Consider the following 48,571-nt stretch of genomic DNA (forward strand, 5'->3'; position numbering starts at 1 on the left):
TCGGCCATGCAGCGTTCGACAAAGCTGAGGTGATCCTCGACGGCCTGGCGAGCGGCCTTTGGGTCCCGATCCTGAAGCGCGGCGTTGATGGCGCGGTGCTGATCAAGAATGGCATCGCGGGTCGTGCGTTGCTGAAACATCATCTGGCGGTTGTAAAATACGCCCTGGCGCAGCAAATCGAACATGGATCGCATCATGTGCAGCATCACCACGTTATGGCTGGCCTCGATGATCGCCATATGGAACTGAGCGTCCAGATGCGCCTCTTCTTCGGCCGCGTTGTGGGCGTGCGCGGCTTCCATCTTGTCCAGGATTGCCTGAACCACTTTCAGGTCACTGTCCGACCCCAACCGGGCCGCGCGCTCGGCCGCCAGCCCCTCCATGTCGCGACGGAACGACAGATAGTCGAACACCGCCTCATCATGGCTGCCGAACAGGCGGATCAGGGCCGGGGAAAAGGCCGATCCCAGGACCTCGGCGACGAAAATCCCGGACCCTGCGCGCGCTGTCAGCAAACCCTGTTCCTGAAGCTCCGAGATCGCATCCCGCAGGGATGGGCGTGAAACGCCCATGCGTTCGGCCAGGTCGCGTTCGGGCGGCAGCCGTTCGCCGGGCCGAAGAATGCCGCGCAGGATCAGCAATTCGATCTGCCGGACAACGGCCAGAGACAGCTTTTCGGTCTGGACTTTCTGAAAGGGCATGGCGGCGTTGTCTTGAATTGGTCAAATCATATGACCACGTATCCCGCGCGGGTTCAAGATTGCCACTTCACAATGCCTGAAACATTAGGTCAGGATTATTGACTTTAATACCTGAGCGCATAGCGTGCCGCTCCGGTTGGAGGAGGCCGGAGAAATGGACAAATTGTTTGCGACGCGGGCGTCCCGGATGAAGGCATCCGAAATCCGTGAATTGCTGAAATTGCTCGACCAGCCCGACATCATTTCCTTTGGCGGCGGTATCCCCGACCCGGCACTGTTCCCGGCCGAGGCTTTTGCACAGGCCTTTCAGGTGGCACTTGGCCCAGAGCAGCAGGCGCAAGCGCTGCAATATTCCGCCAGCGAAGGCCATGGCCCGCTGCGCGCATGGATCGTGGACCGCATGCGGCAGATCGGCGTGGATTGCGAAATTGACAATGTGCTGATCACCTCGGGGTCGCAGCAGGCGCTGGATTACCTCGGCAAACTTTTCCTGTCGCCGGGGGATACCGCATTGGTGGGCTGGCCCACCTATTTGGGCGCGCTGGCGGCATTCAACGCCTATGAGCCGCGCTTTGACCGGTTGTCGATCAATGGCAACCGAAGTGCCGCGGAATACCGGGACGAGGCCGGCGAAGGCGCGGTCAAGTTCGCCTATCTTTCGGCTGATTTTGCCAATCCGACCGGGGAAACTGTGGATCGCCGCGGGCGCGAGGGCTTGCTTGACCTGGCAGAAGATCTTGACTGCGCCGTGATCGAAGACGGCGCCTATCAGGATCTGCGTTTCGCCGGAGAGGCAATTCCGCCGATCCTGGCGCTGGAACTGGCCCGCAAGGGCACGATCGAGGCGTGCCGAACGGTTTATTGCGGAAGCTTCTCGAAAACCCTCTCGCCGGGGTTGAGGGTCGGCTGGGTTGTGGCGGCCAAGCCGGTGATTTCCCAGCTTGTGTTGATGAAACAGGCCGCCGACCTGCATTCGGCAACGTTGAACCAGATGGCTGTTCACCAGGTTGCGCAGGCCTGTTTCGACGACCATGTCCAGATGTTGCGGGGCGTCTATGGCAAACGCCGCGATGCGATGCTGGATGCGCTGGCGCAATACATGCCCAAAGATGTGCAATGGACCAGGCCCGAGGGCGGGATGTTCGTCTGGGTCACCTTGCCTCCTGAAATGAACGGGGCCGATCTTTTGGCGCGGGCGCTTGAAACGGTCAAGGTGGCGTTCGTGCCGGGGCAGGCGTTCTTTCCGGACGGAAGCCGTGCCAATACGATCCGGTTGAGTTTCTCGAATTCGGACGAGGCCACGATTGACGAAGGCATTCGCCGCCTCGGAGAGGTCCTGAAGTCCTCACATGAGGAAAGTTTCCGTTAACCATTTTGCCGCAAAGCTGCGGAATGATACGGTGGTTTGCCCTTTTGGTTTTGGCGGCCTGTTCCGCGGGGACTTCGCATTTTCGCGACGTCCCGGCGACGCGCGTGGCCGTCAATGGCAGCGTTTTCGACGTGCGCCTGCGCGGTGATCTGGCCGAGGCTGTGCGTGTGAACGCGCAATACGCCCCGCGGCTGGGGCCTGTTCGCGACCGGGCTGCCTTGGCCATGGCCCAGGTTTCCGGCTGTCCCATCCTGGATGTGCTGGGTGATGCGGCGGTGACGATCGGCGTTTTGGGTTGTGATCGGGCTGCGGGTAATCGTTTGCTGATGACTGCGGTTTCGACACCGAACTATGAATGCATTGACTTTGGCGTTTATGACCATTCCGGCAGCGAGCATGGCTATCAGGTATTCGAATGCACCCCGTATTGAAATGCGCGTAATCTTGCGGATTTTGGCAAGATGTTGTGGATAAGTGCGCCTGAAATCCCATATCCTGCGCAACTCCGTTGACTCGACTGGTGTCCGTTGCGCAGACTTCTTACCCATAGGAATCACAACAAGAGCAGCCATTGCGTTTCAGTAAACTCAAACTGACCGGCTTCAAAAGCTTCGTTGACCCGACCGATCTGATCATCGCGGACGGGTTGACAGGTGTGGTTGGTCCCAATGGCTGTGGCAAATCCAACTTGCTGGAAGCTCTGCGCTGGGTGATGGGCGAAAACCGCCCCAAATCCATGCGCGGCGGCGCGATGGAGGATGTGATCTTTGCCGGGGCCGCCACACGGCCCGCAAGGAACTTCGCCGAGGTGGTCCTGACCATGGACAACTCGGAACGCCTGGCGCCTTCGGGTTTCAATGACAGCGACCAGCTTGAGATCGTGCGCCGCATCACCCGCGACGTCGGCAGCGCCTATAAGACCAACGGCAAGGATGTGCGCGCGCGCGATGTGCAGATGCTGTTTGCCGATGCCTCGACCGGGGCGCATTCGCCGGCGCTGGTGGGGCAGAACCGCATTGCCGAGCTGATCAACGCCAAACCCCGCGCCCGCCGCCGCATTCTGGAAGAGGCGGCCGGGATCTCGGGCCTTTATCAACGCCGTCACGAGGCCGAGCTAAAGCTGAAGGGGACCGAGGCCAACCTGACCCGCGTCGATGACGTGCTGGAACAATTGGGTGGCCAACTGGCGCAACTGGCCCGTCAGGCCCGCCAGGCGGCGCGCTACCGCGAGATTGGCGAACAGCTGCGACAGGCCGAGGGGATGTTGCTGTATCGTCGCTGGAAAGAGGCCGATATGGCCCGTCAGGCGGCAGAAGAAAAGCTGCGCGAGCGGATTACTGAGGCTTCGCGCGCCGAGGCCGAGGCGCGTGCCGCTGCCGCAAAACGGACCGAGATCGAAGAAACCCTGCCGCCTCTGCGCGAGGAAGAGGCCATTGCCGCCGCCGTTCTGCAACGTCAGCAGGTGCAGCGCGATCAGCTGTCCGATCAGGAAACCCGCGCACGCCAGACGATCGAGACCCTGACCAATCGTATCCAGCAATTGGGCAACGATATCGAGCGCGAATCCGGTCTGAACCGCGATGCCGGCGAAATGATCGAGCGGCTGGAATGGGAAGCGCGCGAATTGGCAAAAGCTGCCGAGGGCTACGACGACAAGGTTGCCGAGGCCGCCGAGATTGCGCGCGAGGCCGCCTCGGTTCTGCAGGACCGCGAAGATCACCTGTCGCAGGAAACCGAAGACATGGCCCGTCTGGTCGCCCGTCACCAATCGGCGCAGCGTCTGGTCGAAGACAGCCGCAAGACGCTGGCCCGATCTGAAGGCGAAGAGGAAAAGGCCCGCGCGGCTGTGGATGAGGCCAAGACCGCTCTGGCCCGCGCCGCCGAGGCGTTTGAGACCGCGCAGGAAGGCGAAGAAGAAGCCCGCGACGCCGCCGAGGCCGCCGAAGAGGCGCTGGCCGCTGCTGACGAGCTGCGCAACGAGACGCAGGCGCGCGAGGCCGAGGCCCGCGCGCAACGCTCCGAGGCCGAGGGAGAGCTGGGGGCGATCCGTGCCGAGACCTCGGCCTTGGCCAAACTGGTCGAGCGTGACACGGCCGAAGGTGGTCAGGTGCTGGACCTGCTGCGCGTCGCGCCGGGTTATGAAAAGGCATTGGGTGCCGCGCTGGCCGACGATCTGCGCGCGCCGCTGGTCGAGGGCGATGGCCCGTCTGGCTGGGTGCAGGTGGCGGGATATGACGCCGATCAGGCGCTGCCCGAAGGGGCCGAGCCGCTGGCGCTGCATGTGTCAGGGCCCGACCGCCTCAGCCGCCGTATCGCGCAGATTGGTCTGGTTGATGCGGATCAGGGCGCACGCTTGCAGGCGGCTTTGAAACCGGGGCAGCGGCTGGTGTCACGTTCGGGGGATCTGTGGCGTTGGGACGGGTTCCGCGCCTGGGCCGAAGACGCGCCAAGTGCCGCCGCCTTGCGGCTGGAGCAGTTGAACAAGTTAGAGGCGCTGAAACAGCAATTGGCGCAGGTTGAGGCGCAAGCCGACGGTGCGCGCGCCGCCCACGAAACCCTGTCGCGGCAGCTGGCCGACGTGACCGAGGCCGACCGCCGTGCGCGTGAGGCCCGCCGTGCCGCAGATCAACGCATGGCCGAAACCGCCCGCGCGCTCAGCCGGGCCGAGGCGGACCGCAATCTGGCGCAGGGCAAGCTGGAAACTCTGGCCTTGGCCGTGGATCGCCACAAGGAAGACGCCATGGCCGCCCGCGCGCAACTGCGCGAAGCCGAAGGCGCGCTGACCGGGCTGGGCGACCTCGACAGCGCCCGCGCGCAGGTCGAGGACATCAAACAGACGGTCGAAGCTGCGCGGATCACCATGCTGACCCATCGTTCGACCCATGATGAATTGCGCCGCGAGGGCGAGGCCCGCACCCGGCGCAGCCAAGAAGTGACGAAAGACCTCAGCGGGTGGAAACACCGATTGGAAACGGCTGAGAAACGCATCTCGGAACTGGCCGAACGCAAGGAAGGCTCGGAAGAGGAGCTTTCGGACGCCATGGCCGCCCCCGGTGAAATTGCCGAGGCGCGCGAGGAGCTGAACGAACTGATCGAAGCCGCCGAAGCCCGCCGGGCCGAGGCCGCCGACAAGCTGGCCGAAGCCGAAACCCAGCAGCGCGAAGTGGTGCTGGCCGAACGCGAAGCGGAACGTTTGGCGTCCGAGGCACGCGAGGGGCGCGCGGCGGCCGAGGCGCGCTGTGACGCGGCCAAGGAAAGCGTGGTCGCGGCGGCCGAACGGATTGCCGAAGACCAGCAGTTGACCCCGAACCAGTTGCTGAACCAGTTGGACGCGAACCCCGACGACATGCCCGCCGCGGATGCGCTGGAAGCCGAAGTGAACCGCCACAAGCGCCAGCGCGATGCGATGGGCGCGGTGAACCTGCGCGCCGAAGAAGACAGCAAAGAGGTTCAGGAAGAATTCGACACGCTGAACAGCGAAAAAGCCGATCTGGAAGATGCGATCAAGGCCCTGCGCAGCGGCATTGCCAGCCTCAACCGCGAAGGGCGCGAGCGTCTGCTGACCGCGTTTGAACAGGTGAACTCGAACTTTGCCATGTTGTTCAAGCACCTGTTTGGCGGGGGTGAGGCCAATCTTGTCATGGTCGAAAGCGACGATCCGCTGGATGCGGGGCTTGAGATCATGTGCCAACCGCCGGGCAAGAAACTTTCCACCCTCAGCCTGTTGTCGGGCGGCGAACAGACCCTGACGGCAACCGCGCTGATCTTTGGCGTCTTCCTCGCCAATCCGGCCCCGATCTGTGTGTTGGACGAGGTTGACGCCCCGCTCGATGACGCAAACGTCACCCGGTTCTGCGACCTGCTGGACGAGATGTGCCGCCAGACCGACACACGGTTCCTGATCATCACCCACCACGCGGTGACGATGGCGCGGATGGATCGTCTGTTCGGCGTGACCATGCAGGAACAGGGCGTCAGCCAGTTGGTCTCGGTCGACTTGAAAAAGGCCGAACAGATGGTCGCCTGAGGGTTCACCGCAACGTGACGCGCCTTTTGCGCCGCACCGCGCTAGGGTGGCGGCATGACGCGATTTCTGATCCTTGCCTTTTTGGCCGCTACACCCCTGGCAGCCGCCGAGTGGGCCACCAAACCCGGCGACGTGCCTCTGTCACCAGAGGAGCTTGACGCATTGGCGGGCCAGACGTTGAACTTTTATGATGATGGCCAGTCCAGGTTTTCGGCAGGCGGGGCCTATTCCTATACCTATGCCAGCGGAGAATCCGCCTTTGGCATCTATTCCATTGCCGAGGATGGCAGCGTTTGCATCGCCTATCGCAACGGATTCAGCCGGTGTGATCTGTATGTCCAAAACGGTGAGCGGTTGATCCTGATCGATGAGAAAGGGGATCGCTACCCGGTCAGGCCGTAAACGTGTTTGGTTTGTCGCTGTTCCGATCCGGGCAATGGCGGCAACAGGTTATCGCTTCTGTTTTGCAGGGAAATTTGCCAGACTGACGTTGGCAACCTGTTAGACCGTGACCCGCAAAGGAATTGCTCCGTGACCGAAGACGCCGACGATCGCCTAGCCCGTGGAAGACAACTCGGGTCGCATGGGCGTCAGCAGGATGAAGGCGTTCTTGTCATTCGGACCATTGCGATGCCCGCCGATACCAACCCGGCAGGTGACATCTTTGGCGGTTGGCTTATGTCCCAGATGGATCTGGCGGCCGGCAATATGGCCGGGCGTGTGGCGCAGGGACGTGCGGCCACCGTTTCGGTCGAGGCCATGCAGTTCCTGCAACCCGTCAAGGTCGGCGACGAGGTCACGCTTTATGCGACCCTTGTCCATGTCGGACGCACCTCTATTCGCGTCCATGTCGATGTCTGGGCCCGCCCCAGGCAATCGCACAATGGGAAAAAAGTGACTGAAGCCGAGTTCGTATTCGTTGCATTGGACGACAACGGAGCCCCCCGTTCGGTATTCGAGCCCTGAGGATCGCATAGTGACCACCCAGGCTGACAGGATCAGGCCATTTACTTAGCAGGCACTTCAATCGCGAGCCGACTGGAATGTCGCGGCACGTCAAGCGGATGGGTATCGATGGAATTGGGGCGCGCTTTGTCACCCGATCATTTCGGACTGCCCAGTGGGATCACCCATTTGCCGTGACTGACGCGCGGTCCCGGCAATTTCATAACCATTTCCTAGCAGCCACACCGGATGCAAGGTTCGCAATCACATGGTCCAGGTCCGAATGACCGGCGGCGACATGCCCGACCCCGGAGATATCAAACCCTGCTCTGACCGTTGAAATTTTCGAAACCGCCGGTGGTTTCCGTCAACTCGGCTTCGTAATGGGCGATCAGGTGCATGACCAAAGGCTCGATCTGCTTGTTCCAGACGGGGCCGCCATAGAAAGCGTCCTTGATCTGTTCGCGGGCCTCCAACGAGGGGAACGCCCGCATCCAGTGGACTTTGTCCGGGTCCTCAACATCGCGCAAAGGGCCAAATACCAGCATCCCTGCGTCGCGCAGGGCTTGCCGGTTCTCTTGTTCAAAGGCTGATATGAAGGCCTCGCGCTGGCCGGGTTTCAGGGTGTAGTGGCGGATTTCGATAATCATGGTCTGTGCGTGGCGCCTCGGCAAGTGGACGGCATTGCAATAGCATACCGCCCGTCCCCGAGCATGTGCCAAGAAAATCGAAAGTGGCGCGGTATGGTCAACACGCCGAGACCCGCCCTAGAGCCGGTTCAACAATTCGGCCGTCGGCCACGCATCCGCGGGCAGGCCCAGCCGCGCCTGTTCGGCCTGCACAGCCGCCCGCGTACCGGCCCCCAGGATGCCGTCGATCTTGCCCACGTCATGCCCGCGCGCCTGTAGCTTGGTCTGCAACTGTTTCATCTGCGCGCCCGACAGCCCCGGCGTCGGGTTGCCCGCGTCATAGATTTGTGCGCCCTCCAGCCGTGTGGCGAAATAGGCGGCGGTCAGGACATAGACAAAGCTCTGATTCCATTCGAAATAGACGTCGAAATTCGGGTAGGCCAGAAAAGCCGGCCCCTGGTGCCCCTGCGGCAGGATCAATGAGGCGGGCAGGTTGGCCAACGACCCGCTGCGCGCCTGCACGCCCATCGCCTGCCACTCGGATATGGGGCGCGGCTTGCCGGGGCCGGACAGCGACCAGTCCATCTGCGCGGGCACGGTAACCTCTTGCAGCCATGGCTGGCCCGGTTGCCAGCCCAGATGCGACAGCATCTTGCCCCCTGACATCAGCGCATCCGGGGCCGAGGTTTTCAGCGACACGGTGCCATCGCCATCGGCGTCCACCCCGTTGACCAGAATATCGCGTGGCAGCATCTGCACCATGCCGATCTCGCCCGCCCAGGCGCCGGTCGTGCGCTGGGGGTCGAAATTGCCCCGCCCGTACAGTTCGATCGCGGCGAAGATCTGTGGCCGGAACAGATCGGGGCGGCGGCAATCATGGGCCAGTGTCACCAGGGCGTTGCGGGTGTTGAAATTGCCCTGAACCGCGCCATAGTCGGTCTCAAACGCCCAAAAGGCCAATAGCACACCGCGCGAAACGCCGTATTCCGCCTCGATCCGGTCAAACACCGCATCGTATTTGCCAGCCATGGCCCGACCTCGGTCGATCCGGTTCTGCGAGATCAGGTGGCGCGAAAAGTCGATGAACGGTTTCTGAAACACGCCCTGCGCCCGGTCGGCCTTGAGCACTGCCCCGTCCTGTTGCACGCCCTTGAAGAACGCGTTCACGGTGGATTTGTCGAACCCTTGCTGGACCGCCTCGGCCTTCAGCCCCTTCACGAATGAATTGAACCCGCCACCGCATTGGGCAAAAGCGGGTGCGGTCATCAGGGTGGCGGCAACAAGGCCAGAGAGTAAACGCATGCGATAGGTCCGTCAGAAAATTAACTCGATCCCAACCCACACCGACACGAGGCCAAGCGCAAGCCCCCAAACCCGCCAGAGCATGTCACATGCGCGAAAAACCTCTGACGCGCCGATCTCGCGCGGGGCATCGCCGTTGACCCAGGCCAGGTCCCGCATCTGCCCGTCATAGCTGCGCGGTCCGGCCAGCGCCACGTTCAGCGCGCGCGCCATCGCAGCCTCGGGCCAGCCCGCGTTGGGCGAGACATGGTGGCGGGCATCGCGCACCATCTCGCCCCAGCGCGCCCACTGGCCAGACAAGACGACGATCAGGACAAAACTCAGCCGGGCCGGGATCAGGTTCAACACGTCATCCAGCCGCGCCGCCGCCCAGCCAAAGGCGCGGTATTTCTCGTTTCGGTAACCGATCATGCTGTCGGCGGTGTTGATCGCCTTATAGACCAGTACTCCCGGAAGGCCCGCGACCAGAAACCAAAAGGCGGGGGCGATCACCCCGTCGCTCAGGTTCTCTGCGGCGCTTTCGATGGCGGATCGGGCCACTTGCGCCTCGGTCATGTCCCGCGTGTCGCGCGACACGATCATGGCGACCTGCGCGCGCCCGTCGGGCAAAGACTGTTGCAGCCCGTCGCCCACGGCGCGCACGTGATCGACCAGAGACTTCTGTGCCAACAGGATCGCACAGACCACGATTTCCGCCACAGGCCCCAGCAGCGCCAGCCCCTGTCCCAGCGCGCAGGCCCCCGGCACCAGAAGCAGGACCACCACCGCCCCCTTGAGCCGTCGATGCGCGCCCCGGTTTAGGCGTGTGTCCAGCCAGCCGATCACCGTGCCGATCATCACTGCCGGGTGCCGAATGCGAGACCATAGCCAGCCCGGCTCGCCCAGTGCGGCGTCCAGACATAGCGCGCAAATCAGAAGAAAGGCGGTGCTCACAGCGCCGCCTCAAGCCGCGCCCAGCCATCCGCCGGCGGCAGGCCAAGGCGCAGAAAGGTCTTGGAATAGGGGAAGATGCGGCTCCAGATATGCGCGCGGGCCAGCCGGTCCTGCCAGGCCGGGGCGTCGTCGACGTCATACAGACGGAACAGGCTGGTGCCCCCGACCAGACGGGCGCCACTGGCCAATACAAGCTGATCCAGCCGCGCGGCATCCTCGGCCAGTCGCGCACGGGTTTTGCTGGCCCAATCAGTGTCGCGCAAGGCCTGTTCCCCAATCCGAAGGGCGGGGCCGGACACCGCCCATGGCCCGGTCAGGTCATTCAATCGCGCGATCAGGTCGGCCTGCCCGATGGCAAATCCCAGCCTCAGACCGGCCAGCCCCCAGAATTTGCCAAAGCTCTTCAGCACCACTACGCCGGGGCGTTCTGCCAGATGTATCAGTGATTGGCCGGGGGCAATGTCGCAGAAACTTTCGTCGATCACGGTCAGGGGGGCATTGGCGTCCGCCTCTTGCCAAATGCGCCCATCGGGGTTGTTGGGATGCACGATCACCCGCGCCTCGGCGGGGCCGGTGTCTTGTACCGCCCAGCCCTGCGCAGCAAAGGCGGCGGCATGTTCGTTATAGGTCGGCATCGTGATCTGCACCCGACCCGTCTTGGCCAGCGCCGGTATGCGGGCAATGATGGCCGATGCCCCCGGCGCCGGCAGGATTTCGGCCCGGTCAGGCACGTTCCAAAAGCTGCGCGCCGCGTCGGCCAGGTGTTCGAATGCCCCATGATCGGGAAGCGCGGTCCAGTCTGCGGGTTGAAGGCCCGACACGGGGTAGGGGTGCGGGTTGATCCCGGTAGACAGGTCGATCCATTCGGCGCGCGCGCCGCCAAACTGCGCCATCGCTGAATCCAGCCCGCCGCCGTGGTCACGCCGTTTCCGAGGGTTCAGGTCGCTTTTTCCCTGGGTCATCCTGCCGTATCGCCCGTTTTGCCGCGTTTGGCATGGTTCAAGCGGATTCTCGCCAGTTTCACAAGCAAATCCGCGTGATCGGGGCCCGTGGGCGCTGACGTTAACACTTTGTTAAGAAAATCACGGGATCACGGATCATAGGGGTCGGCACCACTCACTCTATCAAGTGCCGAGGTTGTTGCAAATGAATGTTCTGATTGTTGAGAGTAACCCCGATCTTGGTCGGGTCTGGCAACGGCATCTGCAAAGGCAGAACGCCGAAGTCACACTGGTCGAAACCCAAGAGGCCGCGATCCTCGCGCTTTATGGTAGGGAATATGATATAATCGTTCTGGACCTGGTTCTGGAAACGGGCAGTGCGCTGGCGGTTGCCGATTTCGCCAGCTACAGACGCCCGCAGGCGCGTGTGATCTTTGTCACCAACACCACGTTCTTCTCGGACGGGTCGATCTTTGCCCACAGTCCCAATGCCTGTGCCTATGTGCAAAGCGCCACCCCGCCCGAGGATCTGGCGGCGATGGTGGAACATTACGCCGCCGGGCGCTGATCCCGCCGATGGGGTTCTGAATAGTCCAGCACCGGGTTCACCGGGATGATCCGGTTCGGATTGATGGTTTCGTGGCTGAAATGATAATGGCGCACGATGTGGTGCATGTTCACCGTCTCGGCCACGCCCGGCCACTGATACAGCTCGCGCGTATAGGCCCAGAGGTTGGGGTAATCCACGATCCGCCGCTTGTTGCATTTGAAATGCAGGTGATAGACCGGGTCGAACCGGATCAGCGTGGTGAACAGCCTCCAGTCGGCTTCGGTCAGGCGGTCGCCCATCAGGTAGCGGCTCGACGACAGCCGGTTTTCGAGCCAATCGAGCGTGTCGAACAGCGGGACGACAGCGGCGTCATAAGCCTCTTGCGAGGTTGCGAAACCGGATTTGTAGACGCCATTGTTGACGTCGGAATAGACACGCGCGTTGACCTCTTCGATTGCATCGCGCATCGGCTCGGGCCAATAGTCATCGGTGTTGCCGGTGATCCCGTCAAAGGCCGAGTTGAACATGCGGATAATCTCAGAGCTTTCATTTGACACGATGGTCTTTTCCACCTTGTCCCACAGGATCGGAACGGTAACGCGGCCCGAGTAATTTGGATCGGCGCGGGTATAGATCTGATGGGCAAATTCCGACCCGAACAGTTTGTCCCCGGTTGCGCCGTGATCATCCGTCGCAAAGGTCCATCCCTTGTCCAGCATGTCGGGATGAACAACCGAGACCGAGATGTGATCGGTCAGGTCTTTCAAGGCCCGAAAGATCAACGTGCGATGCGCCCAGGGGCAGGCAAGGCTGACGTAAAGATGATAGCGCCCGGAATCGGCCTGAAACCCACCCTGTCCCGACGGACCGGCGCTGCCGTCAGCGGTGATCCAGTTGCGAAACTGCGCTGTCGTCCGTTTGAACGCGCCGCCAGTGGATTTGGTATCATACCACCTGTCCTGCCAGGTGCCGTCGACAAGCAAGCCCATGTCTGATCCTCTCGGTTTGCCAATATACCCAAGATAGCCCGCAGCAGGCAGACTTCCTATTCCTCAGACCGCGCACACGATCTGCACCAATGCACAACGGCGCGGGGTCAACATGCAACAGGCGCCAACCGGAAGCGCCTCCGTGAACGGGTTCACTGGATTTTTACGAAAAGGTGATCAGAATAGTAGGCGTATGTGGGGGGAGTCGTAGTGTGAGTACCTATGTTTCAAAGGAAATCCGCGCCGAACTGGATGCCGCAAGGATCGCGGCATTGAAGAAATCCAGCCGACTGCGCGTTGAGATTGGCAACAATACCTATAAGATTTTGACATTGTGGAAGGATGGGTTTTCGGTCGAGGCCTCGGCCACGCCGCGTTTGCGCGGACTGGTCGATATCTATGACGGGGCAAACCACCTGTACCAGTGCCTGATCATTGCCGATGAGGAAGAGGCCGGCGAAATGCGCTATGAATTCAAGCGCAATACAGTGGCCGCAGATAAGGCGCCCTTGGATTTCTACCGCGCGCCCGACGCGCCGATTGCCCTGCTGGGGCACGAGGACTAGGGACGAATTTCAACGGTTGTCCCATTTGCGGTAAGGCGCCAAAGCTGTGTCATTTCGGCGTTTGAAATGGCAATGCAGCCCGCAGTCCAGTCGCCGGGCAGGGTCAGGCCGACAATTCTGTTGGGTTGCCCATGGATGAAGATATCGCCCCCCGGATCAACGCCCTGCCGCTGTGCCCGCGCGACATCGTCGGGCTGTGGATAGTCAATACCCAGCGACAGGTGAAAGGCGCTTTGCGGGTTTCGGCGATTGACGGTGAAGACCCCCTCGGGTGTTTTGCCGTCGCCTTCGCGATGCTTGTCGCCTTTTGGTGCAAAGCCCAGCGCGACATCGGCCTGCATCACCACCGCGCCCTTCAGCGTGGCCGTCAGGCGCCGGGCAGATTTTTCGATCAGGATGTGATCGACCCGTGTCGCCTCGGGTGCCATAGGCGGGGCCGCAGGCCGGGGCGCGTACCAGTGCCAGCCCAGCCAGGCCACCCCTGCCAGAACGAGCATCAGCATTATCAGGGCGCCGCGGCGCATAGGTTACTGCAAATCACCGAAGGCTTGTTTCAATCGCGCACAGGCTTCTTCGACACGGGCACGCTGCGTGGCCAGGTTGAACCGCTCGAACGTTTCGCCACCGGTGCCAAATCCGGGGCCGGACGACGTGGCGATCCGTGCATCCTGACGCAGGCGACGTACGAATTCATCGTGAGTCATGCCCGTGCCGGAAAAATCGACCCAGGCCAGATAGGTTGCCTGCAACGGCATCGACCAAAGGCCGGGTATCTCGGTGATCGTGGCGTCGAACAGCTTACGGTTGGCGTCCAGATGCGCGAGCTGGCTGTCGACCCACTTGGCCCCTTCAGGCGAGTAGGCCGCAGTGATCATCGCCACGCCCAGGGCAGCGGGAGCATAGTCGAGTGTCGCCAGTCGGTGCCGCATGTCCGCGCGCAGCTTGGCGTCCGCGATGATCATGTTGCCGGTGCGTTGCCCGGCGATGTTGAACGTTTTGGATGCCGCCGTCAGTGTCACGGTCCAGGGGCGCGCATCCGGCGCGGCCACATCCATCGGCACGAAGGTATTGCCGGGATAGACCAGGTCGTGATGAATCTCATCCGAGACCAGGATCAGCCCGTTGCGTTTGGCAAAGGCCGCCACGGCTCGCAGTTCCTCGGGCGTCCAGACCCGCCCCGACGGGTTCTGCGGCGAGCACCACAGCAACATCTTTTCCGACCCGTCCAGCCGCGACTGCGCGTCCTCCAGATCGATGCCATAGCTGTCGCCTTCGCGCGCCAGCGGACATTCCACAACGCGCCGGCCCGACTTGTTCACCTTGTGCGCAAACTCGTGATACACGGGCGAGAATATTACCACGCCATCCCCCGGTGCGGTCCAGACGTCCAGACACAGCGCGATCGCATTGCCCAGGCCCTGCGAGGTCAGCACCCAATCCGTGTCGATTTCCCAGTTGTGGCGGGTGTGCATCCACCATTGGACCGCGTTCAGGTATTCGGGATACATCCAGGAATAGCCAAACGCCCCATGATCGGCTGCCTTTCGAACGGCCTCGATCACGCAGGGCGCCGTGGCAAAGTCGGAATCAGCGGTCCACATCGCCAACCCGTCTTCGGGCGAGACGCCGTAAAGCTGTTCCATCTTGTCCCATTTTGAACTGTGGGTGCCCCGGCGGTCGATAAGGTCGTTGAATGTCATGGTGTCTCCGTCTGTCGAGGCGAAAGCTAACCTCAAATCCGCCATGTGCAAGGGGGCCGTTGCGGTGGCGGGCACGATGGCCTAAATCAACCCCATGAAACGCAATATTCTTATCCATCCCGATCCGCGCCTGAAAAAGGTCTGCGCGCCCGTGGCCGACATTTCCGACGATCTGCGCAAGCTTGCAGATGACATGTTGGAAACGATGTATGACGCGCCCGGTATCGGCCTGGCGGCGCCGCAAATCGGTGTGCTCGATCGGCTGGTCGTGATGGATTGCGTCAAGGAAGAGGGCGAGGCGCCGCGCCCGCTGGTGATGTTCAACCCCGAGGTCATCGCGTCGTCGGACGAGACCAACGTCTATGAGGAAGGCTGCCTGTCGATCCCCGAACAATATGCCGAGGTGACGCGCCCCAAGGTCGTGGATGTCACTTGGCTGGACCGGGACGGCAATTTGCAGCAGGAAACTTTCGATGGACTGTGGGCCACCTGCGTGCAGCACGAGATCGACCATTTGAACGGCAAGCTTTTCATCGACTATCTCAAGCCGTTGAAACGCCAGATGATCACCCGCAAGATGCAAAAGCTCAAACGCGAACAGGCCCGCGCATGACGGTGCGGACTTGCCTGCCGTGGCCCGACAAGCGTTTGCGCACCAGGGCTGCGGACGTGGCTGAGATCACGGATGAGGTTCGCAAGATCTGGGCGGACATGATCGACACGATGGAGGCGATGCCCGGTGTCGGCCTGGCAGCGCCCCAGATCGGTGTGATGCTCCGGTTGGCGGTCGTGGACGGCTCGACCGAACGTGGCCGCGCGGTGCGTCTGGCAAACCCGGAAATCCTGCACAGCTCGGTCGAATTGCGCGAACATGAAGAGGCCAGCCCGAACCTGCCCGGCGTTTCCGCCAAGGTAAAACGCCCGCGCGCGGTGACGGTGAGATTCCTCAATGAACTGGGCCAGATCGACCGCCGGGATTTCGTCGGGATCGAGGCGACCAGCGTTCAGCACCAGATCGACCATCTGAACGGGCGGATGTATTTCGACCGCCTGAGCAAGGTCAAGCGCGACATGCTGCTGCGCAAGGCCAGAAAGCAAGGATAGGCATGCGCGTCGTTTTCATGGGAACGCCTGAATTCTCGGTGCCGGTGCTGGATGCGCTGGTTGCTGCGGGGCATGAGGTTGCCGCCGTCTATTGCCAGCCACCGCGCCCCGCCGGTCGCGGCAAGAAAGACCGTCCCACCCCTGTTCACGCAAGGGCCCAGGCGCTGGGCCTTGAAGTGCGCCACCCCACGGGTTTGAAATCTGCCGAGGAACAGGCCCGCTTTGCCGCGTTGAACGCCGATATTGCCGTGGTCGTGGCTTATGGTCTGATCCTGCCGCAACCCATTCTGGACGCGCCGACCCATGGCTGCCTGAATATCCACGCCAGCCTGTTGCCGCGCTGGCGCGGCGCGGCGCCGATCCACCGGGCGATCATGGCAGGCGACGCACAGACCGGCATCTGCATCATGCAGATGGAGGCCGGGCTGGACACCGGCCCGGTCCTGCTGCGCGAAGCGACCGACATAGGGGCCGAGGAAACCACCGCTCAGCTCCATGACCGCCTGTCGGTGATGGGCGCGTCCCTGATCGTCGAGGCGCTGGCAAACCTGGCCGATCTGACCCCAGCCCCCCAACCCGAGAGCGGCGTGACCTATGCCGCCAAGATCGACAAATCCGAGGCGCGGGTCGACTGGTCAGCGCCCGCCGCCGAGGTCGACCGCCACATTCGCGGCCTGTCGCCGTTCCCCGGCGCGTGGACCCAGCTCGGCGGTGACCGGGTCAAGCTGCTGGCTTCGCGTCTGGCCCAGGGGCAGGGCGCACCCGGCGAGGTGCTGGGGGACGACCTGCGCGTGGCCTGCGGCGCGGGCGCGGTTGAATTGCTGCGCTTGCAACGGGCGGGAAAAGGCGCGCAGGATAGGGAAACCTTCTTGCGGGGCTGGCCCATCCCGGTCGGCACCCGCCTGCCATCGGAGTAAAGCCAGATGTTCATGATCCTGATGGGCACCGTCGTGATTGCCGGGATCGTGGGCTATTTGTCGGAAAAGACCGGCTTTACCCATAACGGCCTTGTGCCATCCATTATCATCTGCGTCGGCGGGGCTTTCCTGTTCTATTTCCTGCGCATCATGTTCGGCATCAGCTTTGGCCCGCCGGGATTGGACGCTGTGCTGTCCTCGATCGGCGCGCTGATCATCGTGCCGACCCATTGGAGGAAATGACATGCCCATCGTCGCCCTGATCGTGATCGGTGCTGCCGCCGGTTTCCTTGCCACCCGTTTAATGCGGATCGAGGCGGACATTCCCACCACCATGCTGATTGGTATCATTGGCGCGCTGGTGGGCGGGCTGATCCTGCGCACGCTTGTCGCGGTGATGGGCTGGTTATCGGGCTTTGTCGGCGCGGTACTGGGGGCCTTGGTGGTCATCTGGATCTGGCAGACATACATTCGGCGCTGAGATCGCGGCGTCGTACGTTTGCCGCTTCGGCTCGGGTCAGAAGCCGCCGTGCGGGTCCACGGCTATTGCCGTGGCGGGCGGCTTTTATAGACCGGTAGACGCCAGCCAAACACCAAAGACCCGGCCCGCAAGGCCCAGCAGCCGACCGCGCACAGTCCCAGCGCAGGTATGGTGTCGATCCCGGCCCGCGTTGCCGCGACCGCGGCCATTGCCCCGATAAAGGCGCAGGATACATAAAGTTCGCCTTGTTTCAGGACCAGCGGGACTTCGTTGCACACAACGTCGCGCATCAATCCACCCAGACAGCCCGTGGTCACGCCCATCAGCACCACAATCACGCCGGATTGATCCAGTGACAGCGCAGCACCAGTGCCTGCGGCGACCGCGATGGACAAGGCGAAGCTGTCAAGCCAAAGCAACCAGTTGTACCGGCTTTCCATCAGGTGTGCGGTAAAGAAAACCACGATGGCCGCCGCGACGGCAATCAGGATGTAATCGGGCTGGCCGACCCAGAACACCGGATGTCGGTCCAGCAGCAGGTCGCGTACCGTGCCGCCGCCCACCGCGGTCAAGCAGGCCATGAAGGCAAACCCCACCAGGTCCAGCTGCGCCCGGCTGGCCACCAGCGCGCCGGTCAGCGCAAATACCAGGACCGAGCCGTAGTCCAGCACCGCAAGCGCCGTCACGCCTGGGCCTTTTTCGGTTTGAACGGGGCCATGCCGGCACGGGCCAAAGCATCCGCACGCTCGTTCTCGGGGTGGCCTGCATGGCCCTTGACCCATTCCCAGGTGACGTCATGCCGGCCTTGCGCCTCGTCCAGCCGTTGCCACAGATCGACATTTTTGACCGGCTTCCTGTTCGCGGTTTTCCAGCCATTCCGCTTCCACCCGAAAATCCAGCCGGTCACGCCGTTTTTGACATAGGCGCTGTCGGTGATGATGGTCAGCCGCGATGGCCGGTCCAGGGTCTCTAGCGCGCTGATTGCCGCCAGCAATTCCATCCGGTTGTTGGTTGTCTCGGCTTCTCCGCCTTTCAGTTCGCGCTCTTTCAGAACGGTTTCTCCGTCCATCGCGCGCAGCACGACGCCCCAGCCGCCCGGGCCGGGATTGCCGGAACAGGCCCCATCGGTATAGGCGAACAGATCAGGCATGGGCGAACACCAGGATGAACCCGTCGTAAGTGCCGGCCAACCCCTTGCCCATCCCCCGTTCGATGCGGTCGATGGTGAACCCGGCCGCGGTCAGGGCGGTCTCGATCTCGGGTTGGGTATGATAGGTATAGTACCGATCCAACGCGTCGCGATGTTCGCCTGTGCCCAGCTTCATTCCAAGAAACAACAGGCCGCCGGGCTTTAGCGCGGTGTGGATTGCGCTTAGATGTCGCGGGAAATCGGCGCGTGGTGCATGCAGCAGCGAAAAGCTGGCATAGACCCCGTCATATGCAGAGATTTCGGTCACGTCATCAAAAGTGCCCAGATGCGCGTCCACGCCGTTTTCCCGCGCGTGGGCGACAAAAGCAGGCGTGGCATCCAGCGCGCGTACCTTCAGCCCTTGCCGCATCAAAAACGCGCTGTCCGATCCGGGGCCGGACCCCAGGTCAAGGACATGGCCACCGGCCCCGACCGCATCGGCAAAGTCCTGACGGATGGCAACCTGTTCTGGTGGCAACGGGACTTCCAAGTATTGGGTGACTCGCGTTGCATAGGCGTCAATGGTTCTTTGATCGGGCATCAGGCAGGCACTCGCAGCACGCGCGGAACCTTGAATTCCACGTTTTCCACGGCCGTTTCGACGTTTTCCACGGTGACGTCGAACCGGGCCCTGAAGGCGTCGATGACCTCGTTCACGAGCACTTCGGGGGCGGAAGCCCCGGCGGTGATCGCGATGCTCGATATCCCATCAAGCGCACGCCAGTCGATATCGGTTGCGCGCTGAACCAGTTGCGCATAGCTGCACCCGGCCTTGGATGCGACCTCGACCAGGCGGCGAGAGTTCGAAGAGTTCGGCGCGCCAACGACAAGCAAGGCATCCGATCTGGGTGCGACGGATTTGACCGCCTCCTGGCGATTGGTCGTCGCGTAACAGATATCTTCCTTGTGCGGCCCCACGATGGCCGGGAACCTCGCCTGAAGGGCCGCGACGATGTCTTTTGTGTCATCCACTGACAGGGTCGTCTGCGTGACAAAGGCCAGCTTTTCCGGGTCGCGGACCGAAACGCGGTCTACATCCGCAACCGTTTCGACCAGCAAAACCTCGCCATCGGGCAATTGCCCCATGGTCCCGACCGTTTCCGGGTGGCCCTTGTGGCCGATCATGATCATCTGCAACCCGGCCTCGGCGTGGCGCTGAGCCTCGATATGCACCTTGGAGACCAGCGGGCAGGTCGCGTCGACGAAAATCATCTCGCGCGCGGCGGCCTTGGCCGGAACGGATTTGGGCACGCCGTGGGCGGAGAAAATCACCGGGCGGTCATCGGGGCATTCGTCCAGTTCCTCGACGAAAACCGCACCCTTGGCGCGCAACCCGTCGACGACGAACTTGTTATGCACGATCTCGTGGCGCACATAGACCGGCGCGCCCCATTTCTGCAACGCCATTTCCACGATCTTGATCGCCCGGTCCACGCCGGCACAGAACCCGCGCGGCGCCGCAAGGTAGAGTATCAGGGGCTGTTTGGTCATTTCGCTGTCTCCTTGAAGGGACAGGTAAGGCTTTTCAATCGCGGGGTCCAGTTACCACACGGGCGTCACTCTTATGACACGAATCGATGTTAGCCAGACAGTGTTTCAGCACTTAAGACTTTTCAGAAGATGTGCGGTCAGGATCAGTGGTCCTGACCGCGCTTTACCCTGCGCCGAATGACCGGCGAAAAGGTCTAGTGTCCACCGGCTGCGGCAACGCTGCGCGGTTCTGACGGCATTTCACGCGGTGGGCGTCCGATGACGTCGCGCAGGTCTTCCAGTTCGATGAAGTTGTCGGCCTGACGGCGCAGTTCGTCCGAAATCATCGGCGGCTGGCTGCGGATGGTCGATACGACCGAGACACGCACGCCTTGTCGTTGCAGGCTGGCAATCAGCGGGCGAAAATCCCCATCGCCCGAAAACAGCACAATATGATCAACACGCGGTGCCAGTTCCATGGCATCGACGGTGAGCTCGATATCCATGTTTCCTTTGACCTTCCGACGCCCCATGCTGTCGGTGTATTCCTTTGCCGGTTTGGTGACCATGGTGAAGCCGTTGTAATGCAGCCAGTCAACCAGCGGTCGGATCGGAGAATACTCGTCGTTTTCAAGCAGCGCTGTATAGTAGAAAGCCCGGAGCAGCTTGCCTCGGCGCATGAACTCCTGACGCAGAAGCTTGTAGTCGATGTCGAACCCGAGCGCTTTTGCCGCTGCGTAAAGATTCGAGCCATCGATGAACAGCGCTAGCCGTTCGTCCTTATAAAACATAAATAGCCCCTTTCGGTATAATCCAGAACGCCGCTAGTTAAGTGAGTGAGTGAAAAATATTCGGCGCGCTGACGTACCTATAATTAGGATTTTTGGGATGTATCGCAAGTATGCGATGTCGGGAATATGGGGGAATTTGTGAACAAAACAGCATCACAGGTCGTTTTGGCACTGGGCGCAAATCTCAGATTGAGAGGGAAAGGTCCCGAGGTGACACTCCGCGATGCGCTGGACGCATTGGCTGAATATGGTGTTCTGATTCGCACGGTCAGCCGGTTTTTCGAAACGCCCTGTTTTCCTGCCGGGGCCGGGCCGGATTACGTAAATGCAGCCGCGCTGGTTGAAACGGACGGTCGTCCGGATGATTTGCTGGCGATCCTGCACCGTGTCGAACACGCTTTTGGCCGTGAACGGAAACAGCGCTGGGGAATGCGAACGCTTGATCTAGATTTGATCTGTTGGGGCGAGCGTGTTCTGCCAAATCTGGCCGTACACGAAGAATGGCGGCACCTTTCCGCCGAAAAGCAGGGTCAGCTTGCCCCGTCCGAACTGATTTTGCCTCATCCGCGCCTGCAGGACCGCGCCTTTGTTCTGGTGCCGATGGCCGATGTGGCGCCGGATTGGCGGCATCCGCTGACCGGTTTGACCGTTCGGGAAATGATCGCCCGTTTGCCGGCCTCGGACGTTGCAGCCGTTGTGCCGCTGTGATCGGGCCTGCGGGTATTTCCTGCTTGTCAAGGCGGGCAATCGGCCTTAGATAAACCCCTTCCTGACATGGATTCAGTAACGGAGAGCGCCCAATGGCCCGCGTGACGGTTGAAGATTGCGTAGACAAGGTACCTAACCGGTTCGAACTGGTGATGCTTGCCGCCCATCGTGCGCGCGAGATTTCCGCCGGTGGCCCGATCACCGTGGACCGTGACAACGATAAGAACCCGGTCGTGTCGCTGCGCGAGATCGCCGACGAAACCCAAAGCGCCGATGAACTGCGCGAACGCCTGATCGAGGCCAACCAGACCCAGATCGAGGTTGATGAGCCGGAAGAGGATCAGATGGCGCTGCTGATGGGTGCGGAATCCGACAAGCCCGCCGATGACGACATGTCCGAAGAAAAGCTCCTGCGCGCGCTGATGGAGGCTCAGGGCCAGGGGTAACCTCCAAGGACGAAGGTGCGGACCGGATGATTTCAGCAGAAGACCTGATTGCGCTGGTCCGCAATTACAATCCCAAGACAAATGCCGAACGCATCACCCGGGCCTATGAATTCGGGCAGCAGATGCACGAAGGCCAATTCCGCCATTCCGGCGAGCCCTATTTCTCGCACCCTGTTGCCGTTGCTGCCATCCTGACCGAACAGCGTCTGGATGATGCAACCATCATCACCGCCCTGTTGCACGACACGATCGAGGACACCAAGGCCAATTACGGCAAGGTGGCCGAATTGTTCGGGGATGAGGTCGCCAAGCTGGTCGACGGCGTGACCAAGCTGACCAATCTGCAGCTTTCCAGCCGCGAAACCAAACAGGCCGAAAACTTTCGCAAGCTGTTCATGGCCATGTCCAAGGACCTGCGGGTCATTCTGGTCAAGCTTGCCGACCGTTTGCACAACATGCGCACGATCAAGGCGATGCGCCCCGAAAAGCAGGTGCAAAAGGCGCGCGAGACCATGGATATCTATGCGCCGCTTGCGGGGCGGATGGGGATGCAATGGATGCGCGAGGAGCTTGAAGACCTTGCGTTCCGTGTTCTTAATCCCGAAGGTCGCCAGTCGATCATCCGCCGCTTTATTACCTTGCAGCGCGAAACCGGTGACGTAATTCACCGCATCACCGGCGACATGCGGCACGAGCTGGAAAAAGCCGGGATCGAGGCCGAAGTCTTTGGCCGTGCCAAGAAACCCTATTCGATCTGGCGCAAGATGCAGGAAAAAGACCAGGGTTTCTCGCGCCTGTCCGACATCTACGGCTTTCGCATCATCACCCGGTCCGAGGAGGACTGCTATCGCACGCTTGGGGCTATCCATCAGCGTTGGCGCGCGGTGCCGGGGCGGTTCAAGGACTATATCAGCCAGCCAAAGTCAAACGGCTATCGGTCCATTCACACCACGGTGTCGGGCCGCGACGGCAAGCGGGTCGAGGTGCAGATCCGCACCCGGCAGATGCATGATGTCGCCGAAACCGGTGTCGCGGCGCACTGGTCCTATCGCGACGGCGTGCGCTCGGAAAACCCGTTTGCGGTGGACCCGGCCAAATGGATCGCGAACCTGACCGAGCAGTTCGACAACGAGGAAGACCACGAGGATTTCCTCGAGGCTGTGAAGCTTGAGATGTATTCGGACCAGGTGTTCTGCTTCACCCCCAAGGGTGACGTGGTCAAACTGCCGCGCGGGGCGACGCCGATTGATTTCGCATATGCGATCCACACCCGGATCGGGCACGCTTGTGTCGGGGCCAAGGTGGATGGCATCCGCGTGCCGCTTTGGACGCGGCTCAAGAATGGTCAGTCGGTGGACATCATCACCGCAGATGGTCAGACGCCCCAGGTCACCTGGCTTGAGATCGCAGTGACCGGCAAGGCGCGCACCGCGATCCGGCGGGCCCTGCGCGAAGTGGACCGGGAAAGATTTATCAAGCTGGGGCGCGAACTTGCACGCGCCGGGTTTGAACATGTCGGCCGCAAGGCAACCGACAAGGCGCTTGAGACTGCTGCCAAGCATTTGCGCCTGAAGGATCGCGATGAATTGCTGGCGCGCCTGGGCAGTGCGGAATTGACCGCACACGAGGTTGTGGGGGCGGTCTATCCCGAACTGACCAGTGATGATGGCGATGCCATCCCCCTGCGGCGGGCCGTGATCGGCCTGGAACCCGGGCAAAGCTTTGATCGCGCGCCCTGTTGCCAGCCCCTTCCGGGCGAACGCATCGTCGGAATTACTTATCGCGGCAAAGGGGTGGTCGTGCATGCCATCGACTGTGACCGCCTGGGCGAGTTCGAGGACGAACCCGAACGCTGGGTCGATCTGCACTGGCATTCCGGCACGCACCCGGCCGTTTACGGGGCGACGCTGGACCTGACCATTGGCAACGATGCGGGTGTCCTGGGGCGTATTTGCACATTGATCGGTGAGAAAAAGGCCAATATCTCCAATCTGGAATTTGTTGACCGCAAACCGGATTTTTACCGCCTGCTGATCAATGTCGAACTGCGTGACCTTGAACAACTGCATTCGCTGATGCTGATGCTTGAGGCAGAAAGCGACGTTGCTGCGGTCGAACGGTATCGGGACAGGGCGAAAGCCGCGCACGCGGCCAGCTGAGAAGGGGTGATCAGGAGTGGTTTTCAAGCGCCGAGATCGCCGCTCGCCTGTCCAGATCGCGTCAGAATTCGTCTATCCGCGCGGCGGCTGGACCCGCGCTTTTCACTACGTCAAACATCGCGTGCGCCGGTTGCCGGATTCGCCGGAACGCATTGCCAGGGGCATCGGGGCAGGGGTCTTTGCTGCGTTCACCCCGTTTTACGGAATGCATTTTGTCGTGGCGGCGCTGTTGGCGCGGCTGCTCAATGGCAATATCCTGGCCGCGCTCAGCGGAACCTTCTTTGGCAACCCTCTGACCTATGTGCCGATCGGTGTGATCAGCCTGCAGACCGGGCATTTTTTGCTGGGAACCGAATTTGAAAAAGGGGAAACGCATGGCCTGATGCGCAAATTCGCGCGCGCCCTGGGTGACCTGAAAGACAACTTTCTGTCCATGTTTTCCGACCGGGTGGCCGACTGGCACGGGCTGAGCATCTTTTACCACGATGTGTTCTATCCCTATATGATCGGGGGGATCATTCCAGGCATCGTTGCCGGTGTCGTTTGTTATTACCTGAGCTTGCCGGTCACGCGCACCTATCAGCAGCGCCGGCGTGCCAAGATCAAAGCGAAGTTTGAGGAAATCAAACGCCTGGCTGAATCCAAGCCTGCCGTTTCTGCGGCAAACCCAATAGGGTCTGTTGAAAGTCTTGAAAAGGAATCGCGCGATGTCTGACAACCGCCTGCGCCTGGGTGTGAATATCGACCATGTTGCCACCGTGCGCAACGCGCGGGGCGGGGCCTATCCCGACCCGCTGCGGGCCGCCGAACTGGCCCAGCAAGCCGGGGCCGACGGCATCACGGCGCATCTGCGCGAAGACCGCCGCCATATCTCGGACGCCGATATCGACGGGCTGATGGAGGTTCTGTCGGTCCCCCTGAACTTTGAGATGGCCGCAACTGACGAGATGCAGAAAATCGCCCTGCGCCACAAGCCGCACGCCGTGTGTATCGTTCCAGAAAAGCGCGAGGAACGCACAACCGAAGGCGGGCTTGAGGTCGCGCGCGAGGAAAACAAGCTGGCTCATTTCATCGCCCCCCTGCGCGACGCGGGATGCCGGGTTTCAATCTTTATCGCCGCCGATCAGAAACAGATCGAGGCGGCCCACCGCATCGGCGCCGAAGTGATCGAACTGCACACCGGCGCCTATTGTGATTTCCACGCCGAAGGCAAACCCGACGACGCCGCGCGCGAGTTGGAAGCCCTGCGCGAAATGTCCGCCTATGCACATTCGCTGGGCCTTGAGGTCCACGCGGGCCACGGCCTGACCTATGACACTGTGCAACCTGTGGCGGCCTTCCCCGAAGTGCGAGAGCTGAATATCGGTCACTTCCTGATCGGCGAGGCCATCTTTCGCGGCCTCACCCCCGCGATTGCCGAGATGCGCCGCCTGATGGACGCGGCGCGGTCATGATTACGTCGGGCTTTGTTGCGATCTGGTTTGCCTGGCTGATGGCTGGCGGTTCTCCGGGGCCTGCCACGATGGGCATTGCCGGAACCGCGATGAACGAAGGCCGCACCGCCGGTTTGGCCTTTGCGCTGGGCATTTGTGCAGGGTCCGCCGCATGGGGCATCGCCGCTGCGCTGGGGCTGTCGGCGATCATGTTGGCCAATGTCTGGGTGTTCGAGGTGATCCGTTACATCGGCGTCGCCTATCTGGGCTGGCTGGCCTTCAAGGCCCTGCGCCGCGCCCTGTCGTCAGACGAGGTTGGCTTGGGCAAACCGGTCACCGGCCCGCTGGGCACGATCTTTGCCAAAGGCGCGGCCATTCACCTGACCAACCCCAAGGCGATCCTCAGCTGGGGGTCAATCTACGCCATCGTTGCGCCCAGCGATGCCAGCCTTGCCATGCTGCTGGGCTATTTCGCGATGCTTTACGCGGGCTCGCTGATGGTCTTCATCGGCTATGCCTTCCTGTTCTCTTCTGCCCGCATGGTCAACGTCTATCGCAGCGCCCGCCGCTGGTTCGATTTCGCCTTTGCCGGGTTCTTTGGCGTTGCCAGCTACAAGATTTTCACCGTGAGACTGTCATGAAAGCCGTCACATATCGCGGCTTTGGGGCCGCCTCCGACGTTCTGAAGATTATTGACCTGCCCACACCCGACCCCGCCCCGGGCGAGGTTCTGGTCCGCATGCACGCCAGCGGGATAAACCCGTCTGACGTCAAGCTGCGCAGCGGCGCGCGTCCGGGTGCGGTGATGCAGTATCCGATGGTCATACCCCATTCGGATGGGGCCGGTGTGATCGAAGCCGTTGGCGAAGGCGTTGACACTGCGCGCATTGGCGAACGCGTCTGGATCTGGAATGGCCAGTGGCAACGCGCCTTTGGCACTGGCGCGGAATACATCGCGCTGCCCTCTGATCAGGCGGTTCGCCTGCCTGACACAACCAGCTTTGCCGAAGGTGCCTGTTTCGGCATCCCGGCGATGACCGCGTGGTACGCGCTTTTTCGTGACGGTCCGATCACCGACCAGACCGTGCTTGTCACCGGCGGCGCGGGCACGGTTGGGCGCTATGCCTGCCAGATGGCCGCGCTGGGCGGCACGCGGGTGATCACCACCGTCAGCTCTGATGAAAAAGCCGCCCATTCCGGCGCGTCCGAATGGATCAACTATCGCACGCAGGATGTGACTCAGGCCGTGATGGACCTGACCGATGGCGCGGGCGTCGACCGCATTGTCGAGGTCGATTTCGCCGCCAATCAACCCGCCGCGCTGGCGCTGATCCGTCCCGGCGGGACCATCGCCAGCTATGCCTCGGCCTCGCAAATGAAACCCGAACTGGATTTCTATGGCTTTATGTTCAAGAACATCCGCCTGCACATGCTGATCGTCTATCAGCTTGACGCCACGGCCCGCCGCCGGGGCGAGGCGCAGCTGGGCACATGGCTGGATCAGGGCGCGCTGTCCCATGCGGTGGTTCCAGCCGGGGGGCTGGACGATGCCGTCGCGGCACATGAAATGGTCGAGGCGGGGCAAAAGCTCGGCACAGTGGTGTTGGAGGTCTGAGATGATCCTTGGCATCGGCACCGACCTCGCCAATATCGACCGCATCCAGGGCACGCTTGACCGGTTCGGCGACCGGTTCCGCAAACGCGTTTTCACCGAAACCGAACAGCGCAAGGCAGAGCGCCGCGCCGATACCGCTGGCACCTATGCCAAGCGCTGGGCCGCGAAAGAGGCGTGTTCCAAGGCGCTTGGCACCGGTCTGCGCATGGGCATCGCGTGGAAAGACATGGCGGTGACCAACCTGGCGACAGGTCAACCCGTCATGCATGTCACCGGATGGGCTGCCGAGCGCCTCAGGGAAATGACCCCGGACGGGCATCAGGCCATCATCCACGTCACCCTGACCGATGACCACCCCTGGGCACAGGCCTTTGTGGTGATCGAGGCGCGTCCGTCCCACGAAGCACCCGCACAGCCTTGACTTGCCCCCATCAGCCCCGCATGTAGCACCCAGGCAAGCAAGGACCGGAGAGAGCAGCATGGCCGAGGACGCCAAAACAGGTAACGCCGTCTGGGAGACGATCAAAACCATCGTCTACGCCCTGCTGATCGCGGGCGTTTTCCGCACGTTGTTCTTTCAACCGTTCTGGATTCCGTCCGGTTCCATGAAACAAACGCTGCTGATCGGTGATTTCCTCTTCGTCAACAAGATGGCCTATGGCTATTCCTACGCCTCCTGTCCCAGCCTGATTATCCCAAGCGTCGGGCTCAATATCGACGCCGAAGATGTTTGCGGCTGGATGCAGGGCGATGACAACACGCGCTTTTTGGGTGGCGAGCCCGAGCGCGGGGACGTGATCGTCTTCCGCCACCCGGTGACGGGGCGCGACTATATCAAACGCCTGATCGGTCTGCCCGGTGACAGTGTCCAGGTGCGCCAGGGACAGGTGATCCTGAATGGCACCCCGGTGCCGCAGGAACCCGACGGCGTCTTCACCGAAATCGCTGAACCGCAAGGCCCGCAACGCCTGCGCCCGCGCTGCGAAAACGGGCCCGTCGGAATGGGCGGAACCTGCGAGAAAACGCGCCTGATCGAAACCCTGCCCAATGGCGTGTCCTATGACGTGCTGAATATCGGCAAACAGGGCTCCGACAATACCGGCGTCTATGTTGTTCCCGAAGGGCACTACTTTTTCATGGGGGATAACCGCGACAACTCTGCCGACAGCCGTTTGCCGCAATCGGCCGGGGGGGTCGGGTATGTGCCCTATGACAACCTGATCGGTCGCGCCGACCGGATCATGTTCTCATCCGCCGGTCGCTCGATGCTGTTCTTCTGGACCTGGCGCGGAGATCGGTTCTTCAAGGCGGTGAATTGAAGCTGTCTGCCGACATAAAAGCGTTCCAGCAGCGGTTGGGGTATGAATTTCAGAACCCCGAGCTACTGCTGCGCGCGTTGACCCACGGCTCGGTCTCGTCGCCCACGCGCCCCGACAACCAGCGGCTTGAATTTCTCGGCGACCGGGTGCTGGGCCTTGTGATGGCCACCGCCTTGCTTGAGGCCGACAAAAAAGCGACCGAGGGCCAGCTTGCCCCCCGATTCAATGCATTGGTGCGCAAAGAAGCCTGCGCCGATGTCGCCCGTCAGGTCGATCTGGGCGCGGTGCTGAAACTGGGCCGCTCCGAGATGCTCTCGGGCGGGCGCCGCAAACAGGCGCTGCTGGGCGACGCGATGGAGGCGGTGATCGCCGCCATCTATCGCGATGCAGGGTTCGAGGCCGCCCGCGACGTGATTCTGCGGCTTTGGGGGGATCGGGTCCATACGGTCGAGGCCGACGCCCGCGACGCCAAAACCGCTCTGCAGGAATGGGCGCAGGCCCGCGGTCAGACCCCCCCCAGCTATATCGAGGTCAAACGCACCGGCCCCGACCATGCGCCCGTCTTCACCATTGCCGCCCGCCTGCAGGACGGGACCGAGGCGCAGGCCACCGCAGGCTCCAAACGCCTGGCGGAACAGGCGGCTGCCAAGACGCTGCTGGCCTCCCTGACGCAATAGCCCGACCCAAGGCGGGATCCGCCCCTTCATCTGGCCAAAAATATCCCGGGGGTGAGGGGGCTGGCCCCCTCAGGGTCGGATTGGCGCAGCCAATTCGAACCCTCAAACGACCCGAATAAACCCGGTCAGACCGGTCTTCTGGTGCTCGATCACATGGCAATGAAACGCCCAGTCGCCAGGATTGTCTGCAACCAGCGCAATCTCGACCACTTCATCCTTGAGCAAAAGCATCGTGTCCGTCAGCAACGGCGGCAGGCTGCGCAGGTTCGATTTCAACGGCACAAAGACCAGCCCGTGCAGGTGGATGGGGTGCAGGTTCGGTGATTCATTTCTCAGGCGCAGCACATAGCTTTTGCCCATTTCCAGCGTCGCCAGGGGCCCCACCCCCTGGGCCGCATCGCCGGGCCAGGGCTTGCGGTTGATCGACCAGAAATTTTCACCCAGCGACCCGCAAAAGCCGTTATCCGGCGCACCGCCTTCCGGGGTCCAGCCAAAGACGAATTCATGCAATTCCGCATTGGCAAGGTCAGGTCGTGCCACCGGGTTCGGCGGCAGGGGCTGCAGTTCGCGCAGGTCCCGCCCCACTGACGCACCAACCGCGCGCAACCGCGCGACTGCCCGGTGCGGCTGACCGGGAAACTTTGCCATAACCTCAACAAACTTGCCTTCGTTTTCCGGTATGGCGACGGCAAAATCGACCCGTTGGCCCGGTCCCAACAGCATCGGGTCAGCGGCGCTGGGTACAGGGACATCGACTGCGACCGGATGCCCGTCCCACGCGATGACCCGCGCCGCGCCATGTTGCAAATGCAGTTTGTAGATGCGCGTCGTATCAGTGTTGACGACCCGCAACCGAACCAATCCGCCTGCGGCATGGTCATAGACCGGCTGGTTTCGCCAATTGGCCGTATGTACATTGCCAAACGTCCCCGATCGTGCCGCTCCACGCTTGGTAAAGGCGGGCAGGAACTGATCGTTCTCATCCAACCGGAAATCACGCAGATTTATCACCTGCTCGCTGTCGAAACCGGGGTCTTCGGCCTCGGCGATCACCATCACACCGGTCAGACCATGGGCCATCTGTTCCATTGTCATGCAATGCGGGTGGTACCAATAGGTGCCCGCATCTGGGGGCGTGAACGCATAGGGGAAAACCTCGCCCTGCGCCATCGGCATCTGCGTCAGATAGGGAACACCGTCCATGTCATTGGGAATGCGCAACCCGTGCCAGTGCATCGCCGTATAGTCGGGCAGGGTATTGCGAACCGGCAGGCGCATGACCTCACCCTGCTTTCCATACAAGACAGGTGGCGGCGCGCCCGGCGACAGGCTGACCATTCCGCGTGTGACCGTGTCGCGCAAGGCAAAGCTGGCCGGTTGAACGACCAGCTCGGACATGTCGGCGGCCACCCCAAACGCCCCCAGCCCAAAGGTCCCGGCTGCGGCCCCGCTGCCCAAAAGAAACTCACGACGTTTCATGTCTGCCTCATCGTTTGGTCGAAATCCCGGATGGCTTGTGCTTGGCTTAGATGTGTCCTGCCATGCCCGATGCGCGCCTGCAACGCGACAAATCCCTCTGGCCCGCCCCTGCATTCTGCTATAGGGGTGCGCACTTGCAACCAGGATCGCCAGACACATGACCACACGCGCCGGATTTATCGCCCTGATCGGAGAGCCCAACGCAGGCAAATCCACCCTTTTGAACCGCATGGTCGGGGCCAAGGTCTCGATCGTGACGCACAAGGTACAGACCACGCGCGCCCGCATTCGCGGCGTCGCGATGGAAGGCGACGCGCAACTGGTCTTTGTCGACACGCCCGGCCTGTTCAAGCCGCGCCGCCGTCTGGACCGCGCCATGGTTGCCGCCGCCTGGGGCGGGGCCGCGGATGCGGATGTGGTCGTCCTGATGGTCGAGGCCCATCGCGGCATCACCGAAGGGGTCGAACGCATCCTCGAAGGTCTCGAAGAGATCGGGCAGGGCCGCACCATCGCGCTGGCGATTAACAAGATCGACAAGGTACCGTCTGAAAAACTGCTGGCGCTGACCAGCGACCTGAACGCACGCTACCCCTTTGCCGAGACCTTCATGATCTCGGCTGAAAAAGGCCACGGGGTCGACGACCTGCGCAAATGGCTCGCCTCGAAACTGCCCGAAAGCCCATGGCTTTACCCCGAAGACCAGATTGCCGATCTGCCCCTGCGCATGATCGCCGCCGAGATGACGCGCGAGAAACTGACCCTGCGCCTGCATCAGGAATTGCCCTATCAATTGACGGTCGAGACCGAAAACTGGGAAGAACGCAAGGACGGTTCCGCCAAGATCGACCAGGTCATCTATGTCATGCGCGACGGCCACAAAGGCATCGTGCTGGGCAAACGCGGCGAAACCATCAAGGCCGTCAGCCAGGCCGCGCGGGCCGAGTTGGAAGAGTTCCTGGACCGCAAGATCCACCTGTTCCTTCAGGTCAAAGTCCGGCCCAACTGGCTGGAGGAATCCGAGCGCTATTCGGAAATGGGTCTGGATTTCAAAGACGGAAACGCATGACCCGCCTGACGGCAGATTTCTGGGTTCACGCCTATCTGGCGCGTTTGCGGTTTCAGGAAATCCCGGCCTTTGTGGTGGTCCATGGGGATGACACGGCGGGCGCGGTACTGGTCAAGCTCAACACGTTGGACGGCCATGCCACCGCGTTTCAGCGCAGCTTTGACCTGATGAGTGGGGAACGCAAATGGGTCGAACTGTCTAGCGGGCCCGAGGGCGACGTGGACGCAGCCATCCAACGCCAACGCAGCTTTGACCCAGACCTTTGGGTGATCGAGGTCGAGGACCGGCAAGGGCGGCATCTGCTGGGCGAAGAAGGGCTGGACTAGCTGCGGATCACCACAGCGGTGACAAGGCCAGCCAGATGCCGGCAAACATCGTGGCCCCACCCAGGTTTACCCAGATATGCCAGATGGCATAGCGATAGGGCAGAGCCTTGCGGGCATAGAATGCCGTTCCCACAACGTAACAGGCAGACCCGCCCAATATGCACCAGAGCGCGCCGACGGGCACCCCGGACAAATCCGGCAAGGCAAGCAGCCCAAGCGCCCCCAGTCCCAGATAGGATGCGGTTGACCACCGCGACTTGACGGTCTCATTCGTGATCTTGTTCCAAACCGCCAAGGCGGTCAGCGCCCAGCACAGACAAAGCAGGCCGAGTGTCCAGGATGTGCCGGCCAGCACCAGAAACGGGGTGAATGTCCCCGATATGCTGGGGTAGATCGCGGCATGGTCGATGCGCCGCAAGAGGACGCGCCGGTCATGCAGCGGCAGAAAGTGATAGGCCCAGGACGCCAGGTTGGATGCCAGCGCTGACATCACATAGATGACGACGGCAATCGTCAATCCCGTGTCCAGATGCCCCATGGCCCGGGCCACCAATATTCCGCCTGCGCCCAGGATCAGCAGCAACCCCAAGGCGTGAACCGCCATATCGGCCCGCCGGTACGAAAGGGGAAGGCTGGGAAAGGTCGCGTGGGTCATGACATTCTCTGTTGTTGCGGTGATCCGGGTACCGTCCTGCGAACGGCCTGTCCATATTTCCGGTACGTCAGTCATGCGCCGGGGGATTGCGTTTGCTTCTTGCCTGCCCGCGCTCTACCGTCACGGTTCGATGCAAATGGCGGGAGCAACCGGCGGACCCTGCATGGATTGGCGCGACCACGGCATATTACTGAGCAACCGCCGCCATGGTGAAACCGCGGCGATAATCGAGGTGTTCACACAGGCGCATGGTCGTCACGCAGGCGTCGTGCGCGGCGGTACAAGCCGCAAGATCGCCCCGATCCTGCAACCGGGCGCGCAGCTGGATGTTCTGTGGCGCGCCCGGCTTGAAGAACATATCGGCACATTCCAGGTCGAGCCGCTGCGATCCCGCGCCGCGGCGGCGTTTTCGGGTCGCCTGGCCTTGGCCGGTCTGAACGCGGTGGTCTCGCTTTTGTCGTTCTGTCTGCCCGAACGCGAGCCGCATCCGGGCATCTACAAACAGACCGAACAGCTGATGGATCTGCTGGGCCAGGACGAAATATGGCCGCTGGCTTATCTGCGCTGGGAACTGGCGCTGCTGGATGAGTTGGGCTTTGGTCTGGACCTGTCGGCCTGTGCGGTAACGGGCACGACCGAGGCGTTGATCTATGTCTCGCCCAAATCCGGGCGGGCGGTCAGCGCCGAAGGGGCCGGAGAATGGGCGGACAAGCTGTTGGCCCTTCCGCCATGCCTGCGCGGGCAGGGGCAGGCCCCTGACGCGGAAGTCCTGGCCGGGGTGATGACGACCGGGTATTTCCTGGAAAACAAGCTGGCCGTGTCGCTGGGCCACCGGCCATTGCCCGAGGCACGGGCCCGGTTCGTCGAACAGTTCAGTCGACGGCTTTGAAAACCATCTCGTGCCCCTCGCCGCCGCGCAGGATCAGCACGTCCCCGGACAGTTCGGATTCGGTCATCGCCAATAATGCGGCGAAATAGGTTCCTTCGGCCTCAAGCCCGGCACAGGCGGCGCGGGTGGCTGTCAGGTCCGTGATTTCGAACCACGGGTAAGGTGCATTCAACACGCCCTGGTAACTGTTACAGGGGGCATGTCCCGCGACACGGCCCGTTTCCGGGAATTGCAGGATGGCGCTGGCGCCAAAGGTCTGACCGTCGATTTCCTGCAATCGCCAGGACGTGTCAGCGGCGCCATACCCGGCCACCGATTCGTCGCGATCACACTGAAACAGGGCGATCAGGGGCAAGAACAGAACGATGCGCATCATGCAAAAGGGCCTGGTCGATTTGTGGAAACGAAACCGCTCTACCCGGCGGACTGTCGCCGGGTCAAGCGACCTGACTATTCGGATGGGCGATATCCTTCGCGGCAGTTGATTTTCAGTTGCGTTTCGACATAGTGAAGCGTCACGGCGGCAGAGTTTCCGGCCCCAATTTCGTTAGTTTATTTACGAGTGGAGATGAATTTGGCCAAAAGTGGTGACGCAAAAGGCGAGTCCGGTACACGACCCTTCGTGAAGGTCTTTGTTGTTCTGGCCTACGTGGTTTTCCTTTTCCTGCTGATCGAGGCGCTGTCCTATTACCTGGTGGTAAAGGTTTTTGACAACGCGCTGGGCAACGGTTCGGAAAGGCACCTGTATTCCTCTATTCGCGGGCATGAACTGAACCCTGAATATACGCGTGACTTTGATACGGGCGGCGAACGTATTCATTCCGATCAGGGTTTGCGCCGCGACACGCTGGTCGAAGTCCCGAAACCCGACGATGTCTATCGAATCATAATGATGGGCGGGTCCACGGCCTATGCGATCGGGTCGCAACGCGGCGTGTATCCTCCGCACCCGACCCTGACCAACCAGGAAACCGTTTCTCATTTCCTCGAACAAAGCCTGCGCGAACAGATGGGGCCAAGAATGCCGGGCACGACCATCGAGGTCATCAATGCCGGTGTCAGCGCCTATCATACGTTCCAGCATGTCCTGTATTTCTACGAAACGCTCTATGCTTACGAGCCGGACATGATCGTGTTCCTTGATGGTCACAACGATTTCTACAACATCGGGATCGATAACCCGATCCAAAGCTATGGGTATTCGTCTTTCCGGATGGTCGATGCGTTGAACCAGCGACAGCCGTTCTTTTCGACCTATGCGTTCCTGCGCTATTTCGCCGACCATTCCTATACGTTCAAGCTGCTCGCGAAGGCGACGCAGAGCATGTACAACCGATACGAGGCGCCGCCCTATAACGTGTCCGGCGATGTCACCGCGCTGGACCGGGACTTTTCGGCGGAACTGGCGGAAACGGCCCAGGTCGGGTTCCTGCGGAACTACAAGCTGATGGAAACCTTTGGCGACTACCACAATTTCTGCTTTCACGTTTTCCTGCAGCCTGAGGTCGTGTTTGAGGACCTGGCCGTCATGAGCGACCTGGATCAGGAAATTGCCGCGATCACCCGCGACAACTACAAACCCGGACATGAGGAAGTCATGAAACGGTCCCGGGCCGAGTTCCCGGCCCTGTTTGCCCAAGCCGGCATTCCGTTCACCGATATCGGTGAAATCGCCGCGCCCGAGCACAAGGACAAGGTTCTGTATGTCGACTACACGCACCTGACCCCAGAAGGATCAAAGCGCGTGGCCGAGCGGATGCTGCCGGTGGTCGAAGACCTGATCCCTGTCTGCGGCGGGCGCGTGAATTAAACCTCGGCGCCTTGACCGCAAAGAAAAAGCCCGGCCAATGCCGGGCTGAGTTGGGGAAATTTCTGTCTGTTGCCGGTCAGGCCAGCAACCGTCTTGCGATGACCTGGGCCTGAATTTCCGCAGCCCCCTCAAAGATGTTGAGGATCCGCGCATCGCACAGGACGCGGCTGATCTTGTATTCCAGCGCAAAGCCGTTGCCGCCATGGATCTGCAGTCCGTTATCGGCTGCGGCCCATGCGACACGTGCCCCAAGCAGCTTGGCCATGCCCGCCTCAAGGTCGCACCGGTGGCCATGGTCCTTTTCCCAGGCCGAGAAATAGGTCAGCTGCCGCGCGATCATGATCTCAACCGCCATCATCGCCAGCTTGCCGGACACGCGGGGAAAGTTGATCAGCGATTTGCCGAATTGCTTGCGGTCCTGCGCGTATTGCATCGCGATGTCCAAGGCGCTTTGCGCAACGCCAATCGCGCGGGCCGCGGTCTGAATACGGGCGGATTCGAAGGTTTCCATCAATTGCTTGAACCCTTTGCCCTCTTCGCCGCCAAGAAGGTTCTCGCCCTTGACGTGGAACCCATCAAAGCCAAGCTCGTATTCTTTCATACCGCGATAGCCCAGGACTTCGATCTCGCCACCGGTCATGCCGGGCGTGGGGAACGGATCGGCATCGGTGCCCGGTGTTTTTTCGGCAAGGAACATCGACAGCCCCCGGTGGTCGGTGGTCTGGGGGTCGGTTCGGGCCAAAAGGGTCATGACATGGGTGCGCGCGGCATGCGTGATCCAGGTCTTGTTGCCGGTGATCTGATAGTCGCCATTGTCATCCTTGACCGCGCGTGTTCGCAGGCTGCCAAGGTCCGAACCGGTGTTTGGCTCGGTGAAAACGGCCGTGGGCAAGATCTCGGCGCTGGCCAGTTTCGGCAGCCAGTTGGCTTTTTGTTCGTCCGTGCCGCCGGCAATGATCAGTTCAGCGGCAATTTCCGACCGCGTACCCAGAGATCCAACACCGATATACCCGCGCGACAACTCTTCGGAGACCACGCACATCGAGGCCTTGGACAAGCCAAAGCCGCCGAATTCTTCGGGGATCGTCAGGCCAAACACACCCATTTCGGCCAGTTCGTCGATGATTTCGATCGGAATCAACTCGTCCTTCAGGTGCCAGTCATGCGCGTTGGGCTCGACCTTTTCCTGCGCATAGCGGCGGAACTGGTCACGGATCATCTCAAGCTCTTCATCAAGGCCCGATGCGCCGAACATGGTTGCCCCCGACTGATCCTGCATCAGCGCGACCAACCGAGTGCGGGCCGCCTGACTGTTGGCCTGCGCCATCAGCGTCTGGACCTCGGCGCATTGGAACCCCGACAGGGCATCCCAGCCCAAACCCAGATCCTGCAGCCGGACGACTTCGCCCTGGTTCATGGGAATGCCACCGGCAATCTGGTGAAGATACTCGCCAAAAGCGATCTGCAGCAGAAGCTGTTCCATCTCGCCGAATTTTCCATCGGCCTGCAATGCCTTGGCCCAGCGCTGCATCTGTTGCAAGGACTGGGTATAGGTTGCCAGCCACGACAAGCCATGTGCCGCGGTCTGATTGGCCTCAACCAACGCGCCGGAAACCTTTCCGTCGCGGGTTACCATCGCGCGCACCGACTCTCTGGCACGTTCGAAAACCAGGTCAACGGCGGGCAGGGCCGCGCCAGTCAATGTCAGCAGGTCGGGCAAAATCGCCGGTTGGTTCATGTTCGTCACATCCTGTCCGTCATGGGCCATGAATCACGTCCTTTTCTGGGTCGTCCCGTCATATCACTTTGCACGTGCAGCGCAATAAAAATACGAAAAAGGCCCATAAAAAGTTCAATAATTGCCCGGTCATTTTTGCAGTGCAGAGAAAACTCTGGGTGATATGAAGACTGTATGAACCTGTTTCCACTCTTGTCGCCGCAGGACTTGGCAGCTGCCCTGGCAATCGCGCTGATGGCGGGATGGGTCAAGGGTATGGTTGGGTTCGCAATGCCGATGGTCCTGGTTTCGGGATTAAGCGTCATGTTGCCGCCGGAACTGGCCCTTGCGGGGCTGATCCTTCCGACATTGGTGACAAACGGGGTTCAGGCCCTGCGCGAAGGCGTTCCGGCGGCGCTGGATTCGATCCGGCGCTTTCGGGTCTTCATGGGCGTTGGCCTGGTGTTTCTGCTGGCAAGTGCGCAGTTGGTCCGGTTTGTGCCGCCGCAGGTCTTTCTGCTGATGATCGGAATTCCGGTTACATTCTTTGCCTGCGTTCAGTTGCTGGGGTTGGGGCTGACCCTTGCCCGGCAATCGCCGCGTATCGAGGCGGCCATCGGCGCGGTTGCCGGAACGGTTGGCGGAATATCCGGCGTTTGGGGGCCTCCTACAGTGGCCTACCTGACGGCTTTGGGCACGCCCAAGATCGAACAATTGCGCATTCAGGGCGTGATTTATGGGCTGGGGGCCGTTGCACTTGTGGTGGCGCATATGGGTTCGGGTATCCTGAACGCTCAGACCGTGCCGTTTTCGGCGGTTCTGATTGTCCCTGCGCTGTTGGGGATGTGGGCCGGAATGAAAATTCAAAGCCGTATCGATCAGGCCGCCTTTCGCAAGGCAACCTTGCTGGTTTTGTTGGTTGCGGGATTGAATCTGCTGCGCCGGGGCCTGATCGGGTGATGTCTCAGGCGCGGCGTTTTTCCAAGAACATGAACCCGAAATGCAGCCCCAGCATCAAAAAGAACAGCCCCGAAAGGTCGCCGATCAAATAGGCGATGTATTCCGCGGTCGCGCTGCCAAATGCAAGGTTGGTCAGCCCCGAAACCAAAAGCGATGACACAAGCCCGACACCCATGACACAGGTCCAACAGGCCCGTTTCCCGGGGGCAGGGAACAGGTCCCACCCCAGGACCTTGCAAAGGTAAAAGACGGCGGGCGCGGTTGTCACTGCAAACAGCATCGCGGCAATGCGGCTTGGAAGCAGCACATCCGACCCCGCAAGGATCGCGAAGACGATGAAAACACCGGGAAGCAATGCGAAGATGGCGCGCCATCCCAGCAGCCAGGCCGACAGAACCCGCACGCCATGCGGCAGAAACAACAGGCTGGCGCGGCTGGCATATTCCGGGAAGTACATGTTTTGCAACGGCATGACGATCTGAAACGTCAGAAGCGACGCAAGGACGTAAGCTGCCGAAGCATATACGGTTTCAGAGACCCATGCGCGCATGATGTTCAGCCGTGACCACGCCGCCTCAGGCGTTGTTCACCTGGGGCCATGGACGACATATCGACCGCGATTGGCGCTGCCGCTTTGCGAAAGATAACCCTTGTGCACCAACGACTTCAGAGCCCTGAAAAACGTCGGGCGCGATACGTTGCGCACCAGGGTATGCTCGATCAGACCAAAAGTGCGGACTTCGCTTTCATCCTGCGAAAGGTCTTCTGCGGCGTAGTAGATATCGCGTTCAACCGGCGACAATTCTTCCAGCCCGAGCGTGCGCTCCATGCTGTGAGTGAGTTTGCGCAATTCTGCGAGCTTGGAAATTTCCGTCATGTCCATACCTGCATTTATCCGTGCCAACGGCCGCCGTCAGACGTCCAGAAGCAAAGGCCCGATCCGGTTGGCGGTCGGTCTTGCCGTGTTGACACCCATCCCCTTAGTAACAGTACCAATACAAAATGGGCTGCGGGTGGCCAGTCGAGTGAAAACCGGTCAGCGGCCCAAGGTTCATTCATCGCAATCAGGTGTCAATGCACCTGGTGTTTCGACTGCGATGGCCTGAATTTTTAACGCAACCAAACCTTTCGGGCAAATTAATTGTCCGAAGGATGTGTCAATTACATTCTGTGGTTGTTTTGGCTTTCCTGAAGTCGCGTCAAAGGGGGCGTGATGCCCCCTTTGCTGGGATCGCGCAGGTTACCCGATTGCGACGGCTTTGATGTCTTCGTCGATAAACGGCACGTATTGTTCAAAGTTCTCAGCGAACATCTGCACCAGCTTTTCGGCCTGCTTGTCAAAGGCGGCCTGATCATCCCAGGTGCGGCGCGGGTCCAGCAGAACCTCGGCAACACCGGGAACCGTCACCGGGACATCGAACCCGAAATTGGCATCCTTGCGGTATTCGGCATCGGCCAGCGACCCGTCCAGCGCGGCGGTCAGCAGGGCACGGGTTGCCTTGATGGGCATCCGGCTGCCAACGCCATAGGCGCCGCCGGTCCAGCCGGTGTTGACCAGCCAGCAGGTCGCGCCGTGCTGGGCGATCTTGTCGCGCAACAGGTTGCCGTATTCTTCGGGGCGGCGCGGCATGAAAGGGGCGCCGAAACAGGTCGAGAATGTCGGCTGAGGCTCGGTCACGCCGCGCTCGGTTCCGGCGACCTTGGAGGTAAAGCCAGACAGGAAGTGATACATCGCCTGCGCCGGTGTCAGCCGCGCGATCGGAGGCAGGACCCCGAAGGCGTCACATGTCAGCATGATGATGTTCTTGGGGTGTCCGCCCAACGCGCTTTTGGATGCGTTCGAGATGTATTCCAACGGGTAGGCGCAGCGCATGTTGGCGGTCAGGCTGTCGTCCTCGAAATCCAGTTCTTTGGTTTCGGGGTCAAACACCATGTTCTCGATCACCGTGCCGAATTTGCTGGTGGTCGCATAGATCTCGGGCTCGGCCTCGGCGTTCAGGCTGATGGTCTTGGCATAGCAGCCGCCTTCGAAATTGAACGTGCCACGATCCGACCAGCCATGTTCGTCATCACCGATCAGAACCCGCGACGGATCAGCCGACAGGGTGGTTTTCCCGGTGCCGGACAGGCCAAAGAACACGGCGGTGTCCACCGGGTTGCCAGCGGCATGGTTGGCCGAACAATGCATCGGCATCACGCCCTTTTCGGGCAGCATATAGTTCAACAGGGTGAACACGGATTTCTTGTTCTCACCCGCATATTCCGTGCCGCCGATCAGGATCAGTTTGCGGTCGAAATTCAGTGCGATCACCGTTTCGCTTTGGCAATTGTGCTTTTTCGGATCGGCCTTGAAGCTGGGGCAGTTGATGACGGTGAAATCTGCAGTGAAATCGTCCAGGTCTTCGCGGTCGGGGCGGCGCAGCATGTGCCGGATGAACAGGTTGTGCCAGGCCAGTTCCGTGATCATGCGCACGTCGATCGAATAGGCGGGATCGGCCCCGCCCACGAGGTCCTGAACGAAAAAGTCGCGGCCTTTCATATGGGCCAGCATATCTTCGTACAGCGCGTCAAACCCCTCGGGGCTCATGGCGGCGTTGTTTTCCCACCAGATGCTGTCTGCAACGCTGTCGGTCTTGACGACATGCTTGTCCTTGGGCGACCGGCCCGTGAATTTGCCGGTCGAGACCAGAAAGGCACCGCCATTGCCAAGCGACCCTTCACCGCGCTTCAGCGCCTGTTCGATCAGCGCGGGTTCCATGAAGTTGTAATAGACATTGCCCAGACCCTCGATGCCCTGGTCCTCGAGGCGGAATTGCGGGTTAACCCGTCCAAATGTCATGTGTGTCTTCTCCTGTGGCGGCGCGCCGGCAATTTCACCGGCTGCGCTCTTGGGGCATTCATGCCGGAATTCCGGCGGGACAGGGGCGTCTTATCATGGTCGTTTGGGGCATGAACAGGACGGTTTGGCGCAGTTAGCGCAACCAAGATGAGGTTTAGCGCAACCAAGTATTTCCTGTCGGAAACGCAACAGAGATTTTGATCGCAGCAAGGCATTTTTGCCGCATAGATGCCGCAACAAAGGCTTGATTCGCAGATACGGATTGATTCGGCGCACTAAAACCGCCAACAATGCCTTACAAATAAGCTAATTATTGCAAGAATGAGCAGGAATAGGGGTTAGCCCGATGTCAAAGATTGCACTGGTAGATGACGACAGGAACATTCTGACGTCCGTGTCCATGACGCTTGAGGCCGAGGGTTTCGAGGTCGAAACCTACAATGACGGCCAGGCTGCGCTGGATGCGTTCAACAAGAAGCTGCCGGATATGGCCGTCCTGGATATCAAGATGCCGCGTATGGACGGCATGGACCTGCTGCAGCGGTTGCGCCAGAAAACGCAGATGCCCGTGATCTTTCTGACCTCGAAAGACGACGAAATCGACGAAGTGCTGGGTCTGCGTATGGGGGCGGACGACTATGTCAAAAAGCCGTTTTCGCAACGGTTGCTGGTCGAACGTATCCGGGCGCTGCTGCGCAGGCAGGAAGCCACGTCAGAAGATGCCGGCACCGCAAGTTCGGGCGACACCAAGGTCATGGAACGCGGCGAGCTTCGGATGGATCCGTTGCGCCATGCCGTCAGCTGGAAAGGCGCCGATGTTTCGCTGACCGTGACCGAGTTTCTGTTGCTGCAGGCCCTGGCCCAGCGCCCCGGTTTCGTCAAAAGCCGTGATCAGCTGATGGATGTGGCTTATGATGATCAGGTCTATGTTGATGACCGGACCATCGACAGCCATATCAAGCGTCTGCGCAAGAAAATGCGGGCCGCAGATCCCGAATTCTCGGCGATCGAAACCCTGTATGGCATCGGATACAGGTACAACGAAGAATAGGCGCGGCCGTTTCGAAAAGTGTAAAGGGGTCCCGTGCGCGACACCGACCAAGCCAGCGATCTACGCGACGGTGACGTCGTTCTGGGGGATGACTGGGTTATCCCTCTGGACTCTGAGTCCGCCGAACTGCGCGAGCGAAGGTCGCGGCGAAACCTCTTTTCGCTGCGTGGCTCGCCGCTGGCGCGCAAGATCATCACATTCAACCTGATCGCACTGATTATCCTTGTTGCGGGCCTGCTGTATCTGGATGACACGCGAAAAGAACGGGTGCAGCAGACGGCGCGCAACCTGATCGGTGACGCGCAACTGGTCAGCAACGTGTTCGAAGCGCAACTGCGTCAGGCGGCGGCCTCGCAGCCGCAGGATGCCGCCGACCTTGACGTCAAGGACACGTTGTCGGGGCTTAGCCTGCCAGAAGGCGGAGAGGTCTTTGTTTATGATGCGTCAGGTACGCTGATCGGCTGGACGCGGGGTGCGTCCCTGGCGGCGAATATGCCGGTTCTGGTTCGGGCGGAAACGGATGCGCCCAGCGGCGGCACGCTGATCAGCGACGCGCTGAACGCGGTTTGGACCGGGGTTTCTTCGATCTTCAGCAGCACCTCGCAGACCGAGGCCCCAACCCTTGCACAGAGGGTTCAGAACATCATCCCCAACGCGCTGGATGGCCATATGCAGGTTCAGGCGGTGGCAGATTCGGCCGGGGACACCGTGATCGTGGCCGCCGCGCCGATCATGCTTGACGGTGCCCCGGTCGGCGCCGTTGCCATGGCCGGACCCGCAGGCGAAATTGACGCGCTGGCGCGGAAGGAACAAGAACGTATCCTGCAGATGTTTGTCGTTGCCCTTTTGGTGTCCATCGGCCTGAGCCTGGTCTTGGCGTCAACAATTGCCAACCCGCTGGCGGATTTGGCCGCAGCGGCGGAAATGGGCAAAGACAGGGGCGCAGGTGTCAATCCGGGCCGCATCCGTATCCCCGACCTGAGCGCACGCCCGGACGAAATCGGCCGCCTCAGCCAGGCTTTGCGGGGCATGGTGACCGCACTGTACAACCGGATCGACGCCAATGAACAGTTCGCGGCCGATGTGGCGCATGAAATCAAGAACCCGCTGGCAAGCCTGCAATCCGCCGTGGGAACGTTGCGGATGGTCAAACGCGATGACCAGCGCGAAAAGCTGCTGGGTGTTATCGAACATGATGTTCGCCGGCTTGACCGCCTTGTCAGCGACATTTCCAACGCTTCGCGCCTGGATGCGGAACTGGTCAAAGAAGAAGAACAGCCCTTTGACCTGCTCAAGCTGCTTGGCAATATCGGGCAGTTTCTGGGCGAAGATGCCAAGAAGAACGGGATTGATTACATCACCGACCTGCCGCCCGATCCGATCGTGGTTAATGGTCTTGAAGCGCGGCTTGCGCAGGTATTCGTCAACCTGATCACCAACGCGATTTCCTTTTGCGAGGAAGGGGACGCCATTCGCGTTTGGGTGCGCCGCCGTGACAACCGCGTCCTTGCCGTCGTCGAAGATACCGGCCCCGGTATCCCGGACCAGGCCCTTACCAAAGTGTTCAAACGGTTCTACTCGCAACGGCCCGAAGAGCATTTTGGCAACAACTCGGGCCTGGGGCTTGCGATCTCCAAGCAGATCGTCGAGGCCCATGGCGGCGTGATCTGGGCCGAGAATATCCGCCCGACCGAAGCGGATGTGACATCGGACCCGCTGGGCGCCCGTTTCGTCGTCGGCCTGCCCGTCTAAGTCATGAAGCCCGTCGCGCCGCCCGACAGCACACCCGATCCTGCCGCAATTATTCACGCGTCCTGCATTTCGGCCGCAGGTAACGGCGCGCTGATAACAGGGCCGTCCGGTTCGGGAAAATCGGCGCTGGCCTTGCAGATGATGGCGCTGGGCGCAGACCTGGTCGCAGATGACCGGGTCCATCTGCGGGCCGGTTCGGATGCCGTTTCGGCGGACGCCGTCGATCCGATCCGCGGGCTGATCGAGGCGCGGGGAATAGGTCTTTTGAAGGCCAGCGCAGCAGGCCCGGTTCCGGTCCGCGTGGTCGTTGACCTGGGGCAAACAGAACCAAAACGCCTGCCGGACTTGCACAGTATTGAACTGGTGGGGAAAACTCTTCCCTTGCTTAAGGCGCAAGGGGTGCCCAATTTGGCATCAGCCTTAATGCAGTTACTGAAAATGGGACGTGTCGATCCGCAATGGCCGTGCGCATGACAGAGCAACGCCGAATCGTACTTGTGACCGGGCCGTCCGGCGCGGGGCGGTCCACTGCGATCCATGTGCTCGAAGACCTGGGGTTCGAGGCGATCGACAATCTGCCGATGGGGTTGCTGCCGCGTTTGCTGGATGGCCCGGAACCCGCGCGGCCGATGGCGCTTGGGATCGACACCCGCAACCGCGAGTTTTCGACCGGCGGATTCATCGACCTGGTGGCACGGTTGAACCGCATTGAAAATGTCGACCTGGCGACGCTCTATCTGGATTGCAGCGACGACGTCCTGCTGCGCAGATTCTCGGAAACCCGCCGGCGGCACCCGGTGGCGACCGAATCCAGCCCTGAAATCGGTATCCGGCAGGAAAAGGAACTGCTGCATCCGATCCGCGAGATCGCCGATACACTGATCGACACCAGCCCGCTGAACGTGCACCAACTGCGCGAAGAGGTCGAACGGTGGTTCGCACCGCGGGAAGGGCGCCACCTGGCTGTCTCGATCGAATCCTTTTCCTACAAGCGCGGCCTGCCAAGCGGGCTGGACATGGTGTTTGACTGCCGGTTTCTTGCCAACCCCTATTGGCGGGCCGAACTGCGGTCGGCCGATGGGCGCAACCCGGACGTTGCAGCCTATGTCCGGTCGGATCAGAACTATGACGCGTTTTTCGATCGTGTCCTGGACCTGATCCGGGTGCTTCTTCCGGCGTTTCGGGCCGAAGGAAAGGCGCATCTTTCGGTGGCCTTTGGATGCACCGGCGGGCAACACCGTTCGGTCGCTCTGGCCGAAGCTATCGCAAAGGCCCTTGCAGAAGGGGGGCAGCAGGTGGCAATTAGGCATCGCGAGATGGAACGACGATCATTGAATGTGAGGCCGGATTGATCGGGATAGTAATCGTTGCACATGGAGGTTTGGCCCAGGAATACCTGGCAGCCACCCAACATGTTGTCGGGCAACAGCCCGGACTGATCGCGATTGCCATTGATGCCGATCACGACCGCGACAAGAAAGAGGCCGAAATCTGCCGCGCGGCGGACAAGGTCGATGTCGGCGATGGCGTGGTTGTCGTCACCGACCTGTTTGGTGGCAGCCCCTCGAATCTCAGCCTGCGCGCCTGCGCCCCGCAGGACCGCCGCATCCTTTACGGAGCCAACCTGCCAATGCTGATCAAATTGGCCAAAAGCCGCCACTTGCCCGTGGCGGATGCCGTTCGCCACGCGATGGAGGCCGGACGCAAATATATCAATGCGCAAAACGTGACGCTGGATTGAAATCGGATTGATTGAAATGGCCAATAAAAGTTTGAAAATCGTGAATGAAAAAGGCCTGCACGCCCGCGCCTCGGCAAAGCTTGTCGAAGTCGTCGAAGGGTTTGACGCAACGGCAGAGGTGTCAAAGGGCGGCCTTTCAGCCTCGGGCGACAGTATCATGGGGCTTTTGATGTTGGCAGCGTCGCGCGGAACGACTATTGACGTCGAGACGTCCGGACCGGATGCTGAGGCGTTGGCGGAGGCATTGGAAACCCTGGTGAACGACAAGTTTGGGGAAGGGTTCTGACAGCCCGCTGCGACACGAAGAACGGGAAGACCAGGAATTGGCGGAAACCACGCACGAGACCAAAACGAACCCGGCGGCGGATGGGGCCCGGGACCGGGGCGAAGTCTACGACCGTAGAACCCTGACATATGCCAACTCGTTCGATGATGCCTGGACGTCCACGGCGATCCGCGCCATCGAATGGTGCACGGGTAAACTGACGATCCTGCGGATGGTCAACAAATTCGAAAAAAAGAACGAATACTACCGGGGTCAGAAATTCTGGGGCGGCGCGCTTCAGGTGATGGGGATCGATCTGACGACCCCCCAGGACCAGATCGACAATATCCCAAGCGAAGGTCCCGTTGTCGTTGTTGCCAACCACCCTCACGGTATGGTCGACGGCATGATCCTGGCCGAACTGATCGGCAAAGTTCGCAACGACTACCGAATCCTCACGCGCTCGGTCCTGACCGGTCTGGACGAGGCTGCGACCTCCTTCATGATCCCTGTGCCGTTTCCGCATGATCCAGAAGCGCAGTCCAAAATGCTCGAAATGCGCGGCAAGGCGATGGACCACCTGAAAAACGGCGGCGTCGTGGCCCTGTTTCCATCCGGCGTCGTGATGTCTTCGGATGACTGGTTCGGACCTGCCCAGGAACGCGAATGGAACGTGTTCACCGCCAAGATGATCCGTCGCTCGGGGGCCAGGGTCGTGCCGATCTTCTTTCCCGGCAGCAATTCGCGGTGGTACCAGATCGCCAACCGCCTGTCGCCGATCTTGCGGCAGGGTTTGCTGCTGCACGAAATCGTTCGGTCCTGCAACCGCCCGCAATCGCCCGTCATTGGTCAGCCGATCACGGACAGCGACATGGAATTGCTCGAAAAAGATCCGCGCGGCTTCATGACATGGCTCAGAAATCACACGCTGTCGCTGGGCCGGTCGACAAAGCCCTGATCCGCCCCTTCATCTGGCCAAAAATATCCCGGGGGTGAGCCCGGACAGATGTCCGGGCGAGGGGGCTGGCCCCCTGTCCCTGCCTAACGTGTCGGTACCGGGGCTTCGCCGCGATAGTCGTAAAACCCGCGCTCTGTCTTGCGGCCCAACCATCCGGCCTCGACATATTTGGTCAGCAACGGGCAGGGGCGGTACTTGGTGTCGGCCAGGCCGTCATGCAAGACATTCATGATGGCCAGGCAGGTATCCAGCCCGATGAAATCCGCAAGCTCCAGCGGCCCCATCGGATGATTTGCACCCAGCTTCATCGACTCGTCGATGGATTTCACATTTCCGACGCCCTCATAAAGCGTATAAACCGCTTCGTTGATCATCGGCATCAGAATGCGGTTCACGATGAAAGCGGGGAAATCTTCCGCGCTGGCAGAGGTTTTGCCAAGCCGGTCGACCACGGCTTTGCACGCCGCAAAGGTTTCCTCGTCGGTCGCGATCCCGCGGATAAGTTCCACCAATTGCATCACCGGCACCGGGTTCATGAAATGAAACCCCATGAACCGTTCCGGCCTGTCCGTCCGGCTGGCCAGGCGGGTGATGGAAATTGACGATGTGTTCGATGTCAGGATCGTATGCGGCTGCAGATGCGGTTGCAGGTCTTCGAAAATGGCCTGTTTGACCGCTTCGCGTTCTGTTGCCGCTTCGATCACCAGATCTGTCTGACCCAGCTCCGGCAAGTTCAACGTGGTCTTGATCCGACCCAGCGCCGCGCGCACCGCATCGTCCGTGATCTTGCCACGCGATGCTTGCCGCGCCAGATTGCCTTTGATTGTCTCGACCGCATTGTTCAGCGCCACCTGGTCGATGTCGTTGAGCAGAACGTCATAGTCTGCCAAGGCCAGAACATGGGCAATGCCATTTCCCATTTGCCCGGCGCCAATCACTCCGACCGATTTTACGTCCATTTTCAGGTGCCTTCTGCATGACAGGTTACCGCGACCTTATCGGCTCAGCGGGGCGGGCGGCAAGGGGCGCAGTCTGCAAGAATTCGCTTCAAATGCGCGCATTAAGAATTTCTCAAATCCTTGGGGCCACATTAGATGCCGGGTGAAATTTGGGTGAGTGATATGAGCTATCATCAAACCGGTCCTGACTGGGCCGCCGATGCCGCGTGCCAATATGGCACATCCGGTTTGTGGTTTCGCGGGCCGGCACGGTCAACGGACAAACCGTTCATCGCCTGTGTGGGGGCAGATGAAACATTCGGGCGGTTCGTCCCGGACCCGTATGTGTCTCTTCTCGAACGGCGGTTGGGGCGGCGCTGCATCAACCTGGGCAGCCTGTTCACCGGGGCCGAAGCGCTGTCGCAGGACGAAAGCCTGCGCGAGATCGTGAACAAGGCGGATCTCTGCATATTGCAGCCGCCCTGCGTTCTGGGGCAATCGAACTGCTATTACCGGGTCCATCCCAGGCGCAATGACCGGTTTCTCGGGCCTACGCCGAACCTTGTTGCTCTTTACCCCGAGGTGGATTTTACCGAGGTGCATTTCGTGCGGCATCTCGTGACGCTTTTGCAGTCCTGCTCTGATGCTCGTTTCGAGCTTGTGGCGCATGAGTTGCGCGAGGCTTGGCTGGGGGCCATGAAAGACTTTGCCGCGGGCATCGAAACGCCGGTTATCCTGTTGTTGCTGCGGACCCCGGACCCAAGGGCCAACCCTGTTGACGCAAATATCGCGCGCGACCCGATTCCTGTGACCGAAGCCATGTTCAAGCGGCTGGGCCAGGTATGTGCAGGCAGCCTGTCACTTACGGTCCGTCCTTCGGCGGACTCTGATCATCTCGAGGATGTCTTGTTTGGCACGCTGCAACAGCCGATAGCAGAACATGTGCTTGGCCCCGCAACGCATCGGCAGGTTGCGGATGCGCTTTATGGGGTGGTCTTGGAGTTGTCGTGAGGGCTGCAAAGAAAAAGGCCCGCCGGTGGGGCGGGCCAGTTTCGTTTTCGCATTTGCGCCGTGCAGGCAGGCGTCAGCCCAGCTTGTCGGTCAGCTCCGGCACGGCCTGGAACAGGTCGGCGACCAGTCCGAAATCGGCAACCTGGAAGATCG

The 48,571-nt window shown here is 61.0% G+C and carries 56 protein-coding genes and 1 pseudogene (1 of these 57 only partly in view); 35 read left to right on the forward strand and 22 right to left on the reverse strand.

Annotated features, from left to right (window positions below):
- Positions 1–701 carry the 5' portion of a FadR/GntR family transcriptional regulator gene (locus ACXAG8_RS14480; protein ID WP_475227192.1) on the reverse strand. The gene continues 70 nt to the left of window position 1, outside the view, so 701 of the gene's 771 nt are visible here — the first part of the coding sequence; the start codon lies at positions 699–701; its stop codon lies off the left edge, out of view.
- A gap of 154 nt (positions 702–855) precedes the next feature.
- On the opposite strand from ACXAG8_RS14480, the gene ACXAG8_RS14485 reads away from it, so the two are divergent.
- The 5 genes from ACXAG8_RS14485 (at position 856) to ACXAG8_RS14505 (ending at position 7,063) form a co-directional block, all read left to right on the forward strand.
- The gene (locus ACXAG8_RS14485) at positions 856–2,070 is read left to right on the forward strand and encodes an aminotransferase-like domain-containing protein (protein ID WP_475227197.1); all 1,215 of its coding nucleotides are present in this window, start codon (positions 856–858) and stop codon (positions 2,068–2,070) included.
- A gap of 23 nt (positions 2,071–2,093) precedes the next feature.
- Positions 2,094–2,501: a hypothetical protein gene (locus ACXAG8_RS14490; RefSeq protein WP_475227203.1), complete on the forward strand. Its 408-nt coding sequence runs from the start codon at positions 2,094–2,096 to the stop codon at positions 2,499–2,501.
- A 140-nt stretch (positions 2,502–2,641) separates the two neighbouring features.
- A complete protein-coding gene (locus ACXAG8_RS14495) occupies positions 2,642–6,097 on the forward strand; it encodes a chromosome segregation SMC family protein (protein WP_475227210.1) in 3,456 nt (1,151 codons plus the stop codon).
- Positions 6,098–6,151: 54 nt separating this feature from the next.
- Complete coding sequence (locus tag ACXAG8_RS14500) at positions 6,152–6,499, forward strand: hypothetical protein (RefSeq protein ID WP_475227219.1); 348 nt, start codon at positions 6,152–6,154, stop codon at positions 6,497–6,499.
- A gap of 228 nt (positions 6,500–6,727) precedes the next feature.
- Positions 6,728–7,063, forward strand: coding sequence for an acyl-CoA thioesterase (locus ACXAG8_RS14505; protein ID WP_475227459.1), 336 nt, complete (start codon positions 6,728–6,730; stop codon positions 7,061–7,063).
- A 296-nt stretch (positions 7,064–7,359) separates the two neighbouring features.
- On the opposite strand, the gene ACXAG8_RS14510 is transcribed toward ACXAG8_RS14505, so the two are convergent.
- The 4 genes from ACXAG8_RS14510 to cobD all read right to left on the reverse strand — a co-directional run bounded on the left by ACXAG8_RS14510 (position 7,360) and on the right by cobD (position 10,868).
- Complete coding sequence (locus ACXAG8_RS14510; protein ID WP_475227224.1) at positions 7,360–7,692, reverse strand: putative quinol monooxygenase; 333 nt, start codon at positions 7,690–7,692, stop codon at positions 7,360–7,362.
- A 117-nt stretch (positions 7,693–7,809) separates the two neighbouring features.
- Entirely contained in the window at positions 7,810–8,973 is a 1,164-nt protein-coding gene (locus ACXAG8_RS14515) for a lytic murein transglycosylase (protein ID WP_475227232.1), read from the reverse strand.
- 12 nt (positions 8,974–8,985) lie between these two features.
- Entirely contained in the window at positions 8,986–9,906 is a 921-nt protein-coding gene (cbiB, locus tag ACXAG8_RS14520; protein WP_475227236.1) for an adenosylcobinamide-phosphate synthase CbiB, read from the reverse strand.
- Positions 9,903–10,868, reverse strand: a complete 966-nt coding sequence (cobD, locus tag ACXAG8_RS14525; RefSeq protein ID WP_475227240.1) for a threonine-phosphate decarboxylase CobD — start codon at positions 10,866–10,868, stop codon at positions 9,903–9,905. The genes cbiB and cobD overlap by 4 nt, the downstream gene beginning before the upstream one ends.
- A 184-nt stretch (positions 10,869–11,052) precedes the next feature.
- On the opposite strand from cobD, the gene ACXAG8_RS14530 reads away from it, so the two are divergent.
- Positions 11,053–11,415, forward strand: a complete 363-nt coding sequence (locus ACXAG8_RS14530) for a response regulator transcription factor (RefSeq protein ID WP_475227246.1) — start codon at positions 11,053–11,055, stop codon at positions 11,413–11,415.
- Here the strand turns inward: ACXAG8_RS14530 and ACXAG8_RS14535 are convergent.
- Positions 11,397–12,386, reverse strand: a complete 990-nt coding sequence (locus ACXAG8_RS14535; RefSeq protein ID WP_475227253.1) for a glutathione S-transferase family protein — start codon at positions 12,384–12,386, stop codon at positions 11,397–11,399. The two genes, ACXAG8_RS14530 and ACXAG8_RS14535, sit on opposite strands and share 19 nt — an antisense overlap.
- A 212-nt stretch (positions 12,387–12,598) precedes the next feature.
- Here ACXAG8_RS14535 and ACXAG8_RS14540 point away from each other — a divergent pair, with 212 nt between their 5' ends.
- Positions 12,599–12,952 (forward strand): hypothetical protein, encoded by a 354-nt coding sequence (locus tag ACXAG8_RS14540; RefSeq protein WP_475227258.1) that lies wholly within the window; start codon positions 12,599–12,601, stop codon positions 12,950–12,952.
- Here ACXAG8_RS14540 and ACXAG8_RS14545 read toward each other — a convergent pair.
- Both ACXAG8_RS14545 and ACXAG8_RS14550 read right to left on the reverse strand, forming a co-directional pair.
- Positions 12,949–13,455 (reverse strand): L,D-transpeptidase family protein, encoded by a 507-nt coding sequence (locus ACXAG8_RS14545; protein ID WP_475227261.1) that lies wholly within the window; start codon positions 13,453–13,455, stop codon positions 12,949–12,951. The genes ACXAG8_RS14540 and ACXAG8_RS14545 overlap by 4 nt on opposite strands.
- Positions 13,456–13,479: 24 nt before the next feature.
- Positions 13,480–14,652: a MalY/PatB family protein gene (locus tag ACXAG8_RS14550; RefSeq protein ID WP_475227264.1), complete on the reverse strand. Its 1,173-nt coding sequence runs from the start codon at positions 14,650–14,652 to the stop codon at positions 13,480–13,482.
- A gap of 94 nt (positions 14,653–14,746) precedes the next feature.
- Here ACXAG8_RS14550 and def (ACXAG8_RS14555) point away from each other — a divergent pair, with 94 nt between their 5' ends.
- From def (ACXAG8_RS14555) to ACXAG8_RS14575, 5 genes are read left to right on the forward strand one after another with little or no spacing between them, the layout of a single operon-like run.
- A complete protein-coding gene (def, locus tag ACXAG8_RS14555; RefSeq protein ID WP_475227270.1) occupies positions 14,747–15,265 on the forward strand; it encodes a peptide deformylase in 519 nt (172 codons plus the stop codon).
- A complete protein-coding gene (gene def / locus ACXAG8_RS14560; RefSeq protein WP_475227274.1) occupies positions 15,262–15,756 on the forward strand; it encodes a peptide deformylase in 495 nt (164 codons plus the stop codon). The genes def (ACXAG8_RS14555) and def (ACXAG8_RS14560) overlap by 4 nt, the downstream gene beginning before the upstream one ends.
- Before the next feature lie 2 nt (positions 15,757–15,758).
- Positions 15,759–16,673: a methionyl-tRNA formyltransferase gene (gene fmt, locus ACXAG8_RS14565; RefSeq protein ID WP_475227278.1), complete on the forward strand. Its 915-nt coding sequence runs from the start codon at positions 15,759–15,761 to the stop codon at positions 16,671–16,673.
- A gap of 6 nt (positions 16,674–16,679) precedes the next feature.
- Positions 16,680–16,916 carry a hypothetical protein gene (locus ACXAG8_RS14570; RefSeq protein ID WP_475227281.1) on the forward strand — a complete coding sequence of 79 codons (237 nt, stop codon included), beginning with the start codon at positions 16,680–16,682 and terminating at the stop codon, positions 16,914–16,916.
- A 1-nt stretch (position 16,917) separates the two neighbouring features.
- Positions 16,918–17,154: a GlsB/YeaQ/YmgE family stress response membrane protein gene (locus ACXAG8_RS14575; protein ID WP_475227284.1), complete on the forward strand. Its 237-nt coding sequence runs from the start codon at positions 16,918–16,920 to the stop codon at positions 17,152–17,154.
- 62 nt (positions 17,155–17,216) lie between these two features.
- Here the strand turns inward: ACXAG8_RS14575 and ACXAG8_RS14580 are convergent, their stop codons facing one another.
- The 5 genes from ACXAG8_RS14580 to ACXAG8_RS14600 form a co-directional block, all read right to left on the reverse strand.
- Positions 17,217–17,840, reverse strand: coding sequence for a trimeric intracellular cation channel family protein (locus ACXAG8_RS14580; protein WP_475227288.1), 624 nt, complete (start codon positions 17,838–17,840; stop codon positions 17,217–17,219).
- The gene (rnhA, locus tag ACXAG8_RS14585; protein WP_475227294.1) at positions 17,837–18,304 is read right to left on the reverse strand and encodes a ribonuclease HI; all 468 of its coding nucleotides are present in this window, start codon (positions 18,302–18,304) and stop codon (positions 17,837–17,839) included. Before rnhA ends, ACXAG8_RS14580 begins: the two co-directional genes overlap by 4 nt.
- A complete protein-coding gene (locus ACXAG8_RS14590) occupies positions 18,297–18,884 on the reverse strand; it encodes a class I SAM-dependent methyltransferase (protein ID WP_475227301.1) in 588 nt (195 codons plus the stop codon). Before ACXAG8_RS14590 ends, rnhA begins: the two co-directional genes overlap by 8 nt.
- Entirely contained in the window at positions 18,884–19,834 is a 951-nt protein-coding gene (gene ispH, locus ACXAG8_RS14595) for a 4-hydroxy-3-methylbut-2-enyl diphosphate reductase (RefSeq protein ID WP_475227309.1), read from the reverse strand. Before ispH ends, ACXAG8_RS14590 begins: the two co-directional genes overlap by 1 nt.
- Before the next feature lie 194 nt (positions 19,835–20,028).
- Positions 20,029–20,604, reverse strand: coding sequence for a LabA-like NYN domain-containing protein (locus ACXAG8_RS14600; RefSeq protein WP_298388428.1), 576 nt, complete (start codon positions 20,602–20,604; stop codon positions 20,029–20,031).
- Positions 20,605–20,730: 126 nt separating this feature from the next.
- On the opposite strand from ACXAG8_RS14600, the gene folK reads away from it, so the two are divergent.
- The 10 genes from folK (at position 20,731) to rnc (ending at position 28,961) form a co-directional block, all read left to right on the forward strand.
- Complete coding sequence (folK, locus tag ACXAG8_RS14605) at positions 20,731–21,312, forward strand: 2-amino-4-hydroxy-6-hydroxymethyldihydropteridine diphosphokinase (RefSeq protein ID WP_475227317.1); 582 nt, start codon at positions 20,731–20,733, stop codon at positions 21,310–21,312.
- A gap of 92 nt (positions 21,313–21,404) precedes the next feature.
- A complete protein-coding gene (rpoZ, locus tag ACXAG8_RS14610) occupies positions 21,405–21,758 on the forward strand; it encodes a DNA-directed RNA polymerase subunit omega (protein WP_010437681.1) in 354 nt (117 codons plus the stop codon).
- Positions 21,759–21,784: 26 nt separating this feature from the next.
- Positions 21,785–23,917: a RelA/SpoT family protein gene (locus ACXAG8_RS14615; RefSeq protein ID WP_475227320.1), complete on the forward strand. Its 2,133-nt coding sequence runs from the start codon at positions 21,785–21,787 to the stop codon at positions 23,915–23,917.
- Between the two features lie 16 nt (positions 23,918–23,933).
- Positions 23,934–24,632 carry a DUF2062 domain-containing protein gene (locus ACXAG8_RS14620; protein WP_475227323.1) on the forward strand — a complete coding sequence of 233 codons (699 nt, stop codon included), beginning with the start codon at positions 23,934–23,936 and terminating at the stop codon, positions 24,630–24,632.
- A complete protein-coding gene (locus ACXAG8_RS14625; RefSeq protein ID WP_475227327.1) occupies positions 24,625–25,371 on the forward strand; it encodes a pyridoxine 5'-phosphate synthase in 747 nt (248 codons plus the stop codon). Before ACXAG8_RS14620 ends, ACXAG8_RS14625 begins: the two co-directional genes overlap by 8 nt.
- Positions 25,368–25,991, forward strand: a complete 624-nt coding sequence (locus ACXAG8_RS14630; RefSeq protein WP_475227334.1) for a LysE family translocator — start codon at positions 25,368–25,370, stop codon at positions 25,989–25,991. The genes ACXAG8_RS14625 and ACXAG8_RS14630 overlap by 4 nt, the downstream gene beginning before the upstream one ends.
- A complete protein-coding gene (locus ACXAG8_RS14635; protein ID WP_475227342.1) occupies positions 25,988–26,965 on the forward strand; it encodes an NADPH:quinone reductase in 978 nt (325 codons plus the stop codon). Before ACXAG8_RS14630 ends, ACXAG8_RS14635 begins: the two co-directional genes overlap by 4 nt.
- Position 26,966: 1 nt before the next feature.
- Positions 26,967–27,386 (forward strand): holo-ACP synthase, encoded by a 420-nt coding sequence (gene acpS, locus ACXAG8_RS14640; RefSeq protein ID WP_475227350.1) that lies wholly within the window; start codon positions 26,967–26,969, stop codon positions 27,384–27,386.
- A 58-nt stretch (positions 27,387–27,444) separates the two neighbouring features.
- Positions 27,445–28,284 (forward strand): signal peptidase I, encoded by an 840-nt coding sequence (gene lepB, locus ACXAG8_RS14645; protein WP_475227357.1) that lies wholly within the window; start codon positions 27,445–27,447, stop codon positions 28,282–28,284.
- A complete protein-coding gene (gene rnc / locus ACXAG8_RS14650; RefSeq protein WP_475227363.1) occupies positions 28,281–28,961 on the forward strand; it encodes a ribonuclease III in 681 nt (226 codons plus the stop codon). Before lepB ends, rnc begins: the two co-directional genes overlap by 4 nt.
- 102 nt (positions 28,962–29,063) lie before the next feature.
- Here the strand turns inward: rnc and ACXAG8_RS14655 are convergent, their stop codons facing one another.
- Complete coding sequence (locus ACXAG8_RS14655) at positions 29,064–30,440, reverse strand: multicopper oxidase family protein (RefSeq protein WP_475227366.1); 1,377 nt, start codon at positions 30,438–30,440, stop codon at positions 29,064–29,066.
- A gap of 157 nt (positions 30,441–30,597) precedes the next feature.
- Between ACXAG8_RS14655 and era the strand changes: the two genes are divergently transcribed.
- Positions 30,598–31,506: a GTPase Era gene (gene era, locus ACXAG8_RS14660; protein WP_475227369.1), complete on the forward strand. Its 909-nt coding sequence runs from the start codon at positions 30,598–30,600 to the stop codon at positions 31,504–31,506.
- On the forward strand, positions 31,503–31,832 hold the full coding sequence (locus tag ACXAG8_RS14665; RefSeq protein ID WP_475227372.1) for a DUF1491 family protein: 330 nt from the start codon (positions 31,503–31,505) through the stop codon (positions 31,830–31,832). The genes era and ACXAG8_RS14665 overlap by 4 nt, the downstream gene beginning before the upstream one ends.
- A gap of 7 nt (positions 31,833–31,839) precedes the next feature.
- On the opposite strand, the gene trhA is transcribed toward ACXAG8_RS14665, so the two are convergent.
- Entirely contained in the window at positions 31,840–32,487 is a 648-nt protein-coding gene (gene trhA / locus ACXAG8_RS14670) for a PAQR family membrane homeostasis protein TrhA (RefSeq protein WP_475227462.1), read from the reverse strand.
- 163 nt (positions 32,488–32,650) lie between these two features.
- On the opposite strand from trhA, the gene recO reads away from it, so the two are divergent.
- Entirely contained in the window at positions 32,651–33,376 is a 726-nt protein-coding gene (gene recO / locus ACXAG8_RS14675; RefSeq protein ID WP_475227375.1) for a DNA repair protein RecO, read from the forward strand.
- Here recO and ACXAG8_RS14680 read toward each other — a convergent pair.
- Positions 33,360–33,752 (reverse strand): META domain-containing protein, encoded by a 393-nt coding sequence (locus ACXAG8_RS14680; protein ID WP_475227380.1) that lies wholly within the window; start codon positions 33,750–33,752, stop codon positions 33,360–33,362. The two genes, recO and ACXAG8_RS14680, sit on opposite strands and share 17 nt — an antisense overlap.
- Before the next feature lie 246 nt (positions 33,753–33,998).
- Between ACXAG8_RS14680 and ACXAG8_RS14685 the strand changes: the two genes are divergently transcribed.
- On the forward strand, positions 33,999–35,186 hold the full coding sequence (locus tag ACXAG8_RS14685) for a hypothetical protein (protein WP_475227386.1): 1,188 nt from the start codon (positions 33,999–34,001) through the stop codon (positions 35,184–35,186).
- 76 nt (positions 35,187–35,262) lie between these two features.
- On the opposite strand, the gene ACXAG8_RS14690 is transcribed toward ACXAG8_RS14685, so the two are convergent.
- A complete protein-coding gene (locus ACXAG8_RS14690; RefSeq protein ID WP_475227391.1) occupies positions 35,263–36,954 on the reverse strand; it encodes an acyl-CoA dehydrogenase family protein in 1,692 nt (563 codons plus the stop codon).
- 144 nt (positions 36,955–37,098) lie between these two features.
- Between ACXAG8_RS14690 and ACXAG8_RS14695 the strand changes: the two genes are divergently transcribed.
- Positions 37,099–37,863, forward strand: coding sequence for a sulfite exporter TauE/SafE family protein (locus ACXAG8_RS14695; protein ID WP_475227398.1), 765 nt, complete (start codon positions 37,099–37,101; stop codon positions 37,861–37,863).
- 4 nt (positions 37,864–37,867) lie between these two features.
- Here the strand turns inward: ACXAG8_RS14695 and ACXAG8_RS14700 are convergent, their stop codons facing one another.
- The 3 genes from ACXAG8_RS14700 to ACXAG8_RS14710 form a co-directional block, all read right to left on the reverse strand.
- Entirely contained in the window at positions 37,868–38,413 is a 546-nt protein-coding gene (locus tag ACXAG8_RS14700) for a hypothetical protein (protein ID WP_475227406.1), read from the reverse strand.
- Positions 38,414–38,449: 36 nt separating this feature from the next.
- Positions 38,450–38,746 (reverse strand): hypothetical protein, encoded by a 297-nt coding sequence (locus ACXAG8_RS14705; protein WP_475227412.1) that lies wholly within the window; start codon positions 38,744–38,746, stop codon positions 38,450–38,452.
- A gap of 357 nt (positions 38,747–39,103) precedes the next feature.
- Positions 39,104–40,702 (reverse strand): phosphoenolpyruvate carboxykinase, encoded by a 1,599-nt coding sequence (locus ACXAG8_RS14710; RefSeq protein WP_475227419.1) that lies wholly within the window; start codon positions 40,700–40,702, stop codon positions 39,104–39,106.
- A gap of 346 nt (positions 40,703–41,048) precedes the next feature.
- Here ACXAG8_RS14710 and ACXAG8_RS14715 point away from each other — a divergent pair, with 346 nt between their 5' ends.
- From ACXAG8_RS14715 to ACXAG8_RS14745, 7 genes are read left to right on the forward strand one after another with little or no spacing between them, the layout of a single operon-like run.
- Complete coding sequence (locus ACXAG8_RS14715; RefSeq protein ID WP_475227423.1) at positions 41,049–41,753, forward strand: response regulator transcription factor; 705 nt, start codon at positions 41,049–41,051, stop codon at positions 41,751–41,753.
- Between the two features lie 33 nt (positions 41,754–41,786).
- A complete protein-coding gene (locus ACXAG8_RS14720; protein WP_475227426.1) occupies positions 41,787–43,505 on the forward strand; it encodes an ATP-binding protein in 1,719 nt (572 codons plus the stop codon).
- Positions 43,506–43,508: 3 nt separating this feature from the next.
- On the forward strand, positions 43,509–43,979 hold the full coding sequence (locus ACXAG8_RS14725) for an HPr kinase/phosphorylase (RefSeq protein WP_475227430.1): 471 nt from the start codon (positions 43,509–43,511) through the stop codon (positions 43,977–43,979).
- Positions 43,976–44,857: an RNase adapter RapZ gene (gene rapZ, locus ACXAG8_RS14730; RefSeq protein WP_475227434.1), complete on the forward strand. Its 882-nt coding sequence runs from the start codon at positions 43,976–43,978 to the stop codon at positions 44,855–44,857. The genes ACXAG8_RS14725 and rapZ overlap by 4 nt, the downstream gene beginning before the upstream one ends.
- Complete coding sequence (locus tag ACXAG8_RS14735; protein ID WP_475227437.1) at positions 44,854–45,246, forward strand: PTS sugar transporter subunit IIA; 393 nt, start codon at positions 44,854–44,856, stop codon at positions 45,244–45,246. The genes rapZ and ACXAG8_RS14735 overlap by 4 nt, the downstream gene beginning before the upstream one ends.
- Before the next feature lie 16 nt (positions 45,247–45,262).
- Positions 45,263–45,532: an HPr family phosphocarrier protein gene (locus ACXAG8_RS14740; protein ID WP_475227441.1), complete on the forward strand. Its 270-nt coding sequence runs from the start codon at positions 45,263–45,265 to the stop codon at positions 45,530–45,532.
- Between the two features lie 37 nt (positions 45,533–45,569).
- Positions 45,570–46,469 carry a lysophospholipid acyltransferase family protein gene (locus ACXAG8_RS14745; RefSeq protein ID WP_475227466.1) on the forward strand — a complete coding sequence of 300 codons (900 nt, stop codon included), beginning with the start codon at positions 45,570–45,572 and terminating at the stop codon, positions 46,467–46,469.
- 83 nt (positions 46,470–46,552) lie between these two features.
- Here ACXAG8_RS14745 and ACXAG8_RS14750 read toward each other — a convergent pair whose 3' ends face one another.
- Complete coding sequence (locus ACXAG8_RS14750; RefSeq protein WP_475227447.1) at positions 46,553–47,428, reverse strand: 3-hydroxybutyryl-CoA dehydrogenase; 876 nt, start codon at positions 47,426–47,428, stop codon at positions 46,553–46,555.
- Between the two features lie 162 nt (positions 47,429–47,590).
- Here ACXAG8_RS14750 and ACXAG8_RS14755 point away from each other — a divergent pair, with 162 nt between their 5' ends.
- A complete protein-coding gene (locus tag ACXAG8_RS14755; RefSeq protein WP_475227450.1) occupies positions 47,591–48,418 on the forward strand; it encodes a DUF6473 family protein in 828 nt (275 codons plus the stop codon).
- A gap of 73 nt (positions 48,419–48,491) precedes the next feature.
- Here ACXAG8_RS14755 and ACXAG8_RS14760 read toward each other — a convergent pair.
- Positions 48,492–48,571: pseudogene (locus ACXAG8_RS14760) on the reverse strand (electron transfer flavoprotein subunit alpha); the annotation flags it as partial.

This window comes from Ruegeria sp. ABD4_443 (assembly GCF_056160865.1).

Coding starts and splice junctions, on each gene's coding strand:
- ACXAG8_RS14505 (WP_475227459.1), top strand. CDS start 6,728: ATGCCCGCCGATACCAACCCGGCAGGTGACATCTTTGGCGGTTGGCTT.
- ACXAG8_RS14715 (WP_475227423.1), top strand. CDS start 41,049: ATGTCAAAGATTGCACTGGTAGATGACGACAGGAACATTCTGACGTCC.
- recO (WP_475227375.1), top strand. CDS start 32,651: ATGGATTGGCGCGACCACGGCATATTACTGAGCAACCGCCGCCATGGT.
- cobD (WP_475227240.1), bottom strand. CDS start 10,868: ATGACCCAGGGAAAAAGCGACCTGAACCCTCGGAAACGGCGTGACCAC.
- ACXAG8_RS14500 (WP_475227219.1), top strand. CDS start 6,152: ATGACGCGATTTCTGATCCTTGCCTTTTTGGCCGCTACACCCCTGGCA.
- ACXAG8_RS14630 (WP_475227334.1), top strand. CDS start 25,368: ATGATTACGTCGGGCTTTGTTGCGATCTGGTTTGCCTGGCTGATGGCT.
- ACXAG8_RS14740 (WP_475227441.1), top strand. CDS start 45,263: ATGGCCAATAAAAGTTTGAAAATCGTGAATGAAAAAGGCCTGCACGCC.
- ACXAG8_RS14490 (WP_475227203.1), top strand. CDS start 2,094: ATGATACGGTGGTTTGCCCTTTTGGTTTTGGCGGCCTGTTCCGCGGGG.
- rnhA (WP_475227294.1), bottom strand. CDS start 18,304: ATGCCTGATCTGTTCGCCTATACCGATGGGGCCTGTTCCGGCAATCCC.
- fmt (WP_475227278.1), top strand. CDS start 15,759: ATGCGCGTCGTTTTCATGGGAACGCCTGAATTCTCGGTGCCGGTGCTG.
- ACXAG8_RS14755 (WP_475227450.1), top strand. CDS start 47,591: ATGAGCTATCATCAAACCGGTCCTGACTGGGCCGCCGATGCCGCGTGC.
- ACXAG8_RS14535 (WP_475227253.1), bottom strand. CDS start 12,386: ATGGGCTTGCTTGTCGACGGCACCTGGCAGGACAGGTGGTATGATACC.
- ACXAG8_RS14705 (WP_475227412.1), bottom strand. CDS start 38,746: ATGGACATGACGGAAATTTCCAAGCTCGCAGAATTGCGCAAACTCACT.
- ACXAG8_RS14680 (WP_475227380.1), bottom strand. CDS start 33,752: ATGATGCGCATCGTTCTGTTCTTGCCCCTGATCGCCCTGTTTCAGTGT.
- ACXAG8_RS14695 (WP_475227398.1), top strand. CDS start 37,099: ATGAACCTGTTTCCACTCTTGTCGCCGCAGGACTTGGCAGCTGCCCTG.
- ACXAG8_RS14590 (WP_475227301.1), bottom strand. CDS start 18,884: ATGCCCGATCAAAGAACCATTGACGCCTATGCAACGCGAGTCACCCAA.
- ACXAG8_RS14550 (WP_475227264.1), bottom strand. CDS start 14,652: ATGACATTCAACGACCTTATCGACCGCCGGGGCACCCACAGTTCAAAA.
- lepB (WP_475227357.1), top strand. CDS start 27,445: ATGGCCGAGGACGCCAAAACAGGTAACGCCGTCTGGGAGACGATCAAA.
- ACXAG8_RS14545 (WP_475227261.1), bottom strand. CDS start 13,455: ATGCTGATGCTCGTTCTGGCAGGGGTGGCCTGGCTGGGCTGGCACTGG.
- ACXAG8_RS14690 (WP_475227391.1), bottom strand. CDS start 36,954: ATGGCCCATGACGGACAGGATGTGACGAACATGAACCAACCGGCGATT.
- def (WP_475227270.1), top strand. CDS start 14,747: ATGAAACGCAATATTCTTATCCATCCCGATCCGCGCCTGAAAAAGGTC.
- ACXAG8_RS14710 (WP_475227419.1), bottom strand. CDS start 40,702: ATGACATTTGGACGGGTTAACCCGCAATTCCGCCTCGAGGACCAGGGC.
- ACXAG8_RS14515 (WP_475227232.1), bottom strand. CDS start 8,973: ATGCGTTTACTCTCTGGCCTTGTTGCCGCCACCCTGATGACCGCACCC.
- ACXAG8_RS14750 (WP_475227447.1), bottom strand. CDS start 47,428: ATGGACGTAAAATCGGTCGGAGTGATTGGCGCCGGGCAAATGGGAAAT.
- ACXAG8_RS14700 (WP_475227406.1), bottom strand. CDS start 38,413: ATGCGCGCATGGGTCTCTGAAACCGTATATGCTTCGGCAGCTTACGTC.
- ACXAG8_RS14485 (WP_475227197.1), top strand. CDS start 856: ATGGACAAATTGTTTGCGACGCGGGCGTCCCGGATGAAGGCATCCGAA.
- ACXAG8_RS14615 (WP_475227320.1), top strand. CDS start 21,785: ATGATTTCAGCAGAAGACCTGATTGCGCTGGTCCGCAATTACAATCCC.
- ACXAG8_RS14635 (WP_475227342.1), top strand. CDS start 25,988: ATGAAAGCCGTCACATATCGCGGCTTTGGGGCCGCCTCCGACGTTCTG.
- ACXAG8_RS14575 (WP_475227284.1), top strand. CDS start 16,918: ATGCCCATCGTCGCCCTGATCGTGATCGGTGCTGCCGCCGGTTTCCTT.
- ACXAG8_RS14530 (WP_475227246.1), top strand. CDS start 11,053: ATGAATGTTCTGATTGTTGAGAGTAACCCCGATCTTGGTCGGGTCTGG.
- ACXAG8_RS14510 (WP_475227224.1), bottom strand. CDS start 7,692: ATGATTATCGAAATCCGCCACTACACCCTGAAACCCGGCCAGCGCGAG.
- ACXAG8_RS14655 (WP_475227366.1), bottom strand. CDS start 30,440: ATGAAACGTCGTGAGTTTCTTTTGGGCAGCGGGGCCGCAGCCGGGACC.
- ACXAG8_RS14725 (WP_475227430.1), top strand. CDS start 43,509: ATGAAGCCCGTCGCGCCGCCCGACAGCACACCCGATCCTGCCGCAATT.
- ACXAG8_RS14600 (WP_298388428.1), bottom strand. CDS start 20,604: ATGTTTTATAAGGACGAACGGCTAGCGCTGTTCATCGATGGCTCGAAT.
- era (WP_475227369.1), top strand. CDS start 30,598: ATGACCACACGCGCCGGATTTATCGCCCTGATCGGAGAGCCCAACGCA.
- folK (WP_475227317.1), top strand. CDS start 20,731: ATGGGGGAATTTGTGAACAAAACAGCATCACAGGTCGTTTTGGCACTG.
- ispH (WP_475227309.1), bottom strand. CDS start 19,834: ATGACCAAACAGCCCCTGATACTCTACCTTGCGGCGCCGCGCGGGTTC.
- trhA (WP_475227462.1), bottom strand. CDS start 32,487: ATGACCCACGCGACCTTTCCCAGCCTTCCCCTTTCGTACCGGCGGGCC.
- ACXAG8_RS14625 (WP_475227327.1), top strand. CDS start 24,625: ATGTCTGACAACCGCCTGCGCCTGGGTGTGAATATCGACCATGTTGCC.
- ACXAG8_RS14665 (WP_475227372.1), top strand. CDS start 31,503: ATGACCCGCCTGACGGCAGATTTCTGGGTTCACGCCTATCTGGCGCGT.
- rapZ (WP_475227434.1), top strand. CDS start 43,976: ATGACAGAGCAACGCCGAATCGTACTTGTGACCGGGCCGTCCGGCGCG.
- def (WP_475227274.1), top strand. CDS start 15,262: ATGACGGTGCGGACTTGCCTGCCGTGGCCCGACAAGCGTTTGCGCACC.
- rpoZ (WP_010437681.1), top strand. CDS start 21,405: ATGGCCCGCGTGACGGTTGAAGATTGCGTAGACAAGGTACCTAACCGG.
- ACXAG8_RS14570 (WP_475227281.1), top strand. CDS start 16,680: ATGTTCATGATCCTGATGGGCACCGTCGTGATTGCCGGGATCGTGGGC.
- acpS (WP_475227350.1), top strand. CDS start 26,967: ATGATCCTTGGCATCGGCACCGACCTCGCCAATATCGACCGCATCCAG.